This window comes from Blattabacterium cuenoti (assembly GCF_014252375.1).
In the GTDB taxonomy this organism is placed as follows: domain Bacteria; phylum Bacteroidota; class Bacteroidia; order Flavobacteriales; family Blattabacteriaceae; genus Blattabacterium; species Blattabacterium cuenoti_AH.
In genome coordinates, this window is the sequence record NZ_CP059221.1 from 1 (window position 1) to 57,671 (window position 57,671).

Here is a 57,671-nt window from a genome sequence, read left to right on the forward strand (position 1 = left end):
ATGAATAATGAAGCTTTAATAGATTCTTTTTTAGATTTTAAATATGAAAAAAAAATAGATAGAGTTAACTTAATAGCTATTTTGGAAGAATCTATACGATGTGTATTGAAAAAAAAATACGACTCTTCCAAAAATTATGATATTATAGTAAATCCAGATCAAGGAGACTTAGAAATTTGGAGAAACAGAATAGTAGTAAAAGATGGATTTATTAAAGATAAAAATAAAGAAATAGAATTATATGAAGCAAAAAATATTGAACCTGATTTTGAAATAGGTGAAGAAGTAACAGAGAAAGTTGAGTTAAAATCATTAGGTAGAAGAGCTATTTTATCATTAAAACAAAATTTATTATCAAAAATTAATGAATACGATAATACAAATATTTATAGAAAATTTAAAAATAAAATAGGAGAAATAATAAATGTAGAAGTATATCATATTTTACCTAAACATCTTTTTGTAAAGGATGAAGAACAAAATGAAATGATTTTACCTAAACAAGAACAAATCCCTAATGATTTTTTTAAAAAAGGAGATATAGTTAAAGCATTAGTAAAAAAAGTAGACTGGAAAGATAATAAACCTATTGCTATTCTTACTAGAAAAAATGAAGATTTTCTAGAAGAATTATTAAAATTAGAAATCCCAGAAATTTCAGAAGGTATAATAACAATTAAAAAAGTTACAAGAATTCCAGGAGAAAAAGCAAAGATTTCTGTAGAATCTAATGATGATAGAATTGATCCAGTAGGTGCTTGTGTTGGAATGAAAGGATCTAGAATTCATCCAATTGTTAGAGAATTAAAAAATGAAAATATAGATATTATTAATTACACTTCAAATATTCAATTATATATAACTCGTTCTTTAAGTCCTGCAAAAATATCTATAATGGAAATTAATGAGAAAAAAAAATGCGTTAATGTATATGCAAAAATAGAAGAAATATCTAAAGCAATTGGAAAAAATGGACAAAATATAAAATTAGCAACACAATTAACAGGTTATAAAATAAATATATTTAGAGATAACCATTATGATGATGATGTAGAATTGTCAGAATTTTCTGATGAAATAGATAAAAAAATTTTAGAAAAATTTCACAAAATTGGACTAAATACAGCAAAATCTGTTTTAAATTATGAAAAAAAATATTTAATTGAAAAAACAAATATTGAAGAAAAAGTTATAAAAAAAATAGTTTCTATATTAAAAAATGAATTTGAAGGATAATTAAACAATATTTATCTTTTAAATATTGTTTGTCTTGTTAAATTTTTATTTTAAATTTTTATTTTTGTTCTTATTCATTTTTTATTAAAATATATGGTTGATAAAATTAGACTAAAGACAATTTTAACTAAATTTAATATATCATTAAAGAGAGTAATTAATTTTTTACGAAAAAATGGTATTAAAATAGAAAATAATCCTAATACAAAAATAGAAAAAAAAGTATATAAATTTCTTATTAAAAAGTTTAATAATTATAAAAGAATTAGAAATGATTCAGAAAAAATATTTTTACAAAAAAAAATAGAAAATGAAAAAATAAAAAAAGAATTATTAAGATCAATAAAAATTAATAGTAAAATTAATTTTAAATTTAAGAATTACAATTCTATAGAAAAATATGAAAAAATAAATGAAAAATTGAAAGAAAAAAAAATAGAAAAAAAATTACCTGAACACATAGATACTGTATATAAAAAGTTAGATGGTGTTATATTAACTGGAGATAAAATAGATCTTTCTAAATTTGAAAAAAGAAAAATAAAATCAAATTTTAAAAAAAAACGAAAAAGAATAAAAAAAGAAATACCATTTAAAAATAAAAATAGAAAAAATAATACATTTAAAAATTTTTCAGAAAAAAATTCAGAAAAAAAATTTAATAAAAAAGTAAAAATTACAGATGAACAAATAAAAAAACAAATTAAAGAAACTTTAGAAAAGTTATCATATAAAGGAATAAAATCAAGATATAAAATAAAAAAAGAAAAACGTCAAAGCAAAAAAGAAAAAAAAATAATAAAAAATAAAATAGATAATAAAAAAGAAAAATTATTAAAATTAGCAGAATTTACTACAGTTAATGAACTATCATCAATGATGAATGTAAATCCAACTGATGTTATTATGTCATGTATGTCTTTAGGAATTATGGTAACTATGAATCAAAGATTAGATGCGGAATTAATAACTTTAGTATCAGATGAATTTGGATATAATGTAGAATTTGTAGGTTTAGATTTAGAAGAATTTCATCAAGAAAAAGATTTAGAAAAAGATTTGAAACCTAGACCTCCTATAATTACTATTATGGGACATGTAGATCATGGGAAAACATCTTTATTAGATTTCATAAGAAATACAAACGTTATTGCTGGAGAATCTGGGGGTATTACTCAACATATAGCTGCATACAGTGTAGAATTAAATGATAACCAAGGAATTACATTTTTAGATACTCCTGGACATGAAGCGTTTACTGCAATGAGAGCAAGAGGAGCTCAAATAACTGATATAGCTATTATAGTAATAGCATCAGATGATCAAATAATGCCTCAAACTAAAGAAGCAATAAGTCATGCTCAAGCAGCAAACGTACCTATTATTTTTGTTTTCAATAAGATTGATAAACCAAATGCGAATACAAATAGAATTAAAGAACAATTATCAAAATTAAATTTTTTAGTAGAAGAATGGGGAGGTAAATATCCAAATCAAGAAATATCAGCAAAAACTGGAAAAGGAATTAAAAAATTATTGGAAAAAGTTATTTCAGTTTCAAACTTATTAAATTTAAAATCAAATCCTAATAAGTTAGCAATAGGTACAGTTATAGAAGCTTCTTTGGATAAAGGAAAAGGTTATATAACAACTGTACTTGTTCAGGGAGGTACTATAAAATTAGGTGATTATGTTTTAGCAGGAATAAATCATGGAAAAGTAAAAAATTTATTAGATGAAAGGGGTAATTCTATATCATTTGCTGGTCCATCTAAACCTGTTACTATAGTAGGATTAAATGGTGCACCTACTGCAGGTGAAAAATTTAAAATTTTTTCTAATGAAAAAGAGGCTAAACAATTAGCCTCTAAAAGAGAACAATTACAAAGAGAACAAAATATACGTTCTCAGAAACATTTAACTTTAGATGAAATAGGAAGAAGGATTTCTATAGGAGATTTTAAAGAATTAAAAATAATTATAAAGGGAGATGTAGATGGATCAGTTGAAGCAATAGCTGATGCTTTACAAAAATTATCTAAAAGTAACATTATGATTAATATCCTTTATAAAGGAGTTGGACAAATTACAGAATCAGATATATTATTAGCTAGTGCATCAGATGCAATTGTAATAGGATTTAATGTAAGACCTAATATAGGAGCAAAAAATATATCAAGAAAAGAAAATATAGAAATAAGAATTTATTCTATTATATATAATGTGATTAATGATGTTAAAGAAGCAATGGATGGTATGTTATCTCCAGAAATAAGGGAAAAAATATTAGGAAATGCAGAAGTAAGAGAAATATTTGTAATTTATAAAGTTGGTACAATTGCTGGATGTATGGTTATAGAAGGAAAATTATTAAGAAAATCAAAAGTAAGATTGATACGAGAAGGTATTGTTATTCATAATGGAGAATTTATATCATTAAAACGATTTAAAGATGATGTAAAAGAAGTAAATAAAGGATATGAATGTGGAATAAGATTAAAAAATTATAATGATTTAAAATCTGGAGATATCATAGAATCTTATGAAGAATTTTATTCATCAAAATCTAAATAATGATAAAAAAACAATATTATGTATAGAACACATAATTGTGGTGAATTATCTGAAAAAGATATTAATAAAAAAATAATACTATCTGGATGGATTAAAAAAATTAGAAATTTAGGAAATATAATATTTATAGATATTAGAGATTATTTTGGAATTACACAATTAGTAATTAACAAATCATTAATAAGAAATAATTTAGGAAAAGAGTTCTTAATAAGAATTAATGGAAAAGTTGTAAGTAGATCTTCAAAAAATAATATTCTATCTACAGGATCAATAGAAGTATTAGTATCAAAAATAGAAATATTAAACAAATCACTTATACCTCCTTTTATTATAGAAGATAAAACAGATGGAACTGATAAAGATAGAATGATTTATAGATATCTTGATATAAGAAGATCTATTATAAAAAATAATTTAATATTTCGTCATAAAATAATGTTAGAAATAAGAAGATTCTTATCTTCTAAAGATTTTATAGAAATAGAAACTCCTATATTAGTTAATTATACCCCTGAAGGGGCTAGAAGTTTTTTAGTTCCATCTAGGAATTATCAAAACAAATTTTATGCATTACATCAATCACCTCAAATATTTAAACAATTACTTATGATAGGTGGAATAGATAAATATTTTCAAATAATAAAATGCTTTAGAGATGAGGACGCTAGATATGATAGACAAATTGAGTTTACTCAAATTGATTGTGAAATGTTATTTGTAGATGTTATTGATATATTAAAATTTTTTGAAAAATTTGTAATACATATTTTTACCAAATTTAGTAATTTTAAAATTACAAAACCTTTTGTATCTATTCCTTATTATAAATCTATTAAATATTATGGTACTGATTGTCCAGATATACGTTTTGGAATGAAATTCAATGAATTAAATTTATTAGTAAATAAAGAGAATATTAGTATATTAAAAAAATATGAATTAGTAATTGGTATAAAAATAGAAAGTTTTAATTATTTTCCTATAGATTTTAAAAAAAACAAAATTGAAAATAAAAATATTTTTTGTATAAAACATAAGTCGGAAAAAAAATTTTTATTATATAACAAAAAAATATTAAATTACGATGAAATAAACATTTTTTCTAAATTTTTTAATACTAATCCAGGGGATTTTATATTTATATCTTATGGAAAAAAAAATGAATCTAGATTTTTATTAAAAAAAATACGTAATGAAATAATTAATAATTTATCTAAAAAAAATGATTTTACATTTAATCCAATATGGATAACAGAATTACCAATATTAAAATTAGATAGTAATAATAATTATAAGTCTGTACATCATCCTTTTACATCTCCTATAAATGAGGATATACATTTATTAAAAAAAAATCCAGAAAATGTTCGTTCTAAATCTTACGATTTAGTAATTAATGGTGTAGAAGTAGCTAGTGGATCTATAAGAATTAATAAAAAAAGTATACAAAAATTAATTTTTAATCATTTAGGTTTTTCAAATAAAGAAATACAACAAAAATTTGGATTTTTTATTAAAGCTTTAGAATACGGAACACCACCACATGGTGGAATTGCATTTGGTTTAGATAGATTAATTTCTTTATTAAAAAAAGATGATAATATAAAAAATTTTATTGCATTTCCTAAAAATAGTTCCGGTAAAGATATAATGACAAATGCTCCGTCTTAATATTAGTTTTAAGAATGTTGTAAGTTTTTATTCCTTTTATATCGTAAACAAGATTCTTTATATGAGATTAATGCATATTTTCTACTTTTCCATCCATTTATTTCTATTTTTTTATTTTCTAAATCTTTATATACTAAAAAAAAATGTTCTATTTCCTTTTTTTTATGTGAATTAATATCATTTATATCATTAATTATATTGTAATTTGGATCAGAAATTGGGACACATATTATTTTTTCATCTTTTTTTTTGTCATCTATCATAGAAAAAATACCAATAGGTTTAACTGTTATTAAACATCCTGGAATAGTAGGTTCAGTTAATAAAACTAATACATCCATAGGATCATTATCTGTAGACAATGTTTCTGGAATAAAACCATAATCTGCCGGATAATTCATAGGTGAGTATAATACTCTATCTAATCGTATTTTATTATATTTTTGATCAAATTCATATTTATTTCTACTTCCTTTAGGAATTTCAATTAATACATCAAATATTACCATTATTTTTTTATTTTTGTATATATATTAAATTTTTCTAAATAATAAGCAACTTTTTTTACAAATCCACCTCCTAAAATTCCATCTATAACTCTATGATCATAAGAATGAGATAAATAAATTTTATGCCTAATTTTTATATAATCTACTCCACTATTTTCTATTATAGATAATTTTTTATGAATCAATCCTATTGCCATAATTGCTACTTGTGGTTGATGTATTATTGGTGTTCCAAAAAGATTACCAAAACTTCCAATATTACTTATTGTATATGTTCCATCCTTAGTTTCTTCAGGTTTTAATTTATTTAATTTGGCTCTTTTAACTAAATCATTTATAATCTTTATCAATTCAAATAAATTATAAAAATCGGCATTTTTTATAACGGGGACAATTAAATTACCATCGGGTAATGCGGTAGCAATTCCAATATTAATATTTTTTTTTATTATTATATTAGTTTCATTTACGGATATATTTATCATAGGTAGATCTTTTATGGCTTTTATTACACATCTTACAAAAACAGACATTATTGTTAATTTTTCTCCTGTTTTTTTTTTAAAAGATTCTTTTAAATTTTCTCTCCACTTAACAATATTTGTTACATCTGCTTCAACAAAAGAAGTTACATGTGCTGATGTTTTTTTACTGTATATCATATGATCCGATGTTATTTTTCGTATTCTATTCATTTTTATAATTTTTTCGTTAAAATTATTTTTTTTTGATTTATACAATAAAATTTTTTTTGATTTTTTATTTTTTATATATGTTAATATATCATTTTTAGTAACTCTACCTTTTATACCTGTACCATTTATTGTTTCTAATTCATAAAAATTAATTTTTTCTTTTTCAGCAATTTTACGTACAATAGGGGAATAAAATATTTTATTATTTTCTTTTTTTATATAAAATTTTATTTCATTTTTTTTATCTATTTTTTTTGATGTTGTTAAAGTAGCTATAATACATCCTATTTCAACTATATCATTTTTATTATAAAATTTTTTTTTTAAAAATCCATTTATTGGAGATGTTATTTCTGAATTAATTTTATCGGTAGTTATTTCTACTAATATTTCTTCTTTTTTTATAAAATCTCCTTCTTTTTTTAACCAACGAATGATAGTTACTTCATTGATACTTTCACCTAAAGAAGGAATGGTAAGATTATATTCGCACATTTAAATTTATCATTATTATCTTTATATTATTTTCCATATGTACATTTTTTATAAAATTATATTTTTGCATATATATAAATCAAAAATAATAAATTCATTTTAAAAAATTTAAAAAATGAAAATTTTTTCTTTAAATCAAATTAAAAAAGCCGATCAACATTGTATTGATTTCGAACCAATTTCTAATTATAATTTAATGGAAAGAGCTTCAAAAAAATGTTTTGATTGGATAATAAAAAATAAAAAATTATTTGAAAATTTTAATTTTCCATTTATTATTTTATCAGGAAATGGAAATAACGGTGGCGATGGTTTATCTTTGGCTAGACGATTATATATTTTTGGAATAAAAGTCTCTGTATATATAATTAATATTTCTAGTCATTATTCTAATGAATTCTTAATAAACAAAAAAAAAATATTAAAATATAATATAAGATGTATAAATATATATGAAAATGACGAATATCCTTCTTTATGTGAAAAAAGTTATATTATTGATTCAATAGTTGGCGTAGGATTTAATAAACCTCTTAATAAATATTGGGAATCATTCTTTAATTTTATAAATAAAAAAAATTTTTTATCTATTTTATCTATAGATGTACCATCTGGTATGTTTATTGACAATAATGAAAATTTTGATAAAATTATTAAATCAAATAATATTATCAAATCTGATTATATATTAACTTTTCAAGTTCCAAAATTACCATTTTTTTTACCTGATTATAAAAAATATGTAAAAAAATGGTATATTTTGAATATTGGATGGAAAGACGAATTTATAAAAAAAATATATACAAAAAATTTTTACATAGATAAAAAAGTTGTTTACCATATGAAAAAAAAAAGAGAAAAATTTTCTCATAAAGGAAATTATGGTAATGGAATTATTATAGGAGGTTCATATGGAATGATAGGATCTATAGTACTTTCTGGAAAAGCTAGTTTTAAATGTGGAATTGGAAAACTAAATATATTTGTTCCAAGTTGTGGATACGATATAATTCAAAACAATATATTTGAAGCAATTGTAAAAACTGATAAAAATAATAATTATATAAGTAATATAAATATTCCAGAAAATATAAATTCAATAGGAATAGGAATGGGAATGGGAGTTAATAAATTTACTGTTAATGCATTTAAATCATTTTTAATATATATTAAAAAAAAAAAAAGATTTATACCTATTTTAATAGATGCTGACGCTATAAATATATTATCAAATAATTTAAATTTATTAGACTTTCTTCCAAACAAAACTATTATTACTCCACATCCTAAAGAATTTAAAAAATTATTTGGTTCGTGGAAAAATGATTATCATAAATTATATATTCTAAAAAAAATGTCTAAAAAATATAATATGTATATAATATTAAAAGGTGCATATTCTATAATTTCTACTCCTTATGATGAACTTTATTTTAATAGTACAGGAAATCCAGGTATGGCAACTGCTGGTAGTGGAGATGTTCTTTCGGGAATGATTTTAAGTTTTCTATCTCAAGGATATTCACGTAAAGAATCATGTATTATGAGTGTTTACTTACATGGATTAGCAGGAGATATTGCCTCTAAAGAAAAAAATGAATGTTCTATTATTGCTACAGATATTGTAAATTATATACCAAAATCCATTAAAACAACTTTTTAAAAAAAACTTCATATAAGTTATAAAGAATAATATTAATAATTATTAAAAAGCATATTCTATATAAAAAATCTCCATGTTTTGTATAAAAAGTTTTTTTTGAATTAGAATATATTTTATTTTTTAAAATACCTTCTTTTCCATAATCTATTTTAGAAATTATATTTCCTGTATAATCAATAAAACAAGAAATTCCAGTATTAGCTGATCTAGCTATATATTTTCTATTTTCAATAGCTCTCAAACGTGCATAATATAAATGTTGTTTACAACCCTGTGAATTACCCCACCATCCGTCATTAGTAATAACTACCATTATATTTGCATTTTTTTTAAAAAATTTAGAAACATATTCTCCAAAAACAGATTCATAACAAATTATAGGAGCTATATTTATTTTTGAATCATAATTATTAAATACAAAAGAATTATTTTGTTTTCCTAATTCTATTACTCCTCCACCAAAGTTTAGTAATATGTTTCCTATTATTGGATATAATATTTTTTTATATGGAAAAGACTCAACAGCTGGAACTAATTTAGATTTATGATGATATAAAAGATTTTTATCTGTAGATCTTATTTGAACAACTGAATTAAAAACATCAATCCATAAATTATTTTTTTTTAAAAATGGTTTAGAAGTCTCACTTTTATTTTTATTATTATAGATTGTTAATAATTCTAATCCAACTATAAATGTTGTATATGGGGATTTAATCTTGAAATAATTTATAAAGTTAGAAATTATTTCATTTTTTTTTAAATTATTAGTTATTGTCTTATTTTCATTACCAGGAAATGAAGTTTCAGGAGCTACAATTAACATAGATTTTTTTAAAAAATCTATATTCATTAATTTTTTAAATTTAATAATTAACTCTTTATTTGATAATTTGTATTTTTGGTTATATGAATCAATGTTAGGTTGTAATATTAATGTTTCAATACATTTATCATTTTTTATTTTTTTACAATTAAAATAAATAATATTTGATATAAAAATCATACAAAATATTATTGATATATTAATAAATAAATTTCTGTATAAAGAAATTAAATTATTATTTTGTTTATATTCAATAATTGAATTTATAATTCCAATATTTACAATCCATATCCATATAGTCCCACCTAACACTCCAGTATATTCATACCATTGAATCCATTCAATACGATTTGAAAATCCATTCCCTAAATTAAGCCATGGCCATGATAATTCCCATTCTAAATGCATTTTTTCAAATAATATCCAAAAACATATTAAAAATATATATCCTAATTTAGGTAAATCTGTATTTTTTTTAAAAAATGAGTAAGTTGTAAATACAACAGACATCATTATAGAATTTATAGTTACAGGAATTAGATACGCTTCTATAGCAAAACTACCATCAGATCTTTTTGCATAATGTAACCACCATGTAGAAATAGAATTCCAAATTAAAAAAGAAGTAAAAGAAAAAAATAATATATAAAAATAACTCTTTTTATTTAAAAATTCTTCCAAATATAATAATGGAACAAATGCTACAAATAAATAAATAGGATCACCATTGGTTGGCCAACCTATACTTAATAAAAGTCCAGAAAATATACTATATAAAAAAGATTGAGTTTTACTTATTTTTATAATTTTTTTTTAAAATGGAGTTGGCGGGATTCGAACCCGCGTCCAAACAAGTAAAATAAAAGCTTTCTACATATTTATCCAAAAAAAATTTTTCAATTTATATTCAGTTTTTGGAATCAAAAATATAAATCTACTATTCAAAATTAATCTAAAGAAAATTTAAGAATAATCAATTTTCTTAGTTCCTTATTTTTATTAAGTACCTTCATAATACAAAAATCATAAGGAAAAAATTTTTGTGAAGATATTTTGCTATCATTAATATGATTATAGCTACTTATTAAAATAAGTTAAGCAGCAAAAGCGTATTCTTTTTCGCCGTTTATATTTTGTAATAAATTTTTTACGTGAATTTTATTACAGTTACACGATATGCTTACTTTTATTAAATCATGATGTCAATTACCATATAACAACCCCCTTAATTTTATTACAATATAAAAAAATTTTTTTTAATTTAAATAAAATTTCTTAATTTTTTTTTATCTAAAACTAGATTGATTGTATGCGTCAATTCTAATAAATAAAAATGTTAATATAGTAAAAGATAAAAAAGATGAGCCACCGTAACTAAAAAATGGTAATACAATTCCAATCGTAGGTAATAACCCCATAACCATACCTAAATTAATAAAAAAATGAATAAAAATAATATTTCCAACTGAATAACCTAAAACTCTTCCAAAATAATCTTTTTGTCTTTCTGATAAAAAATATATTCTACCTATAAATAATAAATAAAATATTATCAATATTGTACTTCCAATAAATCCCCATTCTTCTCCTACTGTACAAAAAATATAATCAGTATGTTGCTCTGGAACAAACTTACCTTTTGTTATTGTTCCTTTATGAAATCCTTTTCCAAATATATTTCCAGATCCAATAGCAGTTTTTGAAAATAATAAGTTATATCCTATATTATCTCTATATTTTTTGTCAAATTCATTTTGAAATAAAATGTTAATTCTATCTTTATGATGTGGTTTTAAAAGTTTTTTAAAAAAAAATGGAGAGAAAATAGATAAAAAAGAAAATAACAAAAATAGAAAAATATTTTTATATATTTTTCTATTCTTAAAGAATAAGATAATAAAAATTATTAATAAAAATGGAATAATAAAATAATATGGAACAATTAATGAAAGTAAAAATAATAATATAGAAAATATACAATAAAATATAAAAATAAGAGAAAGTCCTTCTCTATATAAAGTTAAAAAAAAAGAAGAAAAAATTATTGATGATCCTGGATCAGGTTGTATAAATATTAATATAGATGGAACTATTAATATTAACATAATTAAAAAAAATATTTTTTTATTATTTATGTTATATTTTTTTAATAAATAAGCAATAATTAAAGAAGTTGATATTTTAGATAATTCAGATGGCTGAAAATTAATGTTTCCTATAACATACCATGATTTTGATCCATTTATGTCTTTTCCAAAAAAAAATACACCTATTAAAAGAGATAATGTAATTATGAAAAAAAATGGAGAAAAATTTATATAATGAATAGGTTTAAATATAAAAATTATAAATATTGATATAAAACTAAAAATAATCCAAATTAATTGTTTTTCAGCTTTTTCATTAGATACAGAATATAAATTTATATAACCAAAAATAGTTATAAAAAAATAAATAATTATAATTTTCCAATCTATAATATAATTTCTATTTCTTCTTATTATTGGTATTTCTTGCATCTTTATTTTTTAATTTTTTTTATTTTATAAATAGAATCATAAATTTTTTGTAGATTAGATTTAATTATTCTTTTTTCAATATCTTTTCTATAAATATTATTACTAATATATTTTTCAGCAACAAGACTAGCAATAGGTCCAGCTAAATTAGATCCAAATCCTCCATTTTCTATAATTACAGATACAGCAATTTTAGGATTTTTCACAGGAGCAAACAATATAAATATAGAATGGTCTGGTAATGATATTATTTTCTTATTAATTTTAATAAAATTTTGAGAAGTACCTGTTTTACCTGCCATTTTTATATTAGGACATCGAAAAGATCTTCCAGTTCCAACCATAAAAACTTTTTCCATTCCATCAATAACTACATTAAAATAATTTTTGTTTTTTATTTTTGTTTTTAATTTTTTATAAATTATTGATTTTTTATTATTAATATTTTTTATAATATGTGGAATATAGAAATAACCTTTATTAGCAATAATACATGATAAATTTGCTAATTGCATTGGAGAAACGTTTACCTCTCCTTGCCCAATACTATTTGATATAATTGTTATAGCATTCCATTTGTTTTTTCCATATTTTTTATCATAAAAATCTCCAGAAGGTATTAAATTTTTTCTAGATTTATACGATATTAAATCATAAGGAAAATCATAATCGAATCCAAAACTTTTAACAATTTTATTCCATTCATTTACACCAACTTTTAAATCTTTTGGATATTTTTCTACAATACGTTTATAAACTTGTGCAAAAAAATTATTACAAGAAATAGCAATAGCTTTTTTAACGTTTATTGGAAATCTATGATTTGAACCAGATATACATTTAATTCTTTTTTTTCCATATCTAAATCCATTATGACATATAAAGTTAGTATTTTCATTAATTACTCCCATTTGAAGACCTGCTAATTCTATTAATAATTTAAATGTTGATGCTGGAGAATAACGGGCTTGTATAGATCTATCAAATAAAGGATTATTTAAATCATTAATCAATCTTTTAAATTCTTTATTACGATTTTTACCAACTAATAAATTAGGATTGCTAATTGGACTAGAAACTAAAGATAATATTTCTCCATTTTTTGGATTAATAGCTACTACTCCACCTTTTTTATTAACCATAAGGTTTTCTACATATTTTTGTAGATTCCAATTAATAGTTAAAGTTACATCACTTCCACTTATAGCTTTAATATTATTTTTTTTGTTATTATAACTATCTATAATAGATCCATTTTTATCTCTTAACCAATAATTTATTCCTTTTTTACCTCTTAAAAATTTTTCACAAGATTTTTCTATACCTGCCCATCCTATAAAATCACCTAGTTGATAATATTCTGATTCTCTTTTTATATCATTATCTGTAACTTCTCCTATATATCCAAATATATTTGTGGAACTTTTTACATTATAATCTCTAATAGATCTCTTTATCCAATCAAAACCTTTAAATTTATATAATTTTTCTTGTATAGAAGCGAATTTTTCTTTTGAAAGAAAAGGAACAAATACAGACGGTAAATATCTTGAATAAGATTTTGCTTTTTCTAAATTTTGAAAAAAAATATTTTTTTTAATACCTACTATATCACAAAATTCTTTAACATTAAAATTTTTTTCTTCCATAAGAATTGGGATAATAACTAATTCATAAATAGATTTATTAAAAACTAGTAATTTATGATTACTATCAAAAATAAATCCCCTGTCAGGAATAATTATTTCCTTTTTTATAGAAGTATTCAAGGCATTCAAAATATATTTATCTGTATAAATTTGTATATAAAACAATCTAGATATAAATATAAAACCTACTATAAATAATAATAAATAAAAATTAAATAATTTTTTCAAATTCTAGTTTTTCTAAAATTTCTAAAAGAAAAGTAGATAATACATAAAATTGTTGTAAAAACACTACTAAATAATGTTTTAAAAAAAATTATTTTATTAATTACAACTGAACCATTTGATAATTCTATAATTAATAATGATATGTCATGTATTAAAACTAATGAAAAAATATAAAATATCTTTTTAAAAAAAGGTAATTCATAAATTGAAAAATTTTCTTGATTAAAATTATTTCCATCAAAAAATTGTAAAAAATTTATTCTTAAAAAAGCACATAAAGTAGTAGAAAAAGCATGTATTCCCCCTGTATTCATAAAACAATCTATAATAAAACCAATAAAAAAAGAAAAAAATAAAAAAATATGTTTATTCCATCTATATGGATATATTAATATAAAAATAATATATATATAAGAATATTCTCCTAAAAATATAGGATTATTAAAAATTGATATTTGAACTAAACAAATAAAAGAAATATAAAATGTTGAAACAACGATTTTTTTTATAAAATTCATCTATTAATTTTCAACTTTATTAATATCAACAAATTCTTTTTTAAAAATATTTGTAACAACATATGCATTTCCTATATTAGAAAAATCAGAAAATAATCTTACTTTTATTATAAAACTTGCATGTTCATTATCTAATTTATATGATTTTATAATACCAATTGGTATTCCTTCTGGAAAAGTTTCTGATTTTCCATCTGTTTCTATAATATCTCCAATATTTATATTGCAATATTTAGGTATGTCATGTAAAATTACATATCTATAGCTAATACCATTCCATATAATGGTTCCAAAGTTTTTATTTTTTTTTATTCTTGCATTAATTTTAACTCTTAAATTAAGAAGAGATATAGCTGTACTAAAATGTGGAGTAGTTTTAATAATAATTCCAGCAATTCCATTTGATAAAATCAATCCCATATCTGCTTTTATACCATCTAAACTTCCTTTATTAATAATCATGTAATTTTCTTGTTTATGAATACTATTACCTATAATTTTTACTGGAGTAAAAGTATATTCTTGAAGATATTCTATATTTCTTTTTATAAAATTATCAGGTGTTTTTATTATTTTAGAAAAAACACTTTCGTTATGTAATCTACTATTTTCATTTAATAAATTTTCATTTTCTTTTTTTAAAAAGAAATAGTTTTGTAATTCATAAATAGTTTTGTAAATATTCCCAACTATAAAATTAGATCCATTACAAATAAGTTTTGAATCTGAATTAAAATTTGAAAAAGAAAAAAAAATAGATATAGATTCTAATAAAAAAAATAAAATTAAAAAGCGCCATTTTAATATAAAACAAAAAAGATCACGCATTTTTTTCCATTTACTTCGTTAAAAACGTAAATTTACCAATATTATTTAAAGCAACACCTGTTCCTTTTACTACTGCTCTAAGTGGATCATCCACTAAAAAAACAGACAGACCTGTTTTTTTAGAAATTCTTTTATCTAATCCTCTCAAAAGTGATCCACCACCAGCCATATAAATTCCAGTTTTATATATATCTGCTGCTAATTCTGGTGGGGTTTTTGATAAAGTTTCCATTACAGCATCTTCTATTCTTAGAATTGATTTATCAAGAGCAGGTATTGTTTCTTTATAAGAAAGATTCATTTCTTTAGGTTTACCAGTAGGTAGATCTCTTCCTCTTATATGAATATCTTCTGGAATAGGATCTATTGACTCCATAGCTGCACCTATTTCTATTTTAATTTTTTCAGCCGTTCTTTCTCCTATATATAAATTATATTTACTTCTAAGAAAATATGAAATATCATTAGTAAATACGTCACCAGCTATTTTTATAGACTTTTGACAAACAATACCTCCAAGTGCAATAACACCACACTCTGTAGTACCTCCACCTATATCAATAATCATATTACCTTCAGCTTTAGTTACTGATATTCCAGAACCAATAGCTGCTGCCATCGGTTCTTCTATCAAGTAAACTTCCTTAGCATTTAAATGTTGAGCAGAATCTTTTACTGCTCTTTTTTCTACTTCTGTTATCCCTGAAGGTATGCATATAACCATTGTTAATGATGGAGTGAATATTTTACTATTAATACCAGGTATTTTTTTTATGAATTCTTTTATCATAAGTTCTGCAATTTGATAATCAGCAATAACCCCATCTTTTAATGGTTTATATATTTTTATACTTTCATGTGTTTTCCCTTGCATTTGTTTAGCTTCTTCCCCAACTGCTAAAACTTTTTTATTTCTTAGATCTATAGCAATTATAGAAGGAAGATCTACCACTACCTTACTGTCATGCATAATAAGAGTATTTGCTGTTCCTAAATCTATAGCTATCCCTTGAGTAAAGAGATTCTTCATAAAATTGACTACTAATCCCATTAATATTTTTTTTTATGAAAATATCTACCTAATTTAAACAAAAATTATACTTTTTCAGTAAATTATATACTAATAATTTTTTCTTTGTATGTTAAAAGAACATGATATATTCTTGTTAATAGGAGGAAACCAAGGAAATAGAAAAAAATATTTAGATGAATCATCTATTTTAATAGATAAAAAAATTGGAAAAATAATAAAAAAATCTTCTTTTTTTAAAAGTGAAGGATGGAAAATGAAAAAAAACACTCCATATTTTTTAAATCAAATTATAAATATAAAAACTTTTTGTTCTCCTATTTCTTTGATGGATAAAATAAAAAAAATAGAAAATTCTATAGAAAAAAAAAGTGAAATAATAACTTATAAAAATAAAAGAATTTATAAAAATAGAAAAATAGATATAGATATTTTATTCTATGATCAATTAATTATATATACATCAAACTTAAATCTAATTATACCACATTATCTATTTCATTTAAGGAAATTTATTTTAATTCCTATGTGCGAAATTAATCCAAATAAATTACATCCTGTATTTAAAATGACAATTCTAGAAATATTAGGATCATGTTCTGATAATTCCATAGTAAAAAAATTTTTATAAAAAATATTGTATATTTATTTGAAAAATGATATTGTGATATATTATGATAAAAATAAAATAATTAAAATATATTTTTATATATTTTGTTATTTATTTTTTTTTTTATTTTTATCTACTGAAGTTTTTTCTAAAATCATAAAAAAAAACAAAAACAAACTTTATATTATTCATGCTGATTTTATACAAAATTATAAATTAAATAAATTTATAATAAGTGGAAATGTTCATATTAAGTATGATAAATATCATATTTTTTGTAAAAAATTAATTTATGATAAAAGTAATAATAAATTTTTTGGGTATGGAAAAATTAAAGTAAAATTAAATAATTTAAAATTATCATCTAATTATGTAGAATATTATAAAAAAAATAATGTATCTCAATTAAAATTTATAGGTGATACTTTACTTAAATATAATAAAATAAAATTAATTTCTAATAAAATTAACTTTTTTATTAAAAGTAAAAGATTTCAAGCAATTAAAAGTGTTTTATTTATTGATAAATTAAAATTAATAACTAATAAATTTGAGTATAATTTCTTATCAAAAAGACTTATTTGTAATAACCAAGGAACTATTTTTTATAAAAATTATATTATTCATAGTAATAAAGGTTATTTCTTACCTGAGAAAGGAAAAATAGAATTAAAATATGGAATAAAATTTATAGATAAAAATCAAAAAAAATATTTAATATATACAAAAAAATTAGACTTTTTTACAAAAAAAGAAATTATTATATTTAAATCATTTAATTTATTATATAGAAGTAATAAGAAAAACTTTTTATATTCTGACAATGTACTTTTAAACTTAAAAAAAAAAATTTTTTTATTTAAAAATATAAATTTACGATATAAAAATACTTACATAAAATGTAAAAGTCTTTTTTTTAATAATAGAATAAATAATGGATCTTTTAAAAAGATAATTTTAAATAATTTAAAAAAAGATTATTTAATATATGGAAATAATGGATTATTTAGTTTTAATAAAAAAAATGTTAATGTTACAATTAATAATTCTAAAATTGTTATAAATAATATAAAAAATTATACAATATTTATATATTCTAAATATTTAAAAACAATATTTAATAATAATTTTTCTAATTATTCAATTAAATCATTTAATAATAAAATAATAGTTCCAAATCAAAATATATCAGCATATTGTTATTTACTAAAATTCATAAAAAATAATATTAGATTATTGAAAAATATAATAATTAAAAAAGATAATGATAAACAATTATTTGGAGATGATATTAATATTAATTTAATTAATAAAGAAATAAAAGATATAACAATAAAAAATATTTTTTTCTCAAAAAAAAATAATTCAAAAGAATTTAATCAAATAAAAGGTGATGTTATGGTAGGAATATTTAAAAAAAATTTTGTGAAAAAAATTTCTATAAGTGGTAATGTTAATGGAATAATATTTTTACCATTAGGTGAAGAAAAATTATTAAATAAATTTTATACAAAAAAATTGTTATTATACATAGAAAATAATAAAATAAAAAATATTGATTTTTTTGATAAGAAGAACTATAACTTTTTATTTTTTAAAAATGATAATAATCTTCCAAAAGAATCAATTTTTCTTCCTGAATTTAAATGGATGGAAAAATAAATGTAATTTTTCAAAAGTATTTTTATGAGCATAGAAAAAGAATTCATCAAATATCAAGCTCAAACTAGTAATTTTCCAATAAAAATAGAAATTAATAGTGGAAAAGGAAGTTATCTTTATGGTAAAAATGGGAAAAAATACTTAGATTTTATATCTGGAGTTTCTGTAAATATATTGGGGCATAGAAATAAAAAAATAAATAATTCTATAAAAAAACAGATAGAAAAATCTTTACATACTATGGTATATGGAGAATTTATTAATAAAAATTGTGTAAAATTATGTAAAAAAATATCAAAATGTACTCCAAAGAATTTAACTACTACTTATTTAGTTAATTCAGGAACAGAAGCAGTAGAAGGAGCAATAAAATTAGCAAAAATTTATACTAATAAAAAAGAAATTATTGCTTGTAGAAATTCATATCATGGCAGCACTTATGGATCTTTAAGTTTAATAAATAATAATAAAAATAAAGTATTTGATCCTTTAAATAATATAAAATTTATTAATTTTAATGATAAAAATGATATTAAAACAATAACAAATAATACCGCTTGTGTTATATTAGAAACAATACAATGTTCTAGTGGAATTATATTGCCTGACATTTCATTTTTAAAAGAAATTAGAAATATATGTAATAAAAAAAAAGTTTTAATGATTTTAGATGAAGTACAGACTGGTTTTGGAAGAACTGGGAAACTTTTCGCATTTGAACATTATAACGTGTCTCCCGATATATTAATAATAGGAAAAGGAATGGGTGGAGGAATGCCAATTAGTGCTTTTGTTTCATCTAATAAAATAATGAGGACATTTTGTGATAGTTCATATTTTGGCCATTTTACAACATTTGGTGGTAACCCTGTATCTGTAAGTGCTTCTTTATCTACTTTAGATCAAATTATAAATTCAAAAATAATAGAAAAATTATTATATAAGGAAAAATTAATAAGAAAATATCTAGTTCATCCAAAAATAATAAAAATCCATGGAATTGGTTTATTATTAGGTATCGAATTATCTAATAAATATTTTGCAGAAAAATTATTAATAAAATGTATAAAAAATGGACTTATTTTATTTCGTTTTTTATTCTGTGATTATATACTTAGAATTACTCCACCTCTAAATATAAAGAATAATGAAATAAAAAAAGGATGTTTAATTATTATTAAAAGTTTAAACCAGATAAAATAATAAATATATTGAGATTTTTTATTGAATTATCTTATAATGGGAAAAATTTTTTTGGATGGCAAATTCAAAAAAAAGTTAATACAATAGAAAAAAATGTGGAGTATTGTTTATCAACACTTTTAAAAAAGAAAATAAATATTATAGGAGCAGGAAGAACTGATAAAGGAGTCCACGCTAAACAAATGTTTGCACATTTTGATTACGATAATGAAATAAAAAGTAATTTTTTAGTAAAAAGATTAAATATTTTTTTACCTAAATCAATAAAAATAATAAATATTTTTAATGTTAAAAATAATGTTCACGCTAGGTTTAATGCTATAAAAAGAATATATAAATATTATATAATTTGTGATAAAAATCCATTTAATCAAGATTTTTCTTGGAATTGTTTTTATAGACTAAACATAAAAAAAATGAATATAGCATCAAAAATATTATTGTTATATAAAGATTTTAGTTCTTTTTGTAAAAAAGAAAATAAAATTAAAACAAATAATAATTGTAAAATTTATAGATCCTTTTGGATAAAAAAAAATAATTATTTATGTTTTACTATTGAAGCTAATAGATTCTTAAGGTCAATGGTAAGATCAATTATTGGAACAATTATTGATGTAGGAAGAAATAAAATTACTATAAATGATTTTATAAAAATTATAGAATCTAAAAATTTTAATTATTGTAGTCCATTAGTACCATCTTGTGGATTATTTCTTACTAAAATATTGTATCCAAAAAATATTTTTTTATAATTTTATGTACATTTTATGTATGTATCTTCTATTACATTATTTATCCAATTTTTTACTTTATTTTTATTATTTAAATATTTTACTATATTTTCAATATATTTATAATCTTTTTCCAAAGAAATAGGTCTTTCATCAAAAAAATCTAAAAGTTTTATTACAAAAAAATAATTATTTATTTTTCCTTTAAAAATCTTTGATATATCATTTTTGTTTAACTTTAAAAATGAATTTCCAAAATATTTTAAAATTGTATTTTCATCAACTAAAATGTTTTCATTAAAAAATATATTATTTTTTGTTGAAATTTCTTTATTAATAAAATTAATATTATTATTATACTTATGTTTTATTTTATTTATTATACTATCTGTAATTTTTTCTGCGTTTTTTAATTCATTTTTAGAATATTTTTTTTCTAGAAAAAAATCTTTAATATATACTTCATTATATTTCATACTTTCTAATTTTATTATATGAAATCCATCATTTGTTTCAAAAGGATCAGATATTTCTTTTTCTTTTAATGAAAATATTATTTTAAATTCCTCTGGAATTTCCTCTATTTTTAATTTTTTTATATTTAATTTTTTATTATTAAATGAAGGATTAATATTCATTTCTTTTTTTATTTTATTTAAATAGTTTAACGTTTTTTTTCTTAAAACATTATTTCCTTTTGGATATATAATAATATATGATATAAGTAATTTTTTCGGAAATACAGCTATTTTATCTTTATTAAGATCATAAAAAAAAGATTTTATCTCATCAGGAGATACCTCTACATTATTAGTTATTTTATCAATCATTTTATATATAGATTGTTTATCCTTTTCAAAAGAAATTAATTTATCCAAAAATAAATTTTTATCATCTTTAATATTTTTTAAAAATTTATTACGATTATAATCATCTAATTTCCCTACTTCTTTATTAAGAAAAGAACGAATAGATTCTTTTATTTCTTCATTATCAATTTTTATATTATTTTTTTTAGAATGAAACAATATTAATTTTTTAATTATTAAATCATTTAATTTATTTTTTGATAAGTTTTCACAAAAATCTTTTATTGAATATCCTGAATCTTTAATGTCAGATTCCAAAATAATTTCATCTCCAACAATTGCAACAATTCCATCTATTTTTTGTGATTTTGAAATTGATAAAGCTAATAACGAACTATAGGAATAAAAAAATAAAAAACAAAAAAATAATATAAAAGATTTAAAAAAATTATTTTTAATCATAAATAAAATTTCATTTAATAATAAAATTAAATATTAATATTTTTAAATAAAAATAAATAATGATATTAGAAGTTAAAAATATATACAAAAAATATAAAAAAAAATATATAGTAAAAAATGTTTCCCTACATTTAAATAAAGGTGAAATAGTTGGATTAGTTGGACCAAATGGTGCTGGGAAAACTACTATATTTTATATTATAGCTGGATTATTAAAACCAGATAAAGGAAAAATAATACTTAATAACGAGAATATAACAAAAAAACCTTTATATAAACGATCTAGAAAAGGAATAGGATATTTATCACAAGAACCATCTATTTTTAAAAAATTAACTGTTGAAGAAAATATATTATCTATTTTAGAAATGCATAAAAAATTTTATAAAGATAGAATAAAAATAACAAAAAGATTAATTAATGAGTTTAATTTAGAAAAAATAAAAAAAGTTTTTGGTGAATCTATTTCAGGTGGAGAAAGAAGAAGAACTGAAATTGCTAGATGTTTATCCACAAATCCTAAATTTATTCTTTTAGACGAACCTTTTTCTGGAATTGATCCGATATCTATAGAAGATCTACAAAAAATATTACTTAATTTAAAAAAAAAAAATATAGGAATATTAATTACAGATCATAATATTCAAGAAATATTTTCTATAACAAATAGAATTTATCTTATGTATAAAGGAAAAATATTAAAACATGGAACTTCAAAAGAAATTATTAGTAATTCATTAATAAAAAAAATATATTTAGGTAATTTTTTTAATAAATGAATTTTAATAAAAAAAAAGAAATAGACTTATTTTTAAATGGAATACCTCCTTCTTTTAAAAAAAATTTTTTAAATAAAAAAATATTTGCTGTTGATGGAGCTTATTCATATTTAAAAAAATATAAAATACCTATAGATTATCTTAGCGGAGATTTTGATTCTTTTTTATATAAAAAAGAAAATATTTTAGTTAAAAAATCAATATTTAATACTTATAATCAAAAAAAAACTGATTTTGAAAAAGCTTTAACTATAATTATTGAAAAAGGATTTAATAACGTTAATGTATGGGGAGCTAGCGGAAAAGAACAAGATCATTTTTTGGGAAATTTATCTACCGCATTAAAATATAAAAAAGAAATATCCATTATATTTTATGACTATTATCATTCATATTTTTTTCTAGAAAAAAAATCAAAATTGTTTGTAAAAAAAAATAAAAAAATATCTTTATTTCCATTTCCTAGTGTATTAAAATTAAAAACTAAAGGATTAAAATATAATATAAATAATACTGATATGGAAATAGGGAAAAATATTGGAATAAGAAATAAATCAGTTGAAAATTATATTGAAATTCTTTATAAAAAAGGAGAATTATTAATTTTCATAGAAAATTAAAAAATGTTTTATATACTTAATTTTTTTATAATATTTTTTACGTTAATAGCAGATTTATGAAATAATTTCATTTCATTACTATTTAATTTCAACTCTAAAATTTTATCAACACCATTTTTTCCTAGTATAACTGGAACACCTAAAAATATACCATTTATTCCATATTCTCCATTAAGAAATGAAGAACAAGAAAAAATTCTTTTTGAATCTTTTAGTATAGATTCAATCATATTAACAATAGAAACTGATGGTGCAAACCAAGCAGATGTCCCCAAATAATTTACTAATTCTTCTCCAGCCTTTTTAGTTTTATTAATAATTTCTTCATTTTCTACTTCTGATATAAATTCTTTTATTGGTATTCCTGATATGGAAGTATACCTATATAAAGGTACCATAGTATCTCCGTGTCCACCTATTAATAATGATTGAATATCAATAGGAGATATACCTATTTTTTTAGATAAAAAAAAACGATATCTAGCAGTATCTAATATACCCGCCATTCCTATTATTTTATTTGAAGAAATATTAGATTTAATATAACCTATATATGTCATTATATCTAATGGATTAGATACAATTATAAATTTTGCATTTGGAGACAAATTAATAGCTTCTTTAACAACATTACTAATAATCTTACTATTAATATCTACTAAATCATCACGGCTCATCCCTTTTTTTCTTGGCATTCCACAAGTAACAACTATTATTTCAGAATTTTTTGATTTTAAATAATCATCTGTATATCCATATATTTTTGTATTTGATCCTGTTAAAGGAATCATTTGAGATATATCCAAGCTTTTTCCTTTAGAAATATTTTTTTTAACATCTATAAGAATTATTTTATTTACTATATCTTTTTGTGCTAAAAAACTAGCACAATATGTTCCTACATTTCCTGATCCAATTATAGTAATTTTCATTTTTATACATTAATTTTTTTATAAATTTGCATAAATTTTTAATTTTTTATATTAAAAAAATATAATTTATTATAATGAATAATAATGAAGGATTAATAAAAAAAGAAAAGTTTTATAATAGACATATTGGTCCATCTTATGATGAAATAAATTTAATGTTGAAAATATTAAATTTTTCTTCTATTGAAGATTTTATAAAAAAAACAATACCTGAAGAAGTTAGATTTAAAGGAAAATTAAAGATACCTAACGATATGTCAGAATATCAATATTTAAATCATATTAATAACATTGGTAAAAAAAATAAAATATATAGATCTTATATAGGATTAGGATATAGAAATACTATTCTTCCAAGTGTTATACAAAGAAATATTTTGGAGAATCCAAGTTGGTATACGTCTTATACTCCTTATCAATCTGAAATATCTCAAGGCCGTTTAGAAGCATTAATTAATTTCCAAACAATGATATCTGATCTTACAGGAATGAAAATAAGCAATGCATCAATGTTAGATGAATCATCAGCAGCTGGAGATGCTATGTTTATGATTTATATAAAAAAAATTAAAGAAAAAAAAATTTATAATGATTGTTCTTTTTTTATTTCAGATGAATCTTTACCTCAAGTGATAAATGTTTTAAAAACAAGATGTTTTGGATTAGGAATTGATCTAATAGAAGGTAATCATAAAAATATAGAAAACTATTATAATAAAAAAAAATTTTTTGGGTTATTAATACCTTATCCTTCTTGTTTAGGAGAGATATATGACTATTCAAAATTAATTTCTTTTGCAAAAAAGAATGATATATCAATAATAGTTTCTGTAAACTTATTGTCTTTAGCTTTAATAAAGTCCCCGGGAGAATGGGGGGTAGATGTGTCAGTAGGTACAACACAACAATTTGGCATGCCTATGGGATATGGTGGGCCACATGCTGCATTTTTTTCTACTAATGAACAATACAAAAGATTTCTTCCAGGAAGAATAATTGGAATATCAGTAGATAAAAATAAAAAAAAATCTTTTCGTATGGCAATTCAAACAAGAGAACAACATATAAAAAGAGAAAAAGCTACATCCAATATATGTACTTCACAAGTATTACCTGCCATTATTTCTTCAATGTACGCTATATATCATGGAAAAAATGGAATAATTAGAATTGCAAAAAATATTCATGAATATACTAAAAAACTAGACTATTTACTATCTTCATTTAAAAACATTAATCAAATAAATAAATTTTATTTTGATACTCTTAGAATAAGAGTTAATTCTAAATATTCTATAGAAAAAATAAAAAAAATATCTGAAAAAAAAAAAATAAATTTTAGATATATAGATAATAATCATCTAACTATTTCGTTAGATGAAACTACTTGTGAAAAAGATATAAATGACATATCAAAAATTTTCTTTGAATCTGAATTAAATAATAAATTTTATAAAATAAATAATAATAAATATTCAAACAAATATTACATAAAAATTCCATCTTTCTTAAAAAGAAAATCTAATTTTTTTGAATATGAAATATTTAACAAATTTCATTCAGAAAACGAATTAATGCGTTATATAAAAAGACTTGAGAAAAAAGATATATCCTTAAACCATTCTATGATTCCACTAGGATCATGCACAATGAAATTAAATTCTGCTACAGAATTATTATCAATAACACAAAATGAATGGAAAAATATTCATCCATTTGTACCTAATAATCAATCAATTGGTTATAATATTATTATAAAAAATTTAAAAAATTATTTAAAAGAAATAACAGGTTTATCTGGAGTATCACTACAACCTAATTCAGGTGCTCAAGGAGAATATACAGGTCTTATGATTATTAAATCTTTTTTTTATTCAAAAAAAGAATACAAAAGAAATGTAGCATTGATACCATCGTCTTCTCATGGAACAAATCCAGCTTCTGCAAGTATGGCAGGAATGAAAATAATTTCTATAAAAAATAAAAATGATGGATCTATAGACATAAAAGATTTAATAAACAAATCGAAAGAATATAAAGATTATTTATCTGTACTAATGATAACTTATCCTTCTGTTAATGGAACTTATGAAAAAAATATAAAAAATATTATTGAAATTATACATAAATATGGTGGGTTGGTTTATATGGATGGAGCAAATATGAATGCACAAGTAGGATTAATAAAACCGTCTGATTTAGGAATAGATATATGTCATCTTAATCTTCATAAAACATTTGCAATACCACATGGTGGTGGGGGACCTGGAATGGGACCAATTTGTGTAAAATCTAATTTAATTCCATTTTTACCAACTAATCCTGATAAAATCAGTAAAAAAATAAATGATAAAAAATTAACAATTTCTTCTTCTCCATATGGTTCTTCTTTAATATTAACTATTTCTTATGCTTATATAAAATTATTAGGATCAGAAGGGCTTAAATTATGTACAGAAATATCATTATTAAACGCTAATTATATTAAAAATAAATTAATGAATCATTATAATATATTATATGTTGGAGAAAATAATATGGTAGCACATGAATTAATAATAGATTGTAAACCTTTTAAATCAATAGGAATAGAAGTTAACGATATTGCAAAGAGAATGATAGATTATGGATTTCATGCACCAACAATATCTTTTCCAGTAGAAGGGGCAATGATGATAGAACCTACTGAAAGTGAATCTAAAGAAGAAATTGATAGATTTATTAGCACACTTATTGAAATAAAAAAAGAAATTAAAGAAATAAAAGATGGAAAATTTTCTAAAGAAAATAATGTAATAAAAAATTCACCACATAGTATAAATACATTAACAAATGATGTATGGAATTATCCATATAGCAGAGAAAAGGCTGCTTATCCATTACCATGGGTTAAAAAATATAAATTTTGGCCTACTGTAGATAGAATTATTGATGGATATGGGGATAGAAACTTAATATGCTCATACTGTTGTTAAATTTGGAAAATATATTTTTTTATATTTAGAATAAGGGGCGATATTATTAGATGAAAACATATTATATTTATATTTTAAAAATCCAGTAATAGCTATCATTGCACCGTTATCAGTTGCTAAACATTTTTTTGGAACAAATAAATCGCAATTATTTTTTTTTGCATAAATAGAAAAATTATTTATAATTTCTTTATTAGAAGATACACCACCTGATAAAATTATCTTATTTATATTAGTTTTTAATACAGCCATATTTATTTTTTCTATAAGTATATCTGATATAGATTTTTGTATAGAAGCACATATATCATATATGTTTTTTTTAATAAAAAATGGTTCTTTTTTTGTTTTTTCTTCAATAAATTTTAATATATGAGTTTTAAATCCACTAAAACTAAAATCTAATCCTTTTATTAAAGGCTTTGGAAAAGTAAATTTTTTATTATTTCCATATTTAGAATACATTTCTATAGTTTCACCACCTGGATAACTAAATCCAATTTTTCTTGCTATTTTATCAATAGTTTCTCCTAATGCATCATCTAAAGTTGATCCTAATACTTTCATTTTAAAAAATCCATCTACTTTTATAATTTGTGTATGTCCTCCACTTATTACCAAACTTAAAAATGGAAATTTTGGAAAACTATTATTAAAGTTTGCATTTTTAATAAAATGTACAAGTATATGTGCCTGTATATGGTCTACTGGAATAATAGGTATATCTAATCCCATTGCTAATGATTTTGAAAATGAATAGCCTACTAAAATAGAATTAATTAATCCTGGACCTATTGTACACGATACAACATCAATATCATTTTGTTTTATTTTTGCTGTAGAAATAGATTTATTAACTGCTTCTAATAATTCCTCATCATGTAATCTAGCAGATAGTTCAGGAACTACACCTCCGTATTTTTTATGAACATGTTGATGTATTACAATATTAGATAATATTTCATTACATCTCATAATAGAGACTGCTGTATCATCACATGATGATTCAATTCCAATAACAATAATTTTTTTTTTCAAAAAAATAAAATATAATATTCTTTAATAAAGAAAAAAAAATCAGAAAGAAATAAAAATAAATTCATAATGTATCAATATAAATAAAATTTTTTTATAAAAAATAGATATTAAGATTTTAAATAAACAAATAAAGTAATTAACTTAGTTTTATATTGGAAGGGAGAATTGCCGGAGTGGTTAACGGAACAGTTTGCTAAACTGTCGATATATAAAATATCACGTGGGTTCGAATCCCACATTCTCCGTCAACGGGGTATAGCGTAGTTTGGTTATCGCGCCTGGTTTGGGACCAGGAGGTCGTAGGTTCAAATCCTGCTACCCCGATATTATTAGGTCACGTAGCTCAAATGGATAGAGCAACTGCCTTCTAAGCAGTAGGTTACAGGTTCGAATCCTGTCGTGATCATTATTTATTTTTTTTTTCCAATTAATATCTCATCTATCATTCCGTATTCTTTTGCTTCTAAAGAATTCATCCAATGATCTCTATCTGAATCTTTTTCTATTTTTTCAATTGGTAAACCTGAATGATTAGATATTATTTCATAAAGTTCTTTTTTTAATTTTAATATTTCACGAAATGAAATTTCAATATCTGAAACTTGCCCATGTGTACCACCTATAGGTTGATGAATCATAATTCTAGAATGTTTTAATGAAGATCTTTTTTTTTTTGCTCCAGAGCATAATAATACAGCAGACATAGATGCTGCTATACCAGTACAAATTGTTGATACATCTGGACTAACAATTTGCATTGTATCATAAATACCTAGTCCTGCATGTACTTCTCCTCCGGGAGAATTAATATAAATTTGAATATCTTTTTTAGAATCTATAGATTGTAAAAATAATAATTGAGCTTGTATTATGTTGGCTATTTGATCTTCTATTGGAGTACCTAAAAATATAATACGATCCATCATCAAACGAGAGAAAACATCCATTTGTGCAACATTTAATTTTCTTTCTTCAACAATATAAGGAGTTGTTAACTTTAAATATTCATTTATTTTTAAACCACTAATTTTCCTATGTTTTGTAGCGTATTTTATAAATTCTTTTGAATCTTTTTTATAATTAATTGTATCCATATTAATAAAAATTTTTCATAAAGTTACTTAATAATTAGTCTTTTTTATGTATGTACTAAAAGACGTATAAAATTAAAAATAAATTAAAAATTGTATAAAAAATTAGTATTACAAACGTTTATATATTCTATAGGATTAATTTTACCAAAGTTAGTAAACTACATTTTTATAAGGTTTTTTACTTTTTCGTTAAAAAGAGAAGAATTTTCTATTTATACAGATATGTATTCTATATCTTTTTTAATTATAGGATTTCTTTCATTTGGACTAGAAAATACTTATTTTAGATTTTTATATAAAAAAAATTATAATAAAAATATTGTTTTCTCTACTACTGTAATAATACAATTTTTTATTATTTCTATATTTTCTATTATATCAATAAACTTTTTAAAAAAATTAATAAATTTTACTGGATATTCAAATCATCCTGAATATTTTATAATATTTTTTTTTATAATAGTATTTGATACTATATGTACATTACCTATGGCATGGTTACGAATTAATGAAAAACCTTTTATATATTCTATAATCAATTTTGTTACTATGATTACACAATCATTGTTTACATTATATATGTTTTTTTGTTATAAAAATTATATTTTTATTTCAAAAAAAATTTATATAATAAGTATATATAATTTTATAAACACTATTACAAATAAAACAGGATACATATTTATATCTAATATGATTTCTTCTTTTGTTAATTTAATTTTAATAATACCTATTTTAATAAAAAAAGTTAAAATTGTTAACTTTAGTAAATCTATTGCAAAAGAAATGATTAATTACAGTATTCCTATTATGTTAGGAACAATCTCTTTTTCTGTAAATGAAAATTTAGATAAAATTTTAATTAAAAGATGGGTTTCAGATGAAATTAATGGTGCCTATTCTGCATGTTATAAAATAGCTTCTTTTATGAGTTTATATATTAGAATATTTCGTTTAGGAATAGAACCATTTTTTTTTAAAAAATCCAATGAATATAACGCAAAATATTATTATGAAGATATTACTTATTTATTTATTTTATTTGGATTGATTTTTTATGTTATAATATGTGGAAATATACAGTTTGTTAAAGATTTTTTAATAAATAAAAAATATCATACTACAATTTCTATTATTCCAATAATAATGATAGGAAATTTATTCTTAGGAATATATACAAACATGTCAATTGTTTATAAAATTATGAATAAACCTTTTGTAGGAACTTATATCTCTTTAGTTGGAGTAATTGTTACATTATTATTTAGTATAATATTTATTATTTCTCCAAATAATAATTTTTTAATTCCTGCTTGGGGAACATTTATGTCTTATGGATCTATGTTGTTAATTTTATTTTTTTGGAGTAAAAAAAATTATAAAAAATTTTGTAAAAATATAAAAAATATATTTATTCATTTTTTTATTGCAATTATACTTGTATATATGATGAATATAAATAAAATATTAGAAATTAATTTCATAATACAATTTACATATTTGTTAATTGTTTTTTTACTAGAAAAAAAAAGACTGTATAATTTAATTAAATAAAAAATGAATAATATTTTATTATTAAAAGATTATTTTCCAAAAAATATTTATAATAATAACTTAATATCACTAAATTCATTAGATAGAAAATTAATATCTACTGGTTATTGTATTTCATTAAAAACTTATAAAAAATGTTATTTTTTCATAAAAAAAATATTTATAAATGCTTTTTGTTTTATTCACATAACAAAATGTATGGAAATTAAAATAATTATGATTAATATTTCTTATGAAAAAATTTTTATTTATCCTAAAAATAAAATAGGAATAATAGATTTTTTTTCAAAAAATAATATTACTTGGAAATATTCATCAACTCTTAATTATAGTAAAAGAGGTAAAAAATGTTTTGGAAGTACTGGAATATAATAAATTAATAATAATGAAAATTTTAATCCCAATCGCAGGAAAAGGTATGCGTCTTTATCCACATACTTTATGTATTCCTAAAGCTTTTTTTTCTATTGCTGGAAAATCAATTTTAAAAAGATTATTAGACGAATTATTTGAATTAATTAAATATTTTTCAGTTAAAGAAATAATATTTGTAATACGTCCTAATGAACAAAAAAATGAAATAGAAGAAAAATTAAAAAAACTTACTTATGATATAGGAATATCTTATACTATTTATTATCAAGAAATACCACTTGGTACTGCAGATGCAATTTTGAAAGCAAAAGAATCTCTAATTGGACCAATAATTATTGTATTTTCTGATTCATTGTTTAATAAAATTTCTATTAAAGGAAAAATAAAAAAATATTCTGAAAATATTATATGGACAAAAAAAGTATCAAATCCTAGTTCTTTTGGTGTTGTTAATTGTAATAATTCTGGTAAAATTTTAAATTTTATAGAAAAACCAAATTATTTTATATCAGACTTAGCTATTGTCGGTTTGTATTATTTTAATAATGGATTAACTCTAAAAAAAGAATTGCAATATTTAATAGATAATGATATAAAAAATAATAAAGAATATCAATTAACATCTGTATTAGAAAATATGAGAAAAAAAGGAGAAACATTTATAAGTCATACAGTTAAAGATTGGATGGATTTTGGAGATAAAAGAAATACTATTTGTTCAAATTCAAAAATTTTATCTATGGAATATAAAAATAATTCAAAATTAATTCATAAAAATACCATAATTAAAAATAGTATTATTTTAAATCCATGTTACATAGAAAAAAATTCTATAATAGAAAATAGTATAATAGGTCCATATGTTTCCATAGGAAAATTTACAGAAATAAAAAATACTAGAATTAAAAGATCTTTAATTCAAAATAATACAAAAATAGTATATTCTAATTTAAAAAATAGTATAATAGGAAATTATGTAAATTATAAAGAATCAGAGAAAGAAGTAAATATAGGAGATTATTCTAATATAAATAATTCATAATTTTTTATTATATTTAATAAATTATAATAAACATGGGTTTTATATTTAATTTTCTTATATTACTTGGAACATTTGGAACCACAGAAATAGTGGTGATAGTTATTCTTGCACTCTTACTTTTTGGTGGAAAAAAAATTCCGGAATTAATGAGAGGTTTGGGAACAGGACTAAAAGAATTCAAAAAGGCTTCAGAATCTGATAATGATTCTGATTCTAATTCTGATTCAAAAAAATAGTTAATTTAATAATATATATTCTTTTTATATTTCGGCATTTATAATATTTTTTTCATTTATAAAAAATTTTTCAATTCATACTGAAAAACTGAAAAAAAATTAATGAATGACGAAAACGAAAAGTATTATATTTTTCTTATTTATTATAAAAAGTTTAATTATTAATTTAAACCTTAAGTTATTTAATTATAACTATAAAAAATCTATTTCAGATGATAAAAAAAATACAATAGATACGAATAAAAATTGTTTTCTTTATAAAAAAATATATGAAAAATGTACAAAAGGAGGAATGTGGTTATTACCATTTGGTAATAAATTTTTTTTTAAAAAAAAACAAATTGAAAAAAATATCATTGATTATTCATTATATAATTCATCAAAAAATAAAAATATTGATTACTTAAGTAAAAATGAATTAAAATTAAGATTAAAAAAAATCAATAAAAAATCCCAAATAAAAATTATAAAATATAATAATATAGTATATAAAACTGTATTAAAATATTTACGAGCAGGTAAATATATAGGAAAAATAATATCATTATCAAATTATTATTTTCCAATGTTTGAAGAAAAACTAGAAAAATATGGAATTCCTATAGAATTAAAATATTTGGCAATTGTAGAATCAAGTTTAAATCCTATTATAATATCTAATTCAGGAGCAAAAGGAATATGGCAATTTATGCCTAAAACTGGAAAATCATATAATTTACATACAAAAAATGTTTATGATGAAAGAAACGATCCAGTTAAATCTACCGAAGCTGCCTGTCGTTATTTAAAATATCTGTATATGAATATAGGTAATTGGGAACTATCATTAGCTGCATATAACTCTGGACCAAATATTGTAAATAAAATTTTGAAACGTGGTAAAAACAAAAAAAATTTTTGGAAATTATGGATATCATTTCCTAATGAAACAAAAAATTATGTACCTAAATTTATTGCAGTAAATTACATAATGAATTATTATAAAAAACATAATATATCTTCATATATTCACTTTCCAAAATATAGTATTAGAGATACTATACTAATACCTGTAAGAAAAAAAACACGTTTGATTTTTGTTTCCGACATACTTAATATTCCAATTCATGAACTAGTTTTATTAAATCCTAAATATTCAAAAGGAGTTTCAAAAAAAAATAATTTATTATTAAGAATACCCAGAAATAAAATTTTTTTATTAAAATATAGAAGTATTATTCGTGAGGATTAATTTTTTCAATATATTAAGTAAATATTTTTTTAATTACTTTATGAAAGAAAAAGTTGAACAAAAAAAAAAATTTTTAGAATCTATTTTGGATAAAATGGATAAAATGTATGGAAAAGGAACAGTTATGCGTATGGGTGAATCTGGCTTAAAAAATTTAGAAACTGTATCATCTGGATCAATTAGTGTAGATATAGCTTTAGGAATAAAAGGATTTCCAAAAGGTCGTATTATTGAAATATTTGGTCCAGAATCATCTGGAAAAACTACTTTAGCTCTTCATGCCATAAATCAATCTCAAAAGTTAGGTGGATATGCCAGTTTTATTGATGCAGAACACGCTTTTGACTGTTTTTATGCTGAAAAAATAGGAATTAATACAAAAGAATTAATTATTTCCCAACCAGATAATGGAGAACAAGCATTAGAAATAGTAGATAATTTAATAAAATCTGGGGTAATAGACATTGTAGTAGTAGATTCTGTAGCGGCATTAACACCTAAAAGTGAAATAGAAGGAGAGATGGGGGATTCAAAAATAGGATTACAAGCAAGATTAATGTCACAAGCATTGAGAAAATTAACATCTAGTATAGGTAAATCTAAAAGTATATTAATATTTATTAATCAATTGAGAGAAAAAATAGGAACATATGGTAATCCTGAAGTTACTACTGGTGGAAATGCATTAAAATTCTATTCTTCTATAAGAATAGATATAAGAAGAGGAGCACCAATAAAAATAGATGATAAAATAATAGGAAATAGAACTAAAGTAAAAATAGTAAAAAATAAGCTATCTCCACCCTTTAAAATAGCTGAATTTGATATTGTATATGGAGAAGGAATTTCAAAAACAGGAGAAATTTTAGATTTAGGAGTTAATTTAGGGATAATAAAGAAAAGTGGATCTTGGTTTAAATATAAAGATTTATCCTTAGGTCAAGGAAGAGATTCTGCTAAAGAATTTTTAAAAGAAAAAAATAATATTATTAATGAAATACAAAGAAATATAATAAATAAATATTAGAATATTATGAAAATTACTTTTTTAGGAACTGGAAATTCTCAAGGAATACCTATCATCGGTTCTAATAATCCTGTTTGTTTATCTAAAAATAAAAAGGATAAAAGATTAAGAAGTTCAGTATTAATAGAAATTAATTATCAACATTTTTTAATAGATTGTAGTCCTGATTTTAGATATCAAATGTTAAAAAATAACTTTAATAAGTTAGATGCTGTTTTAATTACACATGAACATTATGATCATATAGGAGGAATAGAAGATATAAGACCTTTTAATTTTATAGAAAAAAAAATTAAACATATCCCAATTTATGGATTAAATAGAGTATTAAAAAATATAAAAAAAAGATTTTTTTACATATTTTCTTCAAAAAAAAAAAATATTTTAAAAATTTCATTTAACGAAATAAATAATTATAATAATTTTTTTTATATTTTAAACATAAAAATATATCCATTATTAATATGGCATGAATGTCTATCCATTTTAGGATTTCGTATAAAAAATATTGCATATATAACAGACGCTAGTATTATACCAGATAAAACTATTGAAAAATTGAAAGGACTAGATATATTAATATTAAATATTTTAAGAAAAAAATCGTATAAAAATTTTTTTTCACTTTCAGAAACTTTAGATATTATTCGAATTATTAAACCTAAAAAAACATATATAACGCATATTAGTAATAAATTTGGATTTCATGAAAAAATAGAAAAAAATTTACCAAAAAATGTTTATTTAGCTTACGATGGTTTAGTTTTATAAATATTTAAATTATTATGAACTTTTTTAAAAAAATATTTTTGTCTAATAAGACAACATCTATTTTATTATTATTATTATCATTATCAATGGCAATAGCTACATTTGTAGAAAAAAAATATTCAACTGATATTGCTAAAATATTCATATATGAATCAAGATGGTTTGAGATTATTATTCTACTAATTTTAATTAATTTAATTGCAAATATATATAAATATAAATTATGGAAAAATAAAAAAATACCAGTTTTAATTTTTCATTTATCATTTATATTAATTATAATTGGAGGTTTTATATCAAGATATTTCAGTTATGAAGGTATAATCTCCTTAAGAGAGGGAAATACAACTAATAAAGTTAAATCTCAAAAAAGTTATATAAAATTAGAAATTAAAAAAAAAAATTATAAAAAATTTTTATACGATCCATATATACTTTCTAAGTATTATAACAATTATAATAAAAAATTTTTTTTTAATAAAAATCCGTTAAAAATAAGAATTTTAAGATTTATTTCATGTCCAAAAATAATTTTATCAGAAAAAAATCCATTAGAAAAAATTATAAAAATTATATATATAGATAAAAATAGTAGAAAAGAAACATTCATTAAAAATGGGGAAAGTATTGAAATAAATAAAATTCCTTTTTCTTTTAATAAAAAAATATCTAATGGAATTACAATTTTAGAAAAAAATGGGATAACATATATAAAATCTTCATTTATTGGAAAAAAAATAAATATGATAAATGGAAAATCATATTTTATTATTAAAAATAAACCTGAAATACTAGAAAACAGATGCTTATATGAAGTAAAAATTAATGAATATAAAAAAATTAATTGGGTAATACCTGAAGGTATTGTAAATGGAGAATTGAAATATATAGAATCATGTGATGATAATGAAGAAAATAATAATTCTATTAATACTATAATAGCAGAAGTAATTTTTCAAAAAAAACGAAAAATAATAACATTTTCAGGTGGAAAAAATTTTACTAAAATGAGTAATCCTATATTTATAAATAATTATAAAATATCTATAGGATATGGATCAAAATTATTGAATCTTCCATTCTATTTACATTTAAACAAATTTGAATTAAAAAATTATCCAGGTTCTGATCTTCCATCCTCTTTTATGAGTTACATAACTATTATAGATAGAAATATTAATCATAATCATTTGATTTATATGAATAACGTATTAAATTATAAAGGATATAGATTGTTTCAATCCGGATATGATTTTGATAAAAAAGGTACTCATATTTCTGTAAATAACGATTATTTAGGTACTTTTATTTCTTATATAGGATATGCTGCTATGAGTATTGGAATGTTTATAAATTTGTTTTGGAAAGGAACTAGATTTTCATTTTTAATAAAAAAAATGTATTTATTAAAAAATAAAAAAATACTACCATTTTTGATTATATTTTTTTTCATTTTTTTTGAAAAATCATATTCAAATGACGAAATAAACCATTATAAAAAAGATTATTATGATATAGAAACATTGTCAGATTATATAAATATTCCAAAAAATCATTCAGAAAATTTTGGTAAACTACTAATACAGGATTCTAAAGGAAGAATTAAGCCAGTTAATACTATGGCAATAGAATTATTAAGAAAAATTTTTAAAAAAGATAATATAGGAAATTTAGATGCTAATCAATGGTTTATTTCTATTCATCAAGATAATGTTTTTTGGATGAAAGTTCCTTTTATTAAAATAGATAAAAAAATAAAAAATAAAATACTAAAAAAAATAAGATTAAAAAATTATAAAAAAGATCATGTTTCTTTAATAAATTTTTATAAAATAGATCCGAATACATTAAAATTAAAATTTCTTCTAAAAGAGGATTATAAAAAATCTTTTTCTAAGAATCCAATTGATAGAAATGAATACGACAAATCAATAATAAATATAGCAGAAAGAATTGGAATTATTCATGAAATTTTTCAAGGAAAATATATCAGAATTTTTCCAATAATTAACGATTATAATAATACATGGTCAAGCTGGATAAGACCTGATAATAATAAATTATATCCATTAGGTTTATCAATGTTTAATAATTATTTAAAATCTATATTTATTTCTCAAAATGAAAAAAACTGGGACATAGCAAATGAAGAAATAAATAGAATAAAATTGTTTCAAGTAAAGAATTCTAAAATAGCTCTACCTTCAACTAATAAAATTAACGCAGAAATAATTTATAATAAATTAAATATATTTTACTATTTATCTTTTTTATACATGATATTAGGAGTAATTTTAATTATAAATTCTTTTATAAAAATTTTTTTACAAAAAAATTTTTTAAATATATTACATAGTATATTATTAATTATTTTATCAATTTTATTTATAATAAATTCTGCTGGATTAATTACTAGATGGTATATATCTAATCACGCTCCATGGACAAATGGATACGAATCTGCAATATTTATTAGCTGGTGTGTATTAGGAGTAGGATTCTTATTTAAGAAAGATAAATTTTTGGTAGGAATAACATCTTTAATTTCATCTATTTTATTAATGATTGCACATGGAAGTGCAATGGATCCAGAAATAACAAATTTAGTTCCAGTATTAAAATCATTTTGGTTAATTATACATGTTGCGACTATAGCGTCTAGCTATGGTTTTTTTTTTACTGGATCTGTATTAGGTTTTTTTGTATTAATATTTTTTATATTAAAAAAATTTTTTCCATATAAAAAAAATAAAATTTCTATTCAAATAGAAAGATTCACAATAATTAATGAATTATGTCTTACTGTAGGTATATTTTTATTATCTATAGGAACATTTCTAGGATCAATTTGGGCTAATAATAGTTGGGGTAGATATTGGAGTTGGGATCCTAAAGAAACATGGGCCATGATTAGTATCATGATATACGCTTTTACCCTACATATTAGATTAATTCCATCAATGAAAAATAAAATTATTTTTAATTTTTTAAGTGTTTTATCAATTAGTTCTATAATAATGACTTATTTTGGGGTTAATTATTATTTATCAGGTCTTCATTCATATGCAAAAGGTGATGCAGTATCTATACCAAATTGGATATATTTAAGTTTAATTATATTATTTATTGTTACAATAATAGCTTATTTTTTTGAAAAAAAAAATAAAAAAAATATTTTTTAAGTGTATAAAAAAAAAGGAAAAAATTTATTTAGAGACGTATTTGGAAATTTTTTTTTTGTAAAAAAATTTTTAATTTTTACTATTGGACTTATATCTTATTATAAATATAATGGATTTAATAAATTATTATTGAAAGGGACAGAACATATTAAGAATCTACCTGAACAAAAAGTTCTTTTTGTTTCTAATCATCAAACTTATTTTGCAGACGTATTTGTCATGTTTCATGTGTTTTGTAGTATAAAGAACGGTTTTATAAATACTATTAAAAACCCAATATATTTATTAAATCCAAAAGTAAATTTATATTATGTCGCAGATGAAAAAACTATGAAAAAAAATTTTTTGTCAAAATTATTTATTTATTTAGGAGGAATTACTGTAAAAAGAACATGGAAAAAAAATAAAAAAGTTGATTGTTTATTATACATGTCAGAAATTTCTAAAATGGGAAAAGCATTAAATGATGGATGGTTAATCACCTTTCCACAAGGTACTACTAAAGCATTTGCACCTGGGAGAAGAGGTGTAGTACATATAATTAGAAAATATAATCCAATTGTTGTCCCTATTGTTATAGATGGATTTTATGATGCATATGATAAGATAGGAATTAATATAAAAAAAAAAGAAATATTTAAAAAAATGATATTTAAAAAACCAATTAAAATAGATATTAAAAAAGAAACAACAGATAACATTATGGAAAAAATAATGGATTCTATAGAACAATCTAATAAATACAAAATTAAAAATAAATAATAATAATAATTAATTAATTTATTAATAATTTCATTTTATTATGAAATACGAAAAAATAAAAAATATTTTTATTGATTTTTTTAAAAAAAAAAAACATAAAATATATCCTTCTTTTCCAATTTGTTTAAATGATAACTCGTCTAGTTTTTTTGTTAATTCAGGAATGAATTATTTTAAGGATTATTTTTTAGGATATAAAATTTCAAATTATTTAAGAGTAGCGAATATACAAAGATGTATTAGGGTTACTGGAAAACATAATGATTTTAAACAAGTTGGGTATGATAACTATCACCATACAATGTTTGAAATGATGGGAAATTGGTCATTTGGAGATTATTCAAGAAAAAAGGCTATAGAATGGGCATGGGAATTATTAGTAAATAAATATGGTATATCTCAAAACGATATATATGTTACTATATTTAAAGGAGATAATAAAGATAAATTATTATTAGATGACGAAAGTTTAAAATACTGGAAAAATTTTGTTAATAAAGATCATATACTTTTTTTTGGAAAAAAAGATAATTTTTGGGAAATGGGTGATAATGGACCATGCGGCCCATGCACAGAAATTCATATAGATTTACGTAATAATAAAGAAAAATCAATAATTTCAGGAAAAAATCTTGTAAACCAAAACCATCCTAAAGTAATAGAAATATGGAACATAGTTTTTATAGAATTTTTAAGAAATTTTGATAACAAATTAATATCTCTTGAGACAAAACATGTTGATACTGGAATGGGTTTAGAAAGATTATGTATGGTATTGCAAAAAAAAAGTTCTAGTTATGAAACTGATATATTTTATCCAATTATTAATTCAATAAAAGAAAACATAATTTACAAAAATTTAAATTTAAAACAAAAAATTTCCATACAAATAATAGCAGATCATTTAAGAGCTGTAATTTTTTCTATATATGATGGACAAACTCCATCAAATAAAGAATCTGGTTATATAATAAGAAAAATATTACGTAGGGCAATTATTCACGCTTATTTTTATTTAAAAATAAAAGATCCTTTTATATATACTTTTTCTGATATTATTATAAAAAAATTTTTACCAAAAAATATAAATAAAAAAAAATATATAATTGATACAATTAAAGAAGAAGAAATTTTATTTATTAATGTTATTAAAAATGGATATAAAAAAATACATCATATTATTGAATACACTAAAGAAAATAAAGAAAAAATTGTTGATGGAAATATAATATTTAAATTACATGATACTTATGGATTTCCATCAGAAATATCTAAAATATTTGTAAAAAAACACAATTTATCAGTTGATGAAAAAACATTAAAAAAAAGATTATTAGAACAAAAAAATAAATCTAAAAAATATAACAATATAAATATAATTTTAAGTCCTTGGATATATTTAAATAATAAAAATAAGTATGATAAAATTAATAATTCGTTTATAGGATATAATACATTGAATTGTGATATATATATAATAAAATATAGAAAAATTTTTTATAAATTAGAAGAAAGAAATTACTATGAATTAGTATTTAATAAAACACCTTTTTATCCTGAAAGTGGTGGACAAATAGGTGATACTGGTTTCATAAAAAATAATTATGAAAAAATTGATATTATTAATACAATTACTGTAAATGATGATATTATACATATTGTAAATAAATTACCACATAATATTAACTCTATTTTTAACTCATTTGTTGATAAAAATAAAAGGATGGAAATAGAATGTAATCATACATCTACTCATTTGTTATTATTTACACTAAAAAAAATATTAGGTGATCATGTTAAACAAAAAGGGTCTTATATAAATAATAATTATCTAAGATTTGATTTTTCTCATAATGAAAAAATATCTTATGAAAAATTAATTTATATTGAAAATTTTGTACAAGAGTTAATTTTTTCTTCTATTCCTATAAAAGAAAAACAATTTTCTTCTTTTAAAGAAATTAAAAATTTTATATCTTTTTTTGATAAAGAAAAATATAAAAATTATAAAAAATTACGTGTAATCTCTTTTGGAGATTCACATGAACTTTGCATAGGAACACATGTAAAAAATACTGGATCAATTCAAATATTTAAAATATTGTCAGAAAATTCCTCTTCTTATGGAATAAGAAGAATTAAAGCAATAACTTATAAAAAAGCAATTAAATATTTAATAAATTCTTATTATAAATTTAGTAATTTAAAGAAAAATTTTAATTGTAATAATATATCAAAAATGATAATTCATCTTAAAGATAAAAATAAAAATCTTGAAAAAAAGATATCAAAAATATTTTTAGAAAAGATAAAAAATATTAAAGATGAATATAAAACAAAAATTATATATTTAAATGATATAAAATATATATGTAATATATATTATAAAGAAGAAAATAAAAATGAGAATCTTTTCAAAAAAATTGGTATGGATTTAGTAAAAGAAATTTCAAACCTATTTATGTTCACTGGATTCATAAAAAATGGAAAATATTTTATTTTTATTTTTATATCATATAATTTAATAAAAAATAAAGAAATTAATGCCAATGAAATAATGAAAAAAATTGTTAAAAATAAATATAAAACAAAACCATTGGGAAAAAATAATTTTTCTTTTATGATTGGTAATAATAAAAATGAAATAAAATATATATTAAATGATATGATTAAATATATAAAAGAAAAATTTTCTAAAAAAATAATTTTAAATTAAAATTTTTAAAATGTTTAAATTTAATAAAATGAAATTATCATATGGATGATAGATTTTCTTTTCTAAAAGATATTCATTTTATAGAATACTTGTACAAAAAATACAAAATTGATCCTAATTCTATAGAATCAAGTTGGAATTATTTTTTTAACGGATTTGATTTTGGAAAAAAAAATTTAAAAAATAATGAATCATTAATTTATAAAGATTTAATAAATAAAGAATATTCTGTATTTAACTTAATTCAATCTTATAAAAATATAGGTCATTTTTATACAAATATAAATCCACTAAAAGAATGTAAAAATAATTTAAAAATAAAAGAATTTGGATTTTCTGAAAATGATTTTGAAAATTTATTTGAATCAGGAAAATTAATAAATATTGGAAAATCATCATTAAAAAAAATTATCAATTTTTTAGAAAAAATTTATTGTGGTTCTATAGGTATAGAATATTCACATATATATGATAAAAATAAAATTAATTGGATAGAAAAAAAATTTATTAAAAATAAATTAATGTCTTTTTCTTCAAAAGAAAAAAAATTTTTTTTGAAAAAACTTAATGAATCTACAAAATTTGAAAATTTTGTTCATACTAAGTTTACAGGACAAAAAAGATTTTCTATAGAAGGTAATGATTCAATTATTATTCTTTTAGAAGAAATGATTAAATATTCTTCTAAAAATTATTCAACTAAAGAATTTATTTTAGGAATGTCACATAGAGGTAGATTAAATATTCTTTCTAATTTCTTAGAAAAAGATTTATCTAAAATATTTAGTGAATTCCAAGACAAAGAATATGAAAATAATATATTTTCAGGAGATGTAAAATATCATATGGGGTATAGTGGGGAAAAAAATATAGAAGAACTTAATAAAATAATTAATATTTATTTATTACCTAATCCATCACATTTAGAATCTGTAGACCCTATTGTTGAAGGTATGACTCGTGCAAAAATTGATACAATTCATAATAAAAATCATTATAATATAATTCCAGTTTTAATTCATGGTGATGCGGCTTTATCTGCTCAAGGAATTATATATGAAGTACTTCAATTATCTAAATTAAAAGGATATAAAACTGGAGGAACAATTCATATTGTTATTAATAATCAAATAGGATTTACTACAAGTGTTATTGAAGGACGTTCTAGTTTATATTGTACTGATATAGCAAAAATAATATCATCTCCTATTTTGCATGTCAACGCAGATGATGTTGAATCTGTAGCTAAATCAATACGATTTGCAATAGATTTTAGAATGAATTATAAGGAAGATATTTTTATAGATTTAGTTGGATACAGAAGGCATGGACATAATGAAGGTGATGATCCTAGATTTACCCAGCCTATTTTATATAAAAAAATATTTACACATCCTAGTTGTTATGAGTTATATAAAATTAAATTAAAAAAAGAAAATATTATAAATGATGATTACATAATAGATATAGAAAAAAAATATACAAAAATTCTTATAAAGAAATATGATGAATCAAAGAATATAAAAAAAAATGTTTTAATTCCATTTTTACACAAAGAATTTAAAGATATTCCTTTTGTTTTTGAAGAAAAAGAGTTTTTTAAAAAAATTGATACAAAATTTCCAATTAAAAATATATTTAATATTTCAAAAAATATATTTTCTCTTCCCAAAGAAAAAACTTTTTTAAAAAAAACAATATCTATTTTTTTTAATAGATTAGAGATGTTAAAAAAAAATTTGATAGACTGGAGTATGGCTGAAATATTAGCTTATGGGACATTATTATACGAAGGATATTCCATTCGGCTATCTGGAGAAGATGTAGCTAGAGGCACTTTTTCTCAACGTCATATAACAGTAAAAACAGAAGAAGAAGAAGAGATTATAATTCTTAATAAAAAATTTAATAATAAACAAGGAAAAATAGAAATATACAATTCTCCGTTATCAGAATATGGAGTATTAGGATTTGATTATGGATATTCAATGGTTACTCCAAATACTCTAACTATATGGGAAGCTCAATTTGGAGATTTCAGTAACGGATGTCAAATAATAATAGATCAATACATTTCTTCAGGAGAAGAAAAATGGAAAATACAAAATGGTATAGTATTGTTGTTACCTCATGGTTACGAAGGACAAGGTCCTGAACATTCATCTGCAAGGATAGAAAGATATTTACAACTATGTGCAAAAAATAATTTATTTATAGCAAATTGTACATATCCTTCTAATTTTTATCATTTACTAAGAAGACACATGAAACTAAAATTTAGAAAACCACTTATAATATTCACTCCAAAAAGTTTATTAAGGAATAAAAAATGTTTATCCTCTATAGAGGATCTATCTAATGGATCTTTTGAAGAAATTGTAGATGACAATTCAATATCAGATTATAAAAAAATAAAAAGAATAATTCTTTGCTCTGGAAAAATATATTATGATTTATTAAATAAAAAAGAATCAATTAAAGATTATAAAACTGCATTGATTAGAATAGAACAAATTTATCCTTTAAATATTAAAAAGATTAAAAATATTTTAGATAAATATGAATATAAAAAAGACATATTTTGGGTACAAGAAGAGCCTGAAAATATGGGATTATGGAGTTTTATTTTAAGAAAAATTGGAAATATAATTAAAATTAAATTAATATCTCCAATAGAAAATTCTAGTCCTTCTGCAGGATCTTATATTAACTTTATAAAAATTAAAAATAAAGTATTAGAAAAATCTTTTATTTTTTAGTTAAATTCAAATAATTATGATAATAGAAATAAAAGCGCCCTCACCTGGAGAATCAATTACAGAAGTAGAAATATCTTCTTGGCTTGTAAAAAATGGAGATTATGTAAAAAAAGGACAACTTATAGCAGAAATTGATTCTGATAAAGCTACTTTAGAAATTTTTTCTGAAGAAAATGGAATAATAAGTATTTTATATAAAAAAAATACTAAAATCTCAGTTGGAGATACTATATGTTTAATAAATACTGAAAATATAAAAAAAAAATCTAATATAATAAAAAAAATAGCATCTCCAGCTTCTGAAAAAATATTAAGAGAAAAAAATATATTAAAAAAAAACGTTGAAGGAACAGGAAAAAAAGGAAGAATAACGAAAAAAGATTGCATAGAACATGTTGTATGTAATTTACAAATCAATGAAAATGTAATAAGAAAAGAAACTAAAACACCTTTATCTTCTTTAAGAAAAAAATTATCTGAAAGATTAGTTAATGTTAAGAATAATTCAGCAATATTAACTACTTTTAATGAAATTAATATGCAAGAAGTTTTTTATATAAGAGAAAAATATAAAAATATTTTTAAAAAAAAACATGGGGTAAATTTAGGATTTATGTCATTTTTTACATTATCTTGTATAAGAGCATTAAAGTTATATCCAGATGTTAATTCAATGATTGATAAAGAAAATAATAAAGTAAACTTTAATTATTTTGATATTAGTATTGCAATATCTGGTCCAAAAGGATTAATGGTTCCTGTAATAAGAAATGTTCAAAAATTATCTTTTTTGGAAATAGAAAAAGAAATAGATAGACTATTAAAAAAAGTAAAAAATGGAACAATATCTATAGATGACATGAAAGGTGGAACTTTTACAATTACTAATGGTGGTATTTTTGGATCAATGTTATCTACTCCAATTATAAATCCACCTCAAAGTGCTATTTTAGGAATGCATAAAATCATAGATAGAGTTGTAGTAATTAATAATTCCATAAAAATATGTCCTATTATGTATGTAGCTTTGTCATATGATCATAGAATTATTGATGGAAGAGAATCAGTTGGATTTTTATCTTGTATTAAAGAAACAGTTGAAAATCCTATAAAATTTTTAATGAATGAAAATGAAAAAAATATCCCAAATATTCTAAAAATTTTATAATCTTTTTCTAAAATTTCTAAAAACAGGATTTTGAATATTTCTAAATCCAATATTTGATTTTTTTATTTGATTTTTTACTATATTTATTTGATCACGTAATATTCCAGATTTATCAATATTTTTTGCTTCTAATAAGAATAATTTTGCTTTTTCTTTATTTCCCTTTGATAAATAAACTATTGCTAAATTTAATTTAGCGATAGCTATATTATATTTAAATTTCAATCCATGAACTAAAGATTTTTTTATATAAAATTCTGACTTATTTATATCTTTTTCTAAAAAAAGTATTCCATTTAAAAAATAAAAATAAGCTATTTGATTTTTTGTAAGTTGAATATAAGGATTTTTAATATAACCTAAATATTTTTCTAATCCTTTCATATCTTTTTTACCTGCTTTTATAAATGCCATTAATAAAAATTCATTTTTAAATACAAAAAAAAGAAAAAGTAAACTTATCGTAAATAATATGAAACTAAATAAATAATTTTTTTTTATTACAAAAAAGAAAATAGATAATAAAAAAATTAATATAGATATTATAGTTTTTGTATATTTATTGTTTATTATCATATATATTATTGTTTATTATTTTTTTTTATCCAATTAATAAAATCTATATAATTTATTTCATTTAATTCATGTCCAGACTCATATTCTTTATAAAATATTGAGTATGTATTATTTTTATTAAGTATTTTTATTCCATTTCTAGCCCAATCGATAGGAATAATTGTATCATATTTTCCATGAGAAATAAAAAAATCTATATATTTATTTTCTTTAGAAAAAATAATTTTATCATCAAAATATCCACTTAAAGAAATAACTTTTTTTACTTTTTTATTTTTTAAAGCTATTCCATAGCTTATAATTGATCCTTGACTAAATCCACATATCCATACTTGATTACAATTAAGATTATATTTTTCTATTGATTTATCTATAAAATCAGATATAGTATTAATAGAATTTTTAGCTTGTTCTACATTAATAAATTTTTTTTTATCAGAAAAATTAATATCATACCAATAATATTTTAAATTTTCTTCAATACAATAAAGACCCTGTAAACTAATTATAAAAAAATTATTAGGAATATCTTTTTTAAAATAAAAAAGATTATTTTCATTACTTCCATATCCATGGATCATTAAAAATAAAGGAGAATATTTATTATATTTTTCTGGTTTTTTAAAAATATATTTTATGGAATTTTTTTCTTTATGTATCATATCAAATTAAAAAATTAATATAAAATAAAAAAAATTAATAATAAATATATTTTTATTTTAAATTTACTTTTACTTTAAATTATAATATATGAATTTATACGAATACCAGGGAAGAGAAATTTTAAAAAATTTTTCAATTTTTGTTCCAAATGGAATTATAGTTTCTTCCCCTGAAGAAGCTGTAAAAGCTGCAAAAATTTTATTTAAAAAAACTAAAAATAAATCTTTAGTTATTAAATCACAAATACATGCAGGAGGTAGAGGAAAGTCAGGTGGTATTCAGATAGTAAAAAATATTAATGATGTTTATAAAAAATCTAAAAATATTTTAGGAAAATATTTAGTTACACCTCAAACCCCAAAAAAAGGTTTAATTGTAAAAAAAATATTATTATCGGAAGATATTTATTCAGAATCATATTTAAATGATAAAAAATTGATAAAGGAATATTATTTATCAATAATGTTAAATCGTAATATAAAAAAAAATATTGTTATATGCTCTAAAGAAGGTGGAGTTAATATAGAAGAAATATCAGAAAATCCAAAAAAATTATATATAGAAGAAATAAATCCAATATTAGGATTACAAATATTTCAAATTAAAAAAATAGGATTTTTTTTAGAAATGTATAATAATGAACTTCTAAAAAATTTTTATTTTTTTCTAAAAAATCTTTATAAAGCATATACATATATTAACTCTACATTAATTGAAATAAATCCATTTATAAAAACATTTAATAATGAAATTATTCCAGTAGATGTTAAAATAACGTTAGATGATAATGCAATTCCTAGAATAAAAAATTATCTATATAAATTAAATATAACTCATAAAAAAAATAAAAATTTTAATTTTATAAAATTAAAAGGTAATGTAGGATGTATGGTTAATGGTGCTGGATTAGCAATGGCCACTATGGATATGATTAAATCATGCGGTGGAGAACCTGCTAATTTTTTAGATATAGGAGGATCTGCTGATGAAAATATAGTAAAAGAATCTTTTTTATTAATATTAAAAGATAAATCAGTAAAAGTTATATTAATAAATATATATGGAGGTATAGTCCGCTGTGATACAGTTGTAAAAGGAATTTTGGAATCATGTAAAATTAATTGTCCAATTAACATACCAATTATTTTTCGTTTGAAAGGAACAAATGAAAAAAATGCAAAAGATTTTATTTCTAGAACTAATTATATATCATCTATTTATATTACCGATACATTAAAAGATTCTTCTAATAAAATAAGAGAAATTTTATATAATTATTAATTATGTTGAATAAAAATATAATAGAAAAATATAAACCGAAAAAATTAGATGAAATAATTGGACAAGATGAAATAATACATTCTTTAATAAATAGTATAAAGAATAAAAATTTTTATAAATTTTTATTCTTTATTGGAAAAGAAGGTGTTGGTAAAAATACTTGTGCAAATATTTTAGCGAAAAATATAAATAAATATTTTTCAGAAAAAGAAAATACATATAATTTATATAAATTATATAGAATTTTTAGAAATCCTTTTAAAGAGACGTTATTAGATAAATTTTTTATAAAAAAAAATAATAATGATAGTCCAAATATTTTTATATTTAATAATTTTAATATAACCTATCTATCTAATATATTTAGATTAATAAAAGTTAATAACAGTATATTTATTTTTTGTATAAAAGAAAAAAAATTTTTTAATTTAATAGTAGAAAAATATCAATCATTTATATTTAAAGATATATCTGAACAAAAAATATTTTCCCACATAAACATGATTGTGAAAAAAGAAAAAATACAAATAGAAAAAGATGCTTTATACACAATTTCTAAATATTCAAATGGTTCAATTGGAAAAGCTATTACAATACTAAATAATATTTATTTAAATAAGAATATTATAACTAATAATTATATTATAAATAAGTTAGGGATTATTGATAAAAAAGATTTTTTTATATTAGTAGATTATTTATTAAATAATGATATAAATAAAGCATTAACTTTTATTAAAAAGATTTTTTTAGAAAAAGAGATTAAATATTTTATAATTGGATTAAAAAAACATTTTAGAAATTTATTTTTATCAAAAAATTTTAATAAATCATTAGATTTTATAAAAAAAAAAGAAATATTAGAATATTATGTAAAACAATCAAAAAATATATCTTATTATATTTTAAATAAAGCATTATATATTTGTTCTGATCTAGAACAAAAATATTTTTTGTATAAAAATATAGAATTTAATATAAAATCATTAATAGAAACAAGTATAATTCAATTATCATATTATTTTTCAAAAAAATTAAAAATAAATAATAATAATAAAATAATTTTTTTTAAAGAATCATGGAATAATTTTATACATAATATTCCAAAAAATTTATTATCCAATGAATTAATTAATTCATTAATTAATGATACAAAATTTAAAATATTAAATAATAAAACATTATTAATAGTTATTTCGTGTAACATAGAAAATAACAAATTAAGTTTAATTAATAAAAATTTTTATAAATTCTATAAAAATAGAATAGATAATTTATTTTTTAATTTTAAAATTGAAATTGAAAATAAAAATGATAATTCATATTTAAAAAATAAATTTCTAAATTTATTTATAAAACGAATAATTTCAAATAATTCTTAATTTTAAAATTAATGATTCACTACTTAAAAAAAAAAAAAAGTTATTTTTCTGTTTATTTAGATGAAAATATTAAAAATGATAATTTTAATTCTTCTTATGAAAATATAGGAAAAAACAAATCTAATTTAGGATTTTACAATAAAAATACATCGTTAATTAATAATACACCTATATTAAATCGTTTTGGAAAAAATTTAAATAACATAGCAATAGAAGGGAAGATAGATCCATTAATAGGAAGAGAGAATGAATTGGAAAGAATATCTCAAATCTTAATAAGAAGAACAAAAAATAATCCTTTATTAATAGGTGAACCTGGAGTTGGAAAAACAGCTATTGCTGAAGGATTAGCTCTTAATATAGTTAAAAAAAAAGTATCCAGAATATTATATAATAAAAAAATAATTATACTAGATATAACAAGTATAATATCAGGTACAAAATATAGAGGAGAGTTTGAAGAAAGAGTAAAATATATCATTGATGAATCAGAAAAAAATCCTAATATAATACTTTTTATAGATGAAATACATACAATTATAGGAGCTGGAACATATTCTACTGGATCATTAGATATATCTAATATATTTAAGCCAGCCTTATCAAGAGGAAATATTCAATTTATAGGAGCTACAACACTAAATGAGTATAAAAAATATATAGAAAAAGACGGGGCATTAGAGAGAAGATTTCAAAAAATAATTATAAATCCTTCTTCAGAAAAAGAAACTATTAATATATTAAAAAATATTAAGTATAAATATGAAAATTATCACAATGTAATTTATACTAAAGAAGCTATTAATGCCTGTGTTAAACTAACTTCTAGATATATTTCAGATAGATTTTTTCCTGATAAAGCTATAGATGTATTGGATGAATCAGGATCTAGAGTTTATATAAAGAATATAAAAGTACCACAAGAAATAATAATATTAGAAAAAAGATTAGAAGAAATTATAATAGATAAATCAAACGCAATAAAAAATAAAAAGTACAAAGAAGCGGCTGAATTTCGTTATAAAAAAAAATTAATAGAAAATAAATTAATAAAAGCTCAAAAAAATTGGGATAAATTTTCTAAAGAAAATAAAAATACTGTACATAAAAAACATGTTGAAGAAGTTATATCTATGATAAGTGGAATACCTATTAATAGAATAGATAAAATTGAAATAAAGAAATTAGATACAGTTATTAATTCCATAAAAAATAAAATAATTGGACAAAATGAAATAATAGAAAAATTTATAAAAGTTATTAAAAATAATATTTCAGGAATGAGAAATTTTGATTCACCAATAGGATCATTTATGTTTCTGGGAAAATCTGGAGTTGGAAAAACTTATTTAACAAAAATTTTATCCAAAGAATTATTTAATTCAGAAGACTCATTAATACGTATAGATATGAGTGAGTATATGGAAAAATTTTCTATTTCAAGATTAATAGGTTCTCCTCCAGGATATGTTGGTTATGAAGAAGGTGGGCAACTAACTGAAATTATTAGAAATAGACCATATTCAATAATATTATTTGATAAAATAGAAAAAGCACATCCTGATATTTTTAATTTATTATTACAAATATTAGATTATGGATATATAACAGATAGTTCTGGAAAAAAAATAAATTTTAAAAATACTATTATTATATTTATTTCAAATATTGAAATAGAAGATCTTATATCAGAATTTAAAAAAATAGGATACAAAACAAAATTAAAAAAAAATAAAAATAAATATAATAAAAGTATTTTGAAGAAATCATTAAAAAAAATATTTTCTTATGAATTTTTAAATAAAATAAACGATATTGTTATATTTAATTCATTAAATTCTAATGATATCTCTAAAATAATCATATTAGAATTAAATAAATTAATATCACATGTTAATAGTTTAGGATATAAATTGATTTTAGATTCTAAAATCAATAGTTTTATTAAAAAAATTGGGGTAAAAAGTGAATACAGTATTTCATCTATACAAAAATCAATAGATAAATATTTAAAAAATACTATATCTGAATCTATTGTTAATGGAAGTTTAAAAAAAGGATATAAAATTTTATTAAAGATGAACTATAAAAAAAATAATATAATAGCTTGTATAGACAAAAAATAAATAATTCTTTAAAAAAAAAAATTTTAATAATTGAAAAAATATTAGATTTTCTATATCCAAATCCTATAAATAATTTATATCATATAAATAATTACACATTATTAATATCTATTATCTTGACTGCAAGATGTAAAGAAATAAAGGTTAACAATATAACAAAAAAAATTTTTAAAAATATAAAATCCCCTTATGATTTAATTAAATTAAAAATATATAAAATTAAAAAATTAATAGAAGAATTAGGTCTTCATAATAAAAAATCTAAATATATTTATGCTTTGTCTAAAATATTAATAAAAAACTATAATGGTTCAGTACCAAAAAATCTTTATAAGTTAAAAATTTTACCAGGAGTAGGACATAAAACAGCATCTGTTTTTTTATCTAATGTATCTAATAAGTATCTATTTCCAATAGACACACATATACATAGAATGATGTATAGATGGAAATTAAGTGATGGGAAAAATATAAAAAAAACAGAAGAGAATGCCAAACTTTTTTTTAAAAAAAAAAAATGGAAAAAATTACATTTACAAATTATTTCTTATGGTAAAGAATTTTCTCCATCTCGTAAATGGAAATTAAAAAAAGACATAATTTATCAAGAATTACTAAAAAATAATTTATTATAAAAATAAAAATTTTTTAAATTAAAAAGGAAGATCATCAAAATCATCAGAAGATAAAGAAGATTGTGATGAAATTTCTTTTTTATTAGAAAGATTAGAATTTAAAATTACGTCTATTTTCCACCCTTGAATAGAATTAAAATATTTTATAACCCCATCTGGTGTTTTCCACTCTCTACCTTTAATATTAAAAAATACTTTTACTTTATCTTGTAATTTTATTATATCTAATAATCCAACTTTATCCTGAATAAATTCAATTAATATATTTTGAGGATAAGGTTCATCAGTAGTAATAACCAATTCTCTTTTTTTAAATCCACTTTCAAATTTTTGTAATTGAAGTATTTCCTTAACTTTCCCTATTATCTCCATATATTTTATTTCTTTTTATCTTTATTTTTATAATCCTTTATTTGATTAGATACGCTAAATGAAGTTATCATATTATTTAACATTTCATTTGCTGATCCAGGAGTATTAGGCAATAATATTAAATTAGTATTACTTTCTTTTCCTATAGATTGAAGAGTATCGTAATGTTGAGTAACAACAATTAGTGCTGATGCTTCATGAGAATTAATTCCCATTTTATTCAAAATTTCTATAGATTCTAAAATTCCTCTAGAGATCTCTCTTCTTTGATCAGCGGTACCTTTTCCTTCTAATTTTTTACTTTCAGCTTCTGCTTTTGCTTTAGCTACTATTTTTATTCTTTCAGATTCCGCTTTATATTCTGCAGCAACCTTTTCCCTTTCCGCTGTATTTATTCTATTCATTGCTGATTTTACTTGTTCATCTGGATCTAAATCTGTAACTAATGTTTTTATAATTGAATAACCATAATCCAACATTGATTCTTCTAATTCATTTTTTACAGCAATAGCTATATCATCTTTTCTTTCAAAAACATCATCTAATTTCATTTTTGGTACTTCAGCACGAACTACATCAAATATATAAGAAGTAATTTGAGAATGTGAATTATCAAGCTTATAAAAAGCTTCATAAACTTTATCTCTTATTACTTTATATTGAACTGAAATTTTTACTTTTACAAATACATTATCTTTTGTTTTTGTATCAATTAATACGTCTAATTGTTGAATTTTTAAGGATAATTTTCCTATAATACGATCTGCATAAGGAATTTTTAAATTTAATCCAGCATTACGTACACTGTGGAATTTTCCCATCCTTTCAATAATAACAGCAGTTTCTTGATTTACTACAAACAAAAAACTGGAAAGTATAGAAAAAGATGAAACAATTAATATTCCGTAAAAAAATAAATCAAAAATATTCATAATTATATTATTTATAATAAACCTAATTCTAAACGGGCTTCTTCACTCATAAATTCTTTACTCCAAGGTGGATCAAAAGTTAAATTTATTTTTACTTTTTTAACATTTTTTATAGATTTTATTTTATTTTCTATTTCTTTTGGTAAAGAATCTATTATAGGACAATTTGGACTTGTTAATGTCATTATTATTTTTACTTCATTTTCAGAAAAAATTTGAATATCGTAAATTAAACCTAATTCATAAATATCTACAGGTATTTCAGGATCATATATATTTTTTAATATAGATATTATACGATTTTTTAATACACTCTTATTACACATTTCTTTTCAAAAAATTTCCATTTATATCTAAAAAATGAATAGGATAACCTAAATCTTTTATTGACGAAATAATTTCTTTTGATTTACCTATAATTAAAATACTACCTTTATCAGTAGTAAAAAATTTACTACAAACCTTATTTACATCATCTACTGTAACTGATTGAATTTTTTTTACGAAATTTTTATAAAATCCATGTGGAAGATTATTCTTTTTTTCACATATAAAAAAATCACTAATTTTAGTAGAATCTTCTAAATCTAATAAAAATTGTCCAATTATTTCTTGTTTTTTAATATTTAATTCTTCTAAAGATATTTTTTTATTAACAATATTAGATAATTCATAAATTATATTTTTAACTGCATCTTTTGTAACTTCATTTCTTACTTTAGTATAAATAGAGAAATTACCAATATTTCTATCTGCATATAATATAGAATAAATACCATATGTATAAGCATTTTTTTCCCTTAAATTTAAAAATAGCCTACTATATGGTCCCTCTCCCAATATACTATTAGCTATAATAGAGGGAATATATAATGGATCACTCTTTTTTAGATAAACTGTTTTACCAAAACAAATATTAGATTGAGTTAAAAATGGAATATCTACTATATGTACTTCCATTTTATCAAATGATGGTGTATATATATTTTTATATTTATTTACATAAGATTTTTTTTTCCATTTAGATAAATAATTTTTACATAAAAATTTAACTTCTTTTTTAGAAATATCTCCTATAAAAGAAATATAAAATCTATTTGGTATATAATATTTTTTATATAATTTTTTTAAATCATCAATAGTTATATTATTTATGGTGTCAACAGTTTCATGTTCTCCATATGGATGATTTTTTCCAAAATAAATTAGATTTCTTACATTTTTTAATATGTTATTAGGATCTTTTTCATTAATTTCTATATTTGTTTTTATTTGTTTTGTTATATTTTCTAATTCTTCATTATTAGAGAATTTACAATTTGTTAATATCTCTATTAAAATAGATATTGATTTATTTAAATATTTTTTTAAAGTAGAAATTGTTATTTCATTAAAAGATGTATCAAGATTTATTCCCATGTAATCTATTATGGATTCTAATTCTTCTTTAGAATAATTCTTAGTACCAGATCTTAACATTCTACCAAAAACTTTTCTTATTCCTGACTTATCTTTTTCTAAAAATGGAATATAGTCTATTTCCAATGAAATTTTGACTAATGGTAGTTTATGATTTTCTACTAATAAAACTTGTAATCCATTTTTCAATAAAAAATAAACAGGTTTTTCTATATTTATATTAATATTTCTTTTCAATAATTTAGGAGGTATAGATATATCTTTTTTCATCATAAATTTAATTAATAAAAAGTTTAATATTAAGATTTTAAATGTTTTGGTATATTATATAAACAGACTCTATTATTTTTATTTAAATATTTATTAGCTACTTCTTTAATATCCGATGTTGTAACTTTCTTATAATTATCCATTACAGTATTAATTAAATTTGTATTTTTATAATATAAATTATAATGCGACAAATTAGATGCAATACCACTCATAAAATAATTACTATAAATAAATCCTTTTTCAAATAAATTCATTTGCTTATCTAATTCGTACTGTGTTATTCCTTTATCTTTAAGTAGTTCCACTTCTTTATCTATTTCTTCTAATAACTTTTTTAAAGAAACACCATGATTAATTATTCCATATATAGTAAAAACTCCATAATCTTCCATAACATCTAAAAATGTTCCAGCATATGCTGCTAATTGCTTTACATTTACTATATTTTTAATAATTCTTGAACTTTCACCTCCAGAAGAAATAATATAATCCATTATTTTTAATTTATAAAAATCATCATTTGAAATATTTGATGTTCTATAAGATAAAAATATTCCGGGGATTTTTGAATTTTTATCAAAAAATGTTGATACTATTTCTTCATTTATTGGATCCTCAACTGGAAAATTTATTGTTTTATTATATTTCTTTTTTGAATTAAATGAAAAATATTTGTTTACCAATTCTTTTGCTTCATTTAACTCAAAATCTCCTGTTATTACTAATATTGCATTATTAGGTGAATAATATGTATTATAAAATTTTTCATAATCTTTTTTTGTTGCTGCATCTAAGTCTCTATCACATCCAATTACTGGATATTTATAAGGATGTTTTTTAAATAATAAAGATGGAATTATTTCTGATAAAACCTTAGTATAAGGTTGATTATCCACTCTCATTTTTTTTTCTTCTTTTACAACTTCTCTCTGAATTCTTATACTATCATTATCAATTTTTGCATAAAACATTCTTTCTGATTCTAACCATAACGCAATAGGTAAACAATTAGATGGCATTATTTCATAATAGTATGTTTCATCTTGATTTGTATAAGCATTATTTTGGCCTCCATTAGAGGCAACATATTTATAATAATCACCTTTATTTATATTTTCTGATCCTTCAAACATAAGATGTTCAAAAAAATGTGCAAATCCAGTTTTTCCAGGATCTTCATTTTTACTACCAACATGGTATAATACTGATGTATATATTATTGGATTTCTTTTATCTTGATGATAAATTATATTTAATCCATTTGAAAGTTCTTCTTCTAAAAAATTAATTTTATAATCATTTTGAATTTTATTCATCATAATAATATCAGAAATTTAATTTTTATTGTAAGTTTAGATATATTTCTCAAATTAAGAAATTTACAATTTTATTTTAAAATAAATAATATAATATTTTTTTTCTTAATTTTCTTTGTTTAAAAATTATTTTATGAATTTTCGTAATTATGAATAAGATTTTTTTCCCTGTTATATTTTTATTATTATTTACTACTGCTACTGTTGTAAAATCACAAAATCTTATAGAAGGAGATGTTAATAATGGTAAAGATCTTTTTAAAAAAAATTGTACAGCATGTCATTCAATAGATTTGAAAAAAAAAATGGTAGGTCCTGCTTTATATGGAATAACAAAAAAAAGAAATCGTGAATGGCTACATAAATGGATAAAAGATAATAAATCATTAAGAAATAGTGGAGATAAGGAAGCAATAAAAATTTATAAAGAATATCAGGGTATAGAAATGAATTCATTTGCACAATTATCAAGTAAACAAATAGATGATATTTTATCTTTTATAAAAGATGA

At 20.5% G+C, this 57,671-nt stretch carries 47 protein-coding genes, 3 tRNA genes and 1 other RNA gene (1 of these 51 running past the window's edge); 31 read left to right on the forward strand and 20 right to left on the reverse strand.

What is annotated here, in order from left to right; all coding sequences use genetic code 11:
- From nusA to aspS, 3 genes are all read left to right on the forward strand, one after another.
- Entirely contained in the window at positions 1–1,236 is a 1,236-nt protein-coding gene (gene nusA, locus H0H34_RS00005; RefSeq protein ID WP_185873305.1) for a transcription termination factor NusA, read from the forward strand.
- 93 nt (positions 1,237–1,329) lie between these two features.
- The gene (infB, locus tag H0H34_RS00010) at positions 1,330–3,810 is read left to right on the forward strand and encodes a translation initiation factor IF-2 (RefSeq protein WP_185873306.1); all 2,481 of its coding nucleotides are present in this window, start codon (positions 1,330–1,332) and stop codon (positions 3,808–3,810) included.
- A gap of 18 nt (positions 3,811–3,828) precedes the next feature.
- A complete protein-coding gene (gene aspS / locus H0H34_RS00015) occupies positions 3,829–5,484 on the forward strand; it encodes an aspartate--tRNA ligase (protein ID WP_185873307.1) in 1,656 nt (551 codons plus the stop codon).
- Positions 5,485–5,492: 8 nt separating this feature from the next.
- On the opposite strand, the gene H0H34_RS00020 is transcribed toward aspS, so the two are convergent.
- Positions 5,493–5,993: an inorganic diphosphatase gene (locus H0H34_RS00020; RefSeq protein WP_394798898.1), complete on the reverse strand. Its 501-nt coding sequence runs from the start codon at positions 5,991–5,993 to the stop codon at positions 5,493–5,495.
- Positions 5,993–7,183, reverse strand: coding sequence for a dihydrolipoamide acetyltransferase family protein (locus tag H0H34_RS00025; protein WP_185873308.1), 1,191 nt, complete (start codon positions 7,181–7,183; stop codon positions 5,993–5,995). Before H0H34_RS00025 ends, H0H34_RS00020 begins: the two co-directional genes overlap by 1 nt.
- Positions 7,184–7,298: 115 nt before the next feature.
- On the opposite strand from H0H34_RS00025, the gene H0H34_RS00030 reads away from it, so the two are divergent.
- Positions 7,299–8,846: an NAD(P)H-hydrate dehydratase gene (locus H0H34_RS00030; protein ID WP_185873309.1), complete on the forward strand. Its 1,548-nt coding sequence runs from the start codon at positions 7,299–7,301 to the stop codon at positions 8,844–8,846.
- On the opposite strand, the gene lnt is transcribed toward H0H34_RS00030, so the two are convergent.
- From lnt to H0H34_RS00065, 7 genes are all read right to left on the reverse strand, one after another.
- Positions 8,830–10,479 (reverse strand): apolipoprotein N-acyltransferase, encoded by a 1,650-nt coding sequence (gene lnt, locus H0H34_RS00035; RefSeq protein WP_317167302.1) that lies wholly within the window; start codon positions 10,477–10,479, stop codon positions 8,830–8,832. The genes H0H34_RS00030 and lnt overlap by 17 nt on opposite strands.
- Positions 10,480–10,488: 9 nt before the next feature.
- Positions 10,489–10,896: a transfer-messenger RNA gene (ssrA, locus tag H0H34_RS00040) on the reverse strand.
- 62 nt (positions 10,897–10,958) lie between these two features.
- The gene (rodA, locus tag H0H34_RS00045; protein ID WP_238785454.1) at positions 10,959–12,191 is read right to left on the reverse strand and encodes a rod shape-determining protein RodA; all 1,233 of its coding nucleotides are present in this window, start codon (positions 12,189–12,191) and stop codon (positions 10,959–10,961) included.
- Between the two features lie 2 nt (positions 12,192–12,193).
- A complete protein-coding gene (locus H0H34_RS00050) occupies positions 12,194–14,068 on the reverse strand; it encodes a penicillin-binding transpeptidase domain-containing protein (RefSeq protein WP_185873310.1) in 1,875 nt (624 codons plus the stop codon).
- Positions 14,065–14,586 carry a hypothetical protein gene (locus H0H34_RS00055; RefSeq protein WP_185873311.1) on the reverse strand — a complete coding sequence of 174 codons (522 nt, stop codon included), beginning with the start codon at positions 14,584–14,586 and terminating at the stop codon, positions 14,065–14,067. Before H0H34_RS00055 ends, H0H34_RS00050 begins: the two co-directional genes overlap by 4 nt.
- Before the next feature lie 3 nt (positions 14,587–14,589).
- The gene (gene mreC / locus H0H34_RS00060; protein ID WP_185873312.1) at positions 14,590–15,414 is read right to left on the reverse strand and encodes a rod shape-determining protein MreC; all 825 of its coding nucleotides are present in this window, start codon (positions 15,412–15,414) and stop codon (positions 14,590–14,592) included.
- Between the two features lie 10 nt (positions 15,415–15,424).
- A complete protein-coding gene (locus H0H34_RS00065; protein WP_185873313.1) occupies positions 15,425–16,465 on the reverse strand; it encodes a rod shape-determining protein in 1,041 nt (346 codons plus the stop codon).
- Between the two features lie 88 nt (positions 16,466–16,553).
- Here H0H34_RS00065 and folK point away from each other — a divergent pair, with 88 nt between their 5' ends.
- From folK to truA, 4 genes are read left to right on the forward strand one after another with little or no spacing between them, the layout of a single operon-like run.
- Positions 16,554–17,075: a 2-amino-4-hydroxy-6-hydroxymethyldihydropteridine diphosphokinase gene (folK, locus tag H0H34_RS00070; RefSeq protein WP_185873314.1), complete on the forward strand. Its 522-nt coding sequence runs from the start codon at positions 16,554–16,556 to the stop codon at positions 17,073–17,075.
- Positions 17,076–17,108: 33 nt separating this feature from the next.
- A complete protein-coding gene (locus tag H0H34_RS00075) occupies positions 17,109–18,716 on the forward strand; it encodes a hypothetical protein (protein WP_185873315.1) in 1,608 nt (535 codons plus the stop codon).
- A gap of 24 nt (positions 18,717–18,740) precedes the next feature.
- The gene (locus H0H34_RS00080) at positions 18,741–19,919 is read left to right on the forward strand and encodes an aspartate aminotransferase family protein (RefSeq protein WP_185873316.1); all 1,179 of its coding nucleotides are present in this window, start codon (positions 18,741–18,743) and stop codon (positions 19,917–19,919) included.
- Between the two features lie 8 nt (positions 19,920–19,927).
- Positions 19,928–20,674, forward strand: coding sequence for a tRNA pseudouridine(38-40) synthase TruA (truA, locus tag H0H34_RS00085; RefSeq protein WP_185873317.1), 747 nt, complete (start codon positions 19,928–19,930; stop codon positions 20,672–20,674).
- Between the two features lie 2 nt (positions 20,675–20,676).
- On the opposite strand, the gene H0H34_RS00090 is transcribed toward truA, so the two are convergent.
- The gene (locus H0H34_RS00090; protein WP_185873318.1) at positions 20,677–21,924 is read right to left on the reverse strand and encodes a peptidyl-prolyl cis-trans isomerase; all 1,248 of its coding nucleotides are present in this window, start codon (positions 21,922–21,924) and stop codon (positions 20,677–20,679) included.
- 59 nt (positions 21,925–21,983) lie between these two features.
- Between H0H34_RS00090 and lptB the strand changes: the two genes are divergently transcribed.
- Both lptB and H0H34_RS00100 read left to right on the forward strand, forming a co-directional pair.
- Positions 21,984–22,703 carry an LPS export ABC transporter ATP-binding protein gene (gene lptB, locus H0H34_RS00095; protein ID WP_185873319.1) on the forward strand — a complete coding sequence of 240 codons (720 nt, stop codon included), beginning with the start codon at positions 21,984–21,986 and terminating at the stop codon, positions 22,701–22,703.
- Complete coding sequence (locus H0H34_RS00100) at positions 22,700–23,323, forward strand: thiamine diphosphokinase (RefSeq protein ID WP_185873320.1); 624 nt, start codon at positions 22,700–22,702, stop codon at positions 23,321–23,323. Before lptB ends, H0H34_RS00100 begins: the two co-directional genes overlap by 4 nt.
- An 8-nt stretch (positions 23,324–23,331) precedes the next feature.
- Here H0H34_RS00100 and mdh read toward each other — a convergent pair whose 3' ends face one another.
- Positions 23,332–24,255: a malate dehydrogenase gene (gene mdh / locus H0H34_RS00105; protein WP_185873321.1), complete on the reverse strand. Its 924-nt coding sequence runs from the start codon at positions 24,253–24,255 to the stop codon at positions 23,332–23,334.
- 74 nt (positions 24,256–24,329) lie between these two features.
- Between mdh and gcvP the strand changes: the two genes are divergently transcribed.
- Entirely contained in the window at positions 24,330–27,230 is a 2,901-nt protein-coding gene (gene gcvP / locus H0H34_RS00110) for an aminomethyl-transferring glycine dehydrogenase (protein ID WP_185873322.1), read from the forward strand.
- Here the strand turns inward: gcvP and tsaD are convergent.
- Positions 27,216–28,268 carry a tRNA (adenosine(37)-N6)-threonylcarbamoyltransferase complex transferase subunit TsaD gene (tsaD, locus tag H0H34_RS00115; protein WP_185873323.1) on the reverse strand — a complete coding sequence of 351 codons (1,053 nt, stop codon included), beginning with the start codon at positions 28,266–28,268 and terminating at the stop codon, positions 27,216–27,218. The genes gcvP and tsaD overlap by 15 nt on opposite strands.
- 159 nt (positions 28,269–28,427) lie before the next feature.
- Between tsaD and H0H34_RS00120 the strand changes: the two genes are divergently transcribed.
- The 3 genes from H0H34_RS00120 (at position 28,428) to H0H34_RS00130 (ending at position 28,674) form a co-directional block, all read left to right on the forward strand.
- Positions 28,428–28,513: transfer RNA gene (locus H0H34_RS00120), tRNA-Ser, on the forward strand.
- A gap of 4 nt (positions 28,514–28,517) precedes the next feature.
- Positions 28,518–28,592: transfer RNA gene (locus H0H34_RS00125), tRNA-Pro, on the forward strand.
- An 8-nt stretch (positions 28,593–28,600) separates the two neighbouring features.
- A tRNA-Arg gene (locus H0H34_RS00130) sits at positions 28,601–28,674 on the forward strand.
- A 4-nt stretch (positions 28,675–28,678) separates the two neighbouring features.
- On the opposite strand, the gene H0H34_RS00135 is transcribed toward H0H34_RS00130, so the two are convergent.
- Positions 28,679–29,362 carry an ATP-dependent Clp protease proteolytic subunit gene (locus H0H34_RS00135; RefSeq protein ID WP_185873324.1) on the reverse strand — a complete coding sequence of 228 codons (684 nt, stop codon included), beginning with the start codon at positions 29,360–29,362 and terminating at the stop codon, positions 28,679–28,681.
- A gap of 90 nt (positions 29,363–29,452) precedes the next feature.
- On the opposite strand from H0H34_RS00135, the gene H0H34_RS00140 reads away from it, so the two are divergent.
- From H0H34_RS00140 to H0H34_RS00195, 12 genes are all read left to right on the forward strand, one after another.
- Positions 29,453–30,916 carry a lipopolysaccharide biosynthesis protein gene (locus H0H34_RS00140; protein WP_185873325.1) on the forward strand — a complete coding sequence of 488 codons (1,464 nt, stop codon included), beginning with the start codon at positions 29,453–29,455 and terminating at the stop codon, positions 30,914–30,916.
- A 3-nt stretch (positions 30,917–30,919) separates the two neighbouring features.
- The gene (locus H0H34_RS00145; RefSeq protein WP_185873326.1) at positions 30,920–31,288 is read left to right on the forward strand and encodes a dUTP diphosphatase; all 369 of its coding nucleotides are present in this window, start codon (positions 30,920–30,922) and stop codon (positions 31,286–31,288) included.
- A gap of 13 nt (positions 31,289–31,301) precedes the next feature.
- A complete protein-coding gene (locus H0H34_RS00150) occupies positions 31,302–32,333 on the forward strand; it encodes a sugar phosphate nucleotidyltransferase (protein WP_185873327.1) in 1,032 nt (343 codons plus the stop codon).
- Positions 32,334–32,365: 32 nt separating this feature from the next.
- Positions 32,366–32,569: a Sec-independent protein translocase subunit TatA/TatB gene (locus H0H34_RS00155; RefSeq protein ID WP_185873328.1), complete on the forward strand. Its 204-nt coding sequence runs from the start codon at positions 32,366–32,368 to the stop codon at positions 32,567–32,569.
- Positions 32,570–32,675: 106 nt separating this feature from the next.
- Positions 32,676–33,800, forward strand: coding sequence for a lytic transglycosylase domain-containing protein (locus H0H34_RS00160; protein WP_185873329.1), 1,125 nt, complete (start codon positions 32,676–32,678; stop codon positions 33,798–33,800).
- A gap of 40 nt (positions 33,801–33,840) precedes the next feature.
- Positions 33,841–34,827: a recombinase RecA gene (gene recA, locus H0H34_RS00165; protein WP_185873330.1), complete on the forward strand. Its 987-nt coding sequence runs from the start codon at positions 33,841–33,843 to the stop codon at positions 34,825–34,827.
- Positions 34,828–34,833: 6 nt separating this feature from the next.
- Positions 34,834–35,598, forward strand: coding sequence for an MBL fold metallo-hydrolase (locus H0H34_RS00170; protein WP_185873331.1), 765 nt, complete (start codon positions 34,834–34,836; stop codon positions 35,596–35,598).
- Positions 35,599–35,612: 14 nt separating this feature from the next.
- A complete protein-coding gene (gene ccsA / locus H0H34_RS00175; protein ID WP_185873332.1) occupies positions 35,613–38,780 on the forward strand; it encodes a cytochrome c biogenesis protein in 3,168 nt (1,055 codons plus the stop codon).
- Positions 38,781–39,542: a lysophospholipid acyltransferase family protein gene (locus H0H34_RS00180; protein WP_185873333.1), complete on the forward strand. Its 762-nt coding sequence runs from the start codon at positions 38,781–38,783 to the stop codon at positions 39,540–39,542.
- Between the two features lie 40 nt (positions 39,543–39,582).
- A complete protein-coding gene (gene alaS / locus H0H34_RS00185) occupies positions 39,583–42,258 on the forward strand; it encodes an alanine--tRNA ligase (RefSeq protein ID WP_185873334.1) in 2,676 nt (891 codons plus the stop codon).
- A 41-nt stretch (positions 42,259–42,299) separates the two neighbouring features.
- The gene (locus H0H34_RS00190; protein ID WP_185873335.1) at positions 42,300–45,017 is read left to right on the forward strand and encodes a 2-oxoglutarate dehydrogenase E1 component; all 2,718 of its coding nucleotides are present in this window, start codon (positions 42,300–42,302) and stop codon (positions 45,015–45,017) included.
- A gap of 16 nt (positions 45,018–45,033) precedes the next feature.
- Positions 45,034–46,185, forward strand: a complete 1,152-nt coding sequence (locus H0H34_RS00195; RefSeq protein ID WP_185873336.1) for a 2-oxo acid dehydrogenase subunit E2 — start codon at positions 45,034–45,036, stop codon at positions 46,183–46,185.
- On the opposite strand, the gene H0H34_RS00200 is transcribed toward H0H34_RS00195, so the two are convergent.
- Both H0H34_RS00200 and H0H34_RS00205 read right to left on the reverse strand, forming a co-directional pair.
- Entirely contained in the window at positions 46,180–46,761 is a 582-nt protein-coding gene (locus H0H34_RS00200) for a hypothetical protein (protein ID WP_185873337.1), read from the reverse strand. The genes H0H34_RS00195 and H0H34_RS00200 overlap by 6 nt on opposite strands.
- 5 nt (positions 46,762–46,766) lie before the next feature.
- Positions 46,767–47,423 carry an alpha/beta hydrolase gene (locus H0H34_RS00205; RefSeq protein ID WP_238785455.1) on the reverse strand — a complete coding sequence of 219 codons (657 nt, stop codon included), beginning with the start codon at positions 47,421–47,423 and terminating at the stop codon, positions 46,767–46,769.
- Positions 47,424–47,511: 88 nt separating this feature from the next.
- Here H0H34_RS00205 and sucC point away from each other — a divergent pair, with 88 nt between their 5' ends.
- Genes sucC through H0H34_RS00225 form a run of 4 tightly spaced genes read left to right on the forward strand, consistent with a single transcriptional unit; the run spans position 47,512 to position 52,848 of the window.
- Positions 47,512–48,705 carry an ADP-forming succinate--CoA ligase subunit beta gene (gene sucC, locus H0H34_RS00210; protein ID WP_185873338.1) on the forward strand — a complete coding sequence of 398 codons (1,194 nt, stop codon included), beginning with the start codon at positions 47,512–47,514 and terminating at the stop codon, positions 48,703–48,705.
- 2 nt (positions 48,706–48,707) lie between these two features.
- Positions 48,708–50,087, forward strand: coding sequence for a hypothetical protein (locus H0H34_RS00215; RefSeq protein ID WP_185873339.1), 1,380 nt, complete (start codon positions 48,708–48,710; stop codon positions 50,085–50,087).
- An 11-nt stretch (positions 50,088–50,098) separates the two neighbouring features.
- Positions 50,099–52,213 carry an AAA family ATPase gene (locus tag H0H34_RS00220; protein WP_185873340.1) on the forward strand — a complete coding sequence of 705 codons (2,115 nt, stop codon included), beginning with the start codon at positions 50,099–50,101 and terminating at the stop codon, positions 52,211–52,213.
- Positions 52,195–52,848, forward strand: a complete 654-nt coding sequence (locus H0H34_RS00225) for an endonuclease III domain-containing protein (RefSeq protein WP_238785456.1) — start codon at positions 52,195–52,197, stop codon at positions 52,846–52,848. The genes H0H34_RS00220 and H0H34_RS00225 overlap by 19 nt, the downstream gene beginning before the upstream one ends.
- An 18-nt stretch (positions 52,849–52,866) precedes the next feature.
- Here H0H34_RS00225 and H0H34_RS00230 read toward each other — a convergent pair whose 3' ends face one another.
- From H0H34_RS00230 to H0H34_RS00250, 5 genes are read right to left on the reverse strand one after another with little or no spacing between them, the layout of a single operon-like run.
- On the reverse strand, positions 52,867–53,220 hold the full coding sequence (locus H0H34_RS00230) for a DUF3127 domain-containing protein (RefSeq protein WP_185873341.1): 354 nt from the start codon (positions 53,218–53,220) through the stop codon (positions 52,867–52,869).
- Positions 53,221–53,225: 5 nt separating this feature from the next.
- Positions 53,226–54,152 carry an SPFH domain-containing protein gene (locus tag H0H34_RS00235; protein WP_185873342.1) on the reverse strand — a complete coding sequence of 309 codons (927 nt, stop codon included), beginning with the start codon at positions 54,150–54,152 and terminating at the stop codon, positions 53,226–53,228.
- 11 nt (positions 54,153–54,163) lie between these two features.
- The gene (locus tag H0H34_RS00240; RefSeq protein WP_185873343.1) at positions 54,164–54,478 is read right to left on the reverse strand and encodes a DUF59 domain-containing protein; all 315 of its coding nucleotides are present in this window, start codon (positions 54,476–54,478) and stop codon (positions 54,164–54,166) included.
- Positions 54,471–55,844: a M16 family metallopeptidase gene (locus tag H0H34_RS00245; protein ID WP_185873344.1), complete on the reverse strand. Its 1,374-nt coding sequence runs from the start codon at positions 55,842–55,844 to the stop codon at positions 54,471–54,473. The genes H0H34_RS00240 and H0H34_RS00245 overlap by 8 nt, the downstream gene beginning before the upstream one ends.
- Positions 55,845–55,870: 26 nt before the next feature.
- Complete coding sequence (locus H0H34_RS00250) at positions 55,871–57,163, reverse strand: M16 family metallopeptidase (RefSeq protein ID WP_185873345.1); 1,293 nt, start codon at positions 57,161–57,163, stop codon at positions 55,871–55,873.
- A gap of 146 nt (positions 57,164–57,309) precedes the next feature.
- Here H0H34_RS00250 and H0H34_RS00255 point away from each other — a divergent pair, with 146 nt between their 5' ends.
- Positions 57,310–57,671 carry the start of a c-type cytochrome gene (locus H0H34_RS00255; protein ID WP_185873346.1) on the forward strand. The gene runs 952 nt beyond the window's last position, so only the first 362 of its 1,314 coding nucleotides appear in the window; it begins with the start codon at positions 57,310–57,312; its stop codon lies off the right edge, out of view.

Bases quoted from the DNA above. Each gene is read 5' to 3' on its own strand.
- H0H34_RS00220 (WP_185873340.1), top strand. From the start codon at position 50,099: ATGATTCACTACTTAAAAAAAAAAAAAAGTTATTTTTCTGTTTATTTA.
- H0H34_RS00135 (WP_185873324.1), bottom strand. From the start codon at position 29,362: ATGGATACAATTAATTATAAAAAAGATTCAAAAGAATTTATAAAATAC.
- H0H34_RS00030 (WP_185873309.1), top strand. From the start codon at position 7,299: ATGAAAATTTTTTCTTTAAATCAAATTAAAAAAGCCGATCAACATTGT.
- lptB (WP_185873319.1), top strand. From the start codon at position 21,984: ATGATATTAGAAGTTAAAAATATATACAAAAAATATAAAAAAAAATAT.
- H0H34_RS00230 (WP_185873341.1), bottom strand. From the start codon at position 53,220: ATGGAGATAATAGGGAAAGTTAAGGAAATACTTCAATTACAAAAATTT.
- H0H34_RS00205 (WP_238785455.1), bottom strand. From the start codon at position 47,423: ATGATACATAAAGAAAAAAATTCCATAAAATATATTTTTAAAAAACCA.
- gcvP (WP_185873322.1), top strand. From the start codon at position 24,330: ATGAATAATAATGAAGGATTAATAAAAAAAGAAAAGTTTTATAATAGA.
- nusA (WP_185873305.1), top strand. From the start codon at position 1: ATGAATAATGAAGCTTTAATAGATTCTTTTTTAGATTTTAAATATGAA.
- folK (WP_185873314.1), top strand. From the start codon at position 16,554: ATGTTAAAAGAACATGATATATTCTTGTTAATAGGAGGAAACCAAGGA.
- H0H34_RS00020 (WP_394798898.1), bottom strand. From the start codon at position 5,993: ATGGTAATATTTGATGTATTAATTGAAATTCCTAAAGGAAGTAGAAAT.
- mdh (WP_185873321.1), bottom strand. From the start codon at position 24,255: ATGAAAATTACTATAATTGGATCAGGAAATGTAGGAACATATTGTGCT.
- H0H34_RS00065 (WP_185873313.1), bottom strand. From the start codon at position 16,465: ATGGGATTAGTAGTCAATTTTATGAAGAATCTCTTTACTCAAGGGATA.
- infB (WP_185873306.1), top strand. From the start codon at position 1,330: ATGGTTGATAAAATTAGACTAAAGACAATTTTAACTAAATTTAATATA.
- H0H34_RS00235 (WP_185873342.1), bottom strand. From the start codon at position 54,152: ATGAATATTTTTGATTTATTTTTTTACGGAATATTAATTGTTTCATCT.
- H0H34_RS00200 (WP_185873337.1), bottom strand. From the start codon at position 46,761: ATGATAATAAACAATAAATATACAAAAACTATAATATCTATATTAATT.
- rodA (WP_238785454.1), bottom strand. From the start codon at position 12,191: ATGCAAGAAATACCAATAATAAGAAGAAATAGAAATTATATTATAGAT.
- H0H34_RS00190 (WP_185873335.1), top strand. From the start codon at position 42,300: ATGGATGATAGATTTTCTTTTCTAAAAGATATTCATTTTATAGAATAC.
- H0H34_RS00145 (WP_185873326.1), top strand. From the start codon at position 30,920: ATGAATAATATTTTATTATTAAAAGATTATTTTCCAAAAAATATTTAT.
- H0H34_RS00090 (WP_185873318.1), bottom strand. From the start codon at position 21,924: ATGATTAAAAATAATTTTTTTAAATCTTTTATATTATTTTTTTGTTTT.
- H0H34_RS00170 (WP_185873331.1), top strand. From the start codon at position 34,834: ATGAAAATTACTTTTTTAGGAACTGGAAATTCTCAAGGAATACCTATC.
- recA (WP_185873330.1), top strand. From the start codon at position 33,841: ATGAAAGAAAAAGTTGAACAAAAAAAAAAATTTTTAGAATCTATTTTG.
- ccsA (WP_185873332.1), top strand. From the start codon at position 35,613: ATGAACTTTTTTAAAAAAATATTTTTGTCTAATAAGACAACATCTATT.
- H0H34_RS00155 (WP_185873328.1), top strand. From the start codon at position 32,366: ATGGGTTTTATATTTAATTTTCTTATATTACTTGGAACATTTGGAACC.
- alaS (WP_185873334.1), top strand. From the start codon at position 39,583: ATGAAATACGAAAAAATAAAAAATATTTTTATTGATTTTTTTAAAAAA.
- H0H34_RS00150 (WP_185873327.1), top strand. From the start codon at position 31,302: ATGAAAATTTTAATCCCAATCGCAGGAAAAGGTATGCGTCTTTATCCA.
- mreC (WP_185873312.1), bottom strand. From the start codon at position 15,414: ATGCGTGATCTTTTTTGTTTTATATTAAAATGGCGCTTTTTAATTTTA.
- H0H34_RS00100 (WP_185873320.1), top strand. From the start codon at position 22,700: ATGAATTTTAATAAAAAAAAAGAAATAGACTTATTTTTAAATGGAATA.
- H0H34_RS00055 (WP_185873311.1), bottom strand. From the start codon at position 14,586: ATGAATTTTATAAAAAAAATCGTTGTTTCAACATTTTATATTTCTTTT.
- H0H34_RS00195 (WP_185873336.1), top strand. From the start codon at position 45,034: ATGATAATAGAAATAAAAGCGCCCTCACCTGGAGAATCAATTACAGAA.
- H0H34_RS00245 (WP_185873344.1), bottom strand. From the start codon at position 55,844: ATGATGAAAAAAGATATATCTATACCTCCTAAATTATTGAAAAGAAAT.
- H0H34_RS00025 (WP_185873308.1), bottom strand. From the start codon at position 7,183: ATGTGCGAATATAATCTTACCATTCCTTCTTTAGGTGAAAGTATCAAT.
- H0H34_RS00160 (WP_185873329.1), top strand. From the start codon at position 32,676: ATGACGAAAACGAAAAGTATTATATTTTTCTTATTTATTATAAAAAGT.
- H0H34_RS00250 (WP_185873345.1), bottom strand. From the start codon at position 57,163: ATGATGAATAAAATTCAAAATGATTATAAAATTAATTTTTTAGAAGAA.
- sucC (WP_185873338.1), top strand. From the start codon at position 47,512: ATGAATTTATACGAATACCAGGGAAGAGAAATTTTAAAAAATTTTTCA.
- H0H34_RS00080 (WP_185873316.1), top strand. From the start codon at position 18,741: ATGAGCATAGAAAAAGAATTCATCAAATATCAAGCTCAAACTAGTAAT.
- H0H34_RS00240 (WP_185873343.1), bottom strand. From the start codon at position 54,478: ATGTGTAATAAGAGTGTATTAAAAAATCGTATAATATCTATATTAAAA.
- aspS (WP_185873307.1), top strand. From the start codon at position 3,829: ATGTATAGAACACATAATTGTGGTGAATTATCTGAAAAAGATATTAAT.
- H0H34_RS00215 (WP_185873339.1), top strand. From the start codon at position 48,708: ATGTTGAATAAAAATATAATAGAAAAATATAAACCGAAAAAATTAGAT.